Source organism: Ruegeria spongiae (assembly GCF_023502395.1).
GTDB lineage: Bacteria > Pseudomonadota > Alphaproteobacteria > Rhodobacterales > Rhodobacteraceae > Ruegeria_C > Ruegeria_C spongiae.
The window spans coordinates 111624-153944 of record NZ_JAMFMB010000006.1 but is presented as its reverse complement, the minus strand read 5'-3'; the positions used below and the strand labels follow the sequence as shown (position 1 = coordinate 153944).

The 42321-nt window shown below is 62.3% G+C and carries 41 protein-coding genes (1 of these 41 cut by a window edge); 23 read left to right on the top strand and 18 right to left on the bottom strand.

Translation table 11 applies throughout. The features are described from left to right. The first annotated feature begins 123 nt into the window (after positions 1 to 123). The gene (locus M3P21_RS07080; protein ID WP_283780878.1) at positions 124 to 891 is read left to right on the top strand and encodes a mechanosensitive ion channel family protein; all 768 of its coding nucleotides are present in this window, start codon (positions 124 to 126) and stop codon (positions 889 to 891) included. Between the two features lie 87 nt (positions 892 to 978). Here M3P21_RS07080 and ald read toward each other — a convergent pair whose 3' ends face one another. Then, the gene (gene ald, locus M3P21_RS07075; protein WP_249708037.1) at positions 979 to 2097 is read right to left on the bottom strand and encodes an alanine dehydrogenase; all 1119 of its coding nucleotides are present in this window, start codon (positions 2095 to 2097) and stop codon (positions 979 to 981) included. A 138-nt stretch (positions 2098 to 2235) separates the two neighbouring features. Between ald and M3P21_RS07070 the strand changes: the two genes are divergently transcribed. Both M3P21_RS07070 and ppk2 read left to right on the top strand, forming a co-directional pair. Further along, complete coding sequence (locus tag M3P21_RS07070) at positions 2236 to 2694, top strand: Lrp/AsnC family transcriptional regulator (protein WP_249708035.1); 459 nt, start codon at positions 2236 to 2238, stop codon at positions 2692 to 2694. Between the two features lie 185 nt (positions 2695 to 2879). Continuing rightward, positions 2880 to 3770, top strand: coding sequence for a polyphosphate kinase 2 (ppk2, locus tag M3P21_RS07065; protein ID WP_249708047.1), 891 nt, complete (start codon positions 2880 to 2882; stop codon positions 3768 to 3770). A 50-nt stretch (positions 3771 to 3820) separates the two neighbouring features. Here ppk2 and M3P21_RS07060 read toward each other — a convergent pair whose 3' ends face one another. Next, positions 3821 to 4861, bottom strand: coding sequence for a CAP domain-containing protein (locus tag M3P21_RS07060; protein WP_249708033.1), 1041 nt, complete (start codon positions 4859 to 4861; stop codon positions 3821 to 3823). 295 nt (positions 4862 to 5156) lie between these two features. Next, positions 5157 to 5363 carry a 30S ribosomal protein S21 gene (gene rpsU, locus M3P21_RS07055; RefSeq protein WP_005614280.1) on the bottom strand — a complete coding sequence of 69 codons (207 nt, stop codon included), beginning with the start codon at positions 5361 to 5363 and terminating at the stop codon, positions 5157 to 5159. Between the two features lie 112 nt (positions 5364 to 5475). Between rpsU and M3P21_RS07050 the strand changes: the two genes are divergently transcribed. Both M3P21_RS07050 and M3P21_RS07045 read left to right on the top strand, forming a co-directional pair. Continuing rightward, a complete protein-coding gene (locus M3P21_RS07050) occupies positions 5476 to 6180 on the top strand; it encodes a COQ9 family protein (RefSeq protein WP_249708032.1) in 705 nt (234 codons plus the stop codon). Between the two features lie 42 nt (positions 6181 to 6222). Beyond that, on the top strand, positions 6223 to 7209 hold the full coding sequence (locus M3P21_RS07045; protein ID WP_249708031.1) for an NAD(P)H-quinone oxidoreductase: 987 nt from the start codon (positions 6223 to 6225) through the stop codon (positions 7207 to 7209). Here the strand turns inward: M3P21_RS07045 and M3P21_RS07040 are convergent. Continuing rightward, the gene (locus M3P21_RS07040; RefSeq protein ID WP_249708030.1) at positions 7206 to 8063 is read right to left on the bottom strand and encodes a DUF2189 domain-containing protein; all 858 of its coding nucleotides are present in this window, start codon (positions 8061 to 8063) and stop codon (positions 7206 to 7208) included. The two genes, M3P21_RS07045 and M3P21_RS07040, sit on opposite strands and share 4 nt — an antisense overlap. A gap of 195 nt (positions 8064 to 8258) precedes the next feature. On the opposite strand from M3P21_RS07040, the gene M3P21_RS07035 reads away from it, so the two are divergent. Further along, complete coding sequence (locus M3P21_RS07035) at positions 8259 to 9242, top strand: quinone oxidoreductase family protein (protein ID WP_249708029.1); 984 nt, start codon at positions 8259 to 8261, stop codon at positions 9240 to 9242. A gap of 10 nt (positions 9243 to 9252) precedes the next feature. Here M3P21_RS07035 and M3P21_RS07030 read toward each other — a convergent pair whose 3' ends face one another. The 3 genes from M3P21_RS07030 to M3P21_RS07020 all read right to left on the bottom strand — a co-directional run bounded on the left by M3P21_RS07030 (position 9253) and on the right by M3P21_RS07020 (position 11872). Then, complete coding sequence (locus M3P21_RS07030; protein ID WP_249708028.1) at positions 9253 to 9843, bottom strand: GNAT family N-acetyltransferase; 591 nt, start codon at positions 9841 to 9843, stop codon at positions 9253 to 9255. Positions 9844 to 9897: 54 nt separating this feature from the next. Then, positions 9898 to 10359, bottom strand: coding sequence for a hypothetical protein (locus M3P21_RS07025; RefSeq protein WP_249708027.1), 462 nt, complete (start codon positions 10357 to 10359; stop codon positions 9898 to 9900). A 121-nt stretch (positions 10360 to 10480) separates the two neighbouring features. Next, positions 10481 to 11872 (bottom strand): aminotransferase family protein, encoded by a 1392-nt coding sequence (locus M3P21_RS07020; RefSeq protein WP_249708026.1) that lies wholly within the window; start codon positions 11870 to 11872, stop codon positions 10481 to 10483. A gap of 232 nt (positions 11873 to 12104) precedes the next feature. On the opposite strand from M3P21_RS07020, the gene M3P21_RS07015 reads away from it, so the two are divergent. Then, positions 12105 to 13733 carry an acyl-CoA synthetase gene (locus M3P21_RS07015; protein ID WP_249708025.1) on the top strand — a complete coding sequence of 543 codons (1629 nt, stop codon included), beginning with the start codon at positions 12105 to 12107 and terminating at the stop codon, positions 13731 to 13733. Positions 13734 to 13792: 59 nt separating this feature from the next. Here the strand turns inward: M3P21_RS07015 and M3P21_RS07010 are convergent, their stop codons facing one another. Together M3P21_RS07010 and M3P21_RS07005 are read right to left on the bottom strand one after the other, a co-directional pair. Continuing rightward, positions 13793 to 14128 (bottom strand): DOPA 4,5-dioxygenase family protein, encoded by a 336-nt coding sequence (locus tag M3P21_RS07010; protein ID WP_249708024.1) that lies wholly within the window; start codon positions 14126 to 14128, stop codon positions 13793 to 13795. A gap of 25 nt (positions 14129 to 14153) precedes the next feature. Next, positions 14154 to 15053, bottom strand: a complete 900-nt coding sequence (locus M3P21_RS07005; RefSeq protein WP_249708022.1) for a LysR substrate-binding domain-containing protein — start codon at positions 15051 to 15053, stop codon at positions 14154 to 14156. Positions 15054 to 15241: 188 nt separating this feature from the next. Here M3P21_RS07005 and katG point away from each other — a divergent pair, with 188 nt between their 5' ends. Then, complete coding sequence (gene katG, locus M3P21_RS07000; RefSeq protein WP_249708020.1) at positions 15242 to 17443, top strand: catalase/peroxidase HPI; 2202 nt, start codon at positions 15242 to 15244, stop codon at positions 17441 to 17443. A 253-nt stretch (positions 17444 to 17696) separates the two neighbouring features. Here katG and M3P21_RS06995 read toward each other — a convergent pair whose 3' ends face one another. The 3 genes from M3P21_RS06995 to M3P21_RS06985 form a co-directional block, all read right to left on the bottom strand. After that, positions 17697 to 19220: a tripartite tricarboxylate transporter permease gene (locus M3P21_RS06995; RefSeq protein WP_249708018.1), complete on the bottom strand. Its 1524-nt coding sequence runs from the start codon at positions 19218 to 19220 to the stop codon at positions 17697 to 17699. Between the two features lies 1 nt (position 19221). Then, positions 19222 to 19725: a tripartite tricarboxylate transporter TctB family protein gene (locus M3P21_RS06990; RefSeq protein ID WP_249708015.1), complete on the bottom strand. Its 504-nt coding sequence runs from the start codon at positions 19723 to 19725 to the stop codon at positions 19222 to 19224. A gap of 83 nt (positions 19726 to 19808) precedes the next feature. Beyond that, positions 19809 to 20795, bottom strand: coding sequence for a Bug family tripartite tricarboxylate transporter substrate binding protein (locus M3P21_RS06985; protein ID WP_249708013.1), 987 nt, complete (start codon positions 20793 to 20795; stop codon positions 19809 to 19811). A gap of 106 nt (positions 20796 to 20901) precedes the next feature. Here M3P21_RS06985 and M3P21_RS06980 point away from each other — a divergent pair, with 106 nt between their 5' ends. The 3 genes from M3P21_RS06980 to M3P21_RS06970 are packed head-to-tail and all read left to right on the top strand — an operon-like array spanning position 20902 to position 23941. Further along, positions 20902 to 21567: a response regulator transcription factor gene (locus M3P21_RS06980; RefSeq protein WP_249707999.1), complete on the top strand. Its 666-nt coding sequence runs from the start codon at positions 20902 to 20904 to the stop codon at positions 21565 to 21567. Beyond that, positions 21564 to 22937 carry a sensor histidine kinase gene (locus M3P21_RS06975; protein ID WP_249707998.1) on the top strand — a complete coding sequence of 458 codons (1374 nt, stop codon included), beginning with the start codon at positions 21564 to 21566 and terminating at the stop codon, positions 22935 to 22937. The genes M3P21_RS06980 and M3P21_RS06975 overlap by 4 nt, the downstream gene beginning before the upstream one ends. Then, positions 22907 to 23941 carry an ABC transporter substrate-binding protein gene (locus M3P21_RS06970; RefSeq protein WP_249707997.1) on the top strand — a complete coding sequence of 345 codons (1035 nt, stop codon included), beginning with the start codon at positions 22907 to 22909 and terminating at the stop codon, positions 23939 to 23941. The genes M3P21_RS06975 and M3P21_RS06970 overlap by 31 nt, the downstream gene beginning before the upstream one ends. 12 nt (positions 23942 to 23953) lie before the next feature. On the opposite strand, the gene M3P21_RS06965 is transcribed toward M3P21_RS06970, so the two are convergent. The 5 genes from M3P21_RS06965 to M3P21_RS06945 form a co-directional block, all read right to left on the bottom strand. Then, the gene (locus M3P21_RS06965) at positions 23954 to 24517 is read right to left on the bottom strand and encodes a DUF4202 domain-containing protein (protein ID WP_249707996.1); all 564 of its coding nucleotides are present in this window, start codon (positions 24515 to 24517) and stop codon (positions 23954 to 23956) included. Positions 24518 to 24589: 72 nt separating this feature from the next. Then, positions 24590 to 25522 (bottom strand): sugar kinase, encoded by a 933-nt coding sequence (locus tag M3P21_RS06960; protein ID WP_249707994.1) that lies wholly within the window; start codon positions 25520 to 25522, stop codon positions 24590 to 24592. A gap of 22 nt (positions 25523 to 25544) precedes the next feature. After that, entirely contained in the window at positions 25545 to 26255 is a 711-nt protein-coding gene (locus M3P21_RS06955) for a FadR/GntR family transcriptional regulator (protein ID WP_249707992.1), read from the bottom strand. 167 nt (positions 26256 to 26422) lie between these two features. Further along, positions 26423 to 27376: a 2-hydroxyacid dehydrogenase gene (locus M3P21_RS06950; RefSeq protein WP_249707990.1), complete on the bottom strand. Its 954-nt coding sequence runs from the start codon at positions 27374 to 27376 to the stop codon at positions 26423 to 26425. A gap of 7 nt (positions 27377 to 27383) precedes the next feature. Beyond that, positions 27384 to 29180, bottom strand: a complete 1797-nt coding sequence (locus M3P21_RS06945; protein ID WP_249707988.1) for an IlvD/Edd family dehydratase — start codon at positions 29178 to 29180, stop codon at positions 27384 to 27386. Between the two features lie 60 nt (positions 29181 to 29240). Between M3P21_RS06945 and M3P21_RS06940 the strand changes: the two genes are divergently transcribed. Beyond that, the gene (locus tag M3P21_RS06940; RefSeq protein ID WP_373319964.1) at positions 29241 to 30221 is read left to right on the top strand and encodes an NAD(P)-dependent oxidoreductase; all 981 of its coding nucleotides are present in this window, start codon (positions 29241 to 29243) and stop codon (positions 30219 to 30221) included. Positions 30222 to 30233: 12 nt separating this feature from the next. On the opposite strand, the gene M3P21_RS06935 is transcribed toward M3P21_RS06940, so the two are convergent. Continuing rightward, complete coding sequence (locus M3P21_RS06935; protein WP_249707984.1) at positions 30234 to 30893, bottom strand: GntR family transcriptional regulator; 660 nt, start codon at positions 30891 to 30893, stop codon at positions 30234 to 30236. A gap of 185 nt (positions 30894 to 31078) precedes the next feature. Here M3P21_RS06935 and M3P21_RS06930 point away from each other — a divergent pair, with 185 nt between their 5' ends. The 11 genes from M3P21_RS06930 to M3P21_RS06880 all read left to right on the top strand — a co-directional run. Further along, positions 31079 to 32098, top strand: coding sequence for a TRAP transporter substrate-binding protein (locus M3P21_RS06930; protein WP_249707982.1), 1020 nt, complete (start codon positions 31079 to 31081; stop codon positions 32096 to 32098). Positions 32099 to 32187: 89 nt separating this feature from the next. Then, a complete protein-coding gene (locus M3P21_RS06925; RefSeq protein WP_249707980.1) occupies positions 32188 to 33354 on the top strand; it encodes a mandelate racemase/muconate lactonizing enzyme family protein in 1167 nt (388 codons plus the stop codon). A gap of 17 nt (positions 33355 to 33371) precedes the next feature. Further along, entirely contained in the window at positions 33372 to 34220 is an 849-nt protein-coding gene (locus tag M3P21_RS06920; RefSeq protein ID WP_249707978.1) for a TRAP transporter small permease subunit, read from the top strand. Then, positions 34220 to 35848, top strand: a complete 1629-nt coding sequence (locus tag M3P21_RS06915) for a TRAP transporter large permease (protein ID WP_249707976.1) — start codon at positions 34220 to 34222, stop codon at positions 35846 to 35848. The genes M3P21_RS06920 and M3P21_RS06915 overlap by 1 nt, the downstream gene beginning before the upstream one ends. A gap of 10 nt (positions 35849 to 35858) precedes the next feature. After that, positions 35859 to 36881 (top strand): Gfo/Idh/MocA family protein, encoded by a 1023-nt coding sequence (locus M3P21_RS06910; protein WP_249707975.1) that lies wholly within the window; start codon positions 35859 to 35861, stop codon positions 36879 to 36881. Positions 36882 to 36902: 21 nt separating this feature from the next. After that, positions 36903 to 37799 carry an NAD(P)-dependent oxidoreductase gene (locus M3P21_RS06905; RefSeq protein ID WP_249707974.1) on the top strand — a complete coding sequence of 299 codons (897 nt, stop codon included), beginning with the start codon at positions 36903 to 36905 and terminating at the stop codon, positions 37797 to 37799. 4 nt (positions 37800 to 37803) lie between these two features. Further along, entirely contained in the window at positions 37804 to 38700 is an 897-nt protein-coding gene (locus M3P21_RS06900; RefSeq protein WP_249707973.1) for a DMT family transporter, read from the top strand. A 127-nt stretch (positions 38701 to 38827) separates the two neighbouring features. After that, on the top strand, positions 38828 to 39715 hold the full coding sequence (locus M3P21_RS06895) for an NAD(P)-dependent oxidoreductase (RefSeq protein WP_249707972.1): 888 nt from the start codon (positions 38828 to 38830) through the stop codon (positions 39713 to 39715). 12 nt (positions 39716 to 39727) lie between these two features. Continuing rightward, positions 39728 to 40591 carry a sugar phosphate isomerase/epimerase family protein gene (locus M3P21_RS06890; protein WP_249707971.1) on the top strand — a complete coding sequence of 288 codons (864 nt, stop codon included), beginning with the start codon at positions 39728 to 39730 and terminating at the stop codon, positions 40589 to 40591. Between the two features lie 117 nt (positions 40592 to 40708). Then, positions 40709 to 41686: a zinc-dependent alcohol dehydrogenase gene (locus M3P21_RS06885; RefSeq protein WP_308445926.1), complete on the top strand. Its 978-nt coding sequence runs from the start codon at positions 40709 to 40711 to the stop codon at positions 41684 to 41686. Continuing rightward, a protein-coding gene (locus M3P21_RS06880) for an SDR family NAD(P)-dependent oxidoreductase (RefSeq protein ID WP_283780870.1) crosses the window boundary here: on the top strand, positions 41683 to 42321 show its 5' portion. 54 nt of this gene lie beyond the right edge of the window; only the first 639 of its 693 coding nucleotides appear in the window; its start codon is at positions 41683 to 41685; its stop codon lies beyond the right edge, outside the window. Before M3P21_RS06885 ends, M3P21_RS06880 begins: the two co-directional genes overlap by 4 nt.

The window sequence follows — 42321 nt, the reverse complement described above, 5'->3', positions numbered from 1 at the left end:
GACCCTTTCTCGCTTTTGCTGGATGATCCGCCGCGACCCCGCAGCCGAACGCGCGGGTATCACACGATAATATTGGAGTTGCCTGTGGAAGAACTACTCACTCAGACGGAATTTGTCTGGCCAATGATACTCAACGCGGCCAAGGCGCTTGCCGTTCTCATTGTCGGATGGATCGTGGCCGGAACCATCGGCGGTATGGTGCGCCGCAAGGTGAATTCAACGCCCCATATCGACCCCACGCTGGGGAACTTCCTGGCGAGCATGGTGAAATGGGCGATCCTGGCGATGGTGATCGTTGCCGTGCTTGGCATCTTCGGGATCGAGGCCACCAGCGTCGTCGCGGTTCTTGGTGCCGCGTCGCTGGCGATCGGTCTGGCGCTGCAGGGCACGCTCAGTGACCTTGCGGCGGGTGTGATGATCGTGATCTTCCGGCCCTACAAGCTGGGCCAATATGTCGATATCGGCGGCACAGCCGGCACCGTGCAAGAGGTCAACCTGTTCACCACCGAACTGGTGACGCCGGACAATGTGCAGATCATCGTGCCCAACGGTCAGGCCTGGGGGTCGATCATCATCAATTATTCGGCCCATGACACCCGCCGCGTCGATCTGGTCTTCGGTATCGATTACGGCGACAACGCCGATGCGGCGATGAAGATCATTCTGGACACCGCGCAGGCCGATGGTCGGGTTCTGTCCGATCCCGAGCCTTGGGTGCGGGTTACCAATCTGGGCGACAGCTCGGTCGATCTGACGGCGCGGCTCTGGTGCAATGCCGCCGATTACTGGGACCTGAAATTCATGCTGACCCAGAAGGTGAAAGAGGCATTTGACGCGCAGGGCATTTCGATCCCCTATCCGCATGCCGTCGAGATCCAGAAGGCCGGATAAGCGAAAGGCGCAAAGCGGAAATTCAATACCCACCACTCACTTTGGAGAACGCCGCGCATCGCGCGGCGTTTTCTTGTTTCCGAGGCGTCAGGATTTGACTGCGACCGAGGGTGAGACCACGTCGATCCCCAGCGCTTTGCCAACCGCGTAGTAGGTCAGTTGCCCGGCATGCACGTTCAGCCCGTTCAGCAGGTGCGGGTCGTCCTGACAGGCCTGTTTCCAACCCTTGTCCGCCAGCGCCAGCAGGAACGGCATGGTGGCGTTGCCCAAAGCAATGGTCGAGGTCCGCGCCACCGCGCCGGGCATATTGGCCACGCAGTAATGCATGATCCCGTCCACATTATAGATCGGGTCGGCGTGGGTTGTGGCCTTGGAGGTCTCGAAACAGCCGCCCTGGTCGATCGCCACATCCACGATGGCCGCGCCCGGCTTCATCTCGGACAGTTGCGCCTTGGTGATCAGCTTGGGTGCTGCGGCACCGGGGATCAGAACCGCGCCGATCACCATATCCGCCTGCCGCACCAGTTCGATGGTCGATCCGGCGGTCGAATACTGGTTCTTGAAGGTGCCGCCAAAGACGTCGTCGAGGTATTTCAACCGGTTCAGAGAGCGATCCAGTACGGTCACATCCGCGCCCATTCCGGCGGCAATACGCGCCGCATGGGTGCCGACAACGCCGCCGCCAATCACCACGACCCGCGCCGGGCCAACTCCGGGCACGCCACCCATCAGCACGCCGCGCCCGCCATTGGCCTTTTGCAGGGTCCAGGCACCGACCTGCGGCGCCAGCCGCCCGGCGACCTCGGACATCGGCGACAGCAGCGGCAGGCCACCGGCAGTGTCGGTCACAGTTTCATACGCGATGGCGGTGCAACCCGAGGCCAGCAGGTCATGGGTCTGATCCGGGTCAGGCGCCAGATGCAGATAGGTGAACAAGAGCTGGCCTTCGCGCAGCATCTTGCGTTCGACCGCCTGTGGTTCCTTGACCTTGACGATCATGTCGGCGGTGGCGAACACCTCTTCTGCCGTGTCCACGATCCGCGCGCCAGCGGCGACATAATCGGCATCCTCAAAGCCCGATCCGGCCCCGGCATTGGTTTCGATAATCACCTCATGACCATGCTGCACCGCTTCATGGGCGGCATTGGGTGTCATGCCGACGCGGAACTCCTGCGGCTTGATCTCTTTCGGGCACCCGATTTTCATTGTCTCACTCCCATTCTCAAACTGCCTAAATTATGGGCATGAATCCAAGGGGATTTCTGTGAAACCTTCCTCGCATTCCGCTGTAATTGGTGTATATTCTTCGAAAACTTGGATATTTCATGCAAAAGGCTTGCGCGTTTGGCCCTGGATGCAACAGATCGACGGATTCTCATTGAGCTGCAGAAAAAGGGCCGCATGTCGAATGCCGACCTGTCCGAGAAGGTGAACCTGTCGCCGTCGGCCTGTCACCGGCGCGTGCAGCGGCTGGAGGCCGAAGGCTATATCCGCGACTACGTGGCACTGCTGGATGCCCGCAAACTGGGTGTGCCGACCACGGTGTTTGTCGAGATCACGCTGCAGGGGCAGGCGGACGAAGTGCTGGACGCGTTCGAGAAGGGTGTGTCGCGGATACCGGATGTGCTTGAGTGCCATCTGATGGCAGGTACGGCGGATTACATCCTCAAGGTCGTTGCCGAAAACACCGAGGATTTCGCGCGCATTCACCGGCAATATCTGGCGCGGCTGCCGGGGGTTGCGCAGATGCAGTCCTCGTTTGCGCTGCGCACCGTGTTCAAGACCACCGCGCTTCCGGTCTGAGCCGTTTGCCCGGTGCTCGGGGCTTGCCTCGCCCCGCGAGGCGGGCGAGTATGTTTTGTTCGGAACCGGGTGCTGACCCAGATTTGACCGACATCAGAGATTTACATGCGCCGGATATGGCATACATCCGATTGTGAACCGAAAAGAAGGAGCTGACCTTGACCGACGATTCCGAAGACCTGGGCATGAAATGGCTTGAGGCCGAGTTGGAGGATACGCTGGACGAGGATTTCGAGATCGAATTCAGCGAGCCGATGCTGTCGATGGAGATCCGCAAGCTCTACAAATCGCAGAATCCCGGAATGCTCGATCGCAGGGTCTATTTCCGCAACTTGCTGCGGCTGCAGGCGGAATTGATCAAACTGCAGGACTGGGTGCAGCATACCGGTGCCAGAGTGCTGATCCTGATGGAGGGGCGGGATTCGGCCGGCAAGGGCGGCGTGATCAAACGCATCACCCAACGCCTGAACCCGCGCGTCGCGCGTGTGGTCGCGTTGCCCGCGCCCTCGCGCCGGGAACAGAGCCAGTGGTATTTCCAGCGCTACGTGCCGCATCTGCCCTCAGGGGGCGAGATCGTGTTGTTCGATCGCTCCTGGTACAATCGTGCAGGGGTCGAGCGGGTGATGGGCTTTGCCACCGAAGATCAGGTTGAACAGTTCTTTCAGGACGTTCCCGAATTCGAGCGGATGCTGAAACGGTCGGGGATCATCTTGCTGAAATACTGGTTCTCGATCACCGATGAAGAACAGCAACTGCGCTTCCTCATGCGCATCCACGACCCGATGAAACAGTGGAAACTGAGCCCGATGGATCTGGAAAGCCGCATCCGCTGGGAAGATTACACCAAGGCCAAGGAAGAGATGTTCGCCCGCACCAACATCCCCGAAGCGCCCTGGTATATCGTCGAGGGCAACGACAAGAAACGCGAGCGGCTGAACTGCATCGAACATCTGCTATCGCAGATACCTTACGAAGACGTGCCCAGCGAAAAGGTCACGCTGCCGGACCGCAAATATAATCCGGAGTACGAACGCCAGGTTCTTCCCGATGAACTTTATGTGCCAAAGGTTTACTGACCGCCTGTGCTGGCCCGACGCGATGCCGGGCCAGCCTGTGTGTCAGCGGGTCAGACGAAGTCGAACATGCAGCCATTCATGTCGGGTGTCATCATCATATCGTCATCCTCGGCCCCGCCAGTGTTCATGACGATCTCGGTTTGCCCGGGATCCTCGGGGGTGTCGAAGAGGGTGTCAAAGACCTCGGTGACAAGCCAGAGGCCAACCAGCCCGGTTGCAATATCCGCAACATCGGCATCATTCGCCCCGGGCGCGCACCAGTCGAACTGATCGACGAAATCCTGCACCTCTTCGAGGAAGTCTGTGACCTGCGCACGGATGACATCCTCGCAGCCGCCCGGATCGCCGTTGTCGGTGACATCGGTGCCCGGTTCCTCGGCTTCAGGATCCTCGGTTTCGGTAACGTCGGTGTCTGGTCCCTCGGTGTCCGGGGCCTCGGTATCAGTGACATCGGTGTCCGGCTCTTCGGTCTCCGGTTCAACCGGATCACTGTCATCGGGCATCGGGGTTTCGGGGTCTTCGGCATCTGTGACGTCGACATCTGGGTCTTCACCATCTGTCTCTTCATCCTCGGGCGAGGGCGTCTCGGCGACCGGGGTTTCCGGATCAACCGGTGGCGTATCCTCAGCCGGAATATCGAGCAGCACCGACGCATCGGTGGTCGCGAAGTTCTGCGTCACCATCACCGCATCCCAGCCATTGAGGTCGCCGTCCTCGACCCCGATTCCGATATATTTGTAATCGGGGTTCAGGATATTGGCCCGGTGCCCGGGGCTGTTCATCAGCCCGGCATGCAGATCGGCCACGTCATCGCTGTTACCGGGCGCACCGCGTTCCGATTGCCAGGCGATGTTCTCGCCTGACCGCCAATTGCCGGAAAACTCAAAGCCCGCGTCTTCCATACGCTCTTGCGCACTCGATCCGGCCGAACCGGTATGCGAGAAATTGTCGCTGTCCAGCATCCATGTGCTGTGATCTTCCGCCGATGTGTTCAACCGGGTTTCCAGTTGCAGCGGCTCGATCCCGCGTGAGGTGCGTTCCTGGTTTATCAACGCCAGCATCTCGCGTTCGACCGTGTTTGCATTCGACATTTCAGCCTCCTTTTTCTGCCTGTGTCCGAAAGGACAGCGACGAGATAGAAGGAGCCGGAGACAGTCTGAAAGAGGCGCGCCATCAAAGGTTGCATCTAAGCGGCGGGGCGCTGCCAGCGCGGGATTCGCACGGCTGCAAAATGCCGGGCAAAAGACCGCTTAGGGGTGAAAAGGCGAAATGCTGCGCCAATTGTGTGTGGCGCCAGCGGATTACCCCGGTCCTGAAACGACAAACCCCCGGGCAATGCCGCGGGGGTCGTCAAATAGTGTCATCCAAAGCTGGACGAGCGAGGTCTTAGAGCAAACCTTCGCGCTGTGCTTTCTTACGCGCCAGTTTACGGGCACGGCGGATCGCTTCAGCTTTCTCGCGCGCTTTTTTCTCGGACGGCTTCTCGAAATGTTGCTTGAGCTTCATTTCGCGGAAAACGCCTTCGCGCTGCAGCTTTTTCTTCAGGGCACGGAGCGCCTGATCGACATTGTTGTCGCGAACACTAACCTGCATGTGGTTGTCACCACCTTTCTAGATATGAGTTGCAAGGAAATTTGCAGGAAGTGGCCGTATAGCAAAGCGCCCTGAACTTGTCTAGTAGTGGGGCAGACAAAGGAGTTACGCCATGACAACACCTTATGAGACCGTGCGCGACCAGCTTCTGGATGCCGCGCTTGATCATGTGCCGTTTGACGGGTGGTGCGCCGCCTGTTTCGAGGCGGCCATCGCGGATACCGGTCTGGACCGGACCGTGGCTCAGGCGGCTTGCCCGCGCGGGGCGGTCGATCTGGCGCTGGCTTTTCACAAGCGCGGCGATGACATCATGCTCAAACGCCTTGAGGAAACCGATCTGAGCGCGCTCAAGATACGCGAACGGGTCACATTGGCCGTGCGCAGCCGGATCGAAGCGGCCAGCGCCCCCAATGAAAAAGAGGCGGTGCGCCGGGGTGTCGTTCTGTTCGCCCTGCCGCATCTGGCGGCCGAGGGTACCGGCGCGATCTGGAATACCTGCGATCTGATCTGGGCGGCGCTGGGCGATTCGTCGGACGATTTGAACTGGTACACCAAACGCGGGCTGCTCTCAGGCGTTTATTCCTCGACGCTGCTGTTCTGGATGGGCGACGAGTCCGAGGGCAATGCCGCGACATGGACCTTTCTCGACCGGCGCATCGAAGACGTCATGACGATCGAAAAGGTCAAGGCCCGGGTGAACGCCAACCCGCTGCTGAAACCCTTCATGGCCGGGCCGATGTGGCTGTCCAGACAGATCCGCGCGCCCACACGCGCGCCGCGCGTCGATCTTCCGGGCCTTCTGCGCCCGCGCCGATAGTCCCGACCCTGCTGCAAACCCGAGCCACAAGGACCAGATGGAATGACCCAGATGATGCGTGCCGTCGAAATTTCACAACCCGGCGGCCCCGAGGTTCTGAAACCCGTGCAGCGCCCGGTGCCCGAACCGGGCCACGGCCAGGTGGTGCTCAGGGTTGCTTATGCCGGGGTGAACCGGCCGGACGCGCTGCAACGGGCAGGGGCCTATGACCCACCGCCCGGCGCCAGCGATCTGCCGGGGCTGGAAGCGTCGGGCGAGGTTGTGGCGCTGGGCGATGGCGTCACATCGCTTGATATCGGCGATCAGGTCTGTGCGCTGCTGCCGGGCGGTGGGTATGCCGAATATGTCGCGACCCCTGCGGCCCATTGCCTGCCGGTGCCCAAGGGCATGGGACTGAAAGAGGCAGCCTGCCTGCCCGAGACCTTCTTTACCGTCTGGTCCAATGTCTTTTCCCGTGGCGGGTTGAAGGCGGGCGAGCGGTTTCTGGTTCATGGCGGGTCCAGCGGGATCGGCACGACCGCCATCCAGCTTGCCAATGCGTTTGGTGCGCGCGTGTTCGCGACCGCGGGCTCCGAGGCGAAGTGCACGGCCTGCACCGATCTTGGTGCCGAGCGCGCGATCAACTACCGCGACGAGGATTTCGTCAAGGTGATGAAGGCCGAGGGCGGCGCCGATCTGATCCTCGACATGGTGGGCGGTGATTACATTCCCCGCAACGTCAAGGCGTTGGCCAATGATGGCAGGCTGGTACAGATCGCGTTCCTGCAAGGCCCGGTGGTCGAGCTGAACTTTGCGATGATGATGGTCAAGCGGCTGACGCTGACCGGCAGTACCCTGCGTCCGCAAAGCGATCTGGCCAAGGCGCAGATCGCCCAGACCCTGCGCGAGGCGGTCTGGCCACTGATTGAGGCCGGGCGCGTCGGCCCGGTCATGGACAGCAGTTTTGATCTGGCTGACGCGGCGCAGGCCCATGCGCGGATGGAGGCCTCGGACCATATCGGCAAGATCGTTCTGAACGTTGCGGGCTAGGCCACCGCACGCCGGTAGAGATGCCAGGTGGCGTGGCCCAGCACAGGCAACACGACGATCAGCCCCAGCATGAAGGGGATCGAGCCCAGTACCAGCAGCGCCGCAACCATCGCGCCCCAGCTCAGTATGACAACCGGGTTTTGGCGCAGCACGCGGACCGAGGTAACCACAGCGACGGGCACGCCGACCTTGCGTTCCAGCAGCAGCGGGAAGCTGACCACGCTGATGGCCAGTGCGACGACCGCAAACAGAAGCCCCACCGCGTTGCCCGCAACAATCAGCGCCCAGCCCTGAGACGTGCCAAAGAGGTCGCCCACGAATCCCATGATTGAGGCCGGCGGCTCGGGCCCCAGCGTGGCGGCATAGATGCTCTGTGCGGCCATCATCCAGACCAGAAACAGCATGGTCAGATATAGCGCCAGCACAAAGATCGACCCGAAAGAGGGCGCGCGAAAGACACCAAAGGCGTGCCGCCAATGCGCGTCCTGTCCGGCCTCGCGCCTGCGGCTGATTTCGTAAAGCCCGACCGCCGCAGCCGGACCCACCAGCGCGAATCCCAGCACCAGGGGTGCAAGCAGCGGCACAAGGTCCATCTGCATGCCCATCCCGAACAGGATCAGACCGGCGATCGGATAGATCGCGATCGCAAAGATCGCATCGGCGCGGGTGGCGATGAAATCGTCATACCCGGCCCGCAGGCAGGCCGGGATGTCACGCATTGTCAGCACCTGGACCATCGGCATCTCGGCCTTGGCGTCGCCGCCCAGCCCCGAGATCGCCTCGCCCATGTGATCGCTGGTACTGCCCAGGTTGCGGGCGGCCCAACTGATTGGATTTCCGATAGTTTTCGCCATGGCTTACCCTTCCTTGGCGTTGTGATGCGCCTTGGTCCTGGGTCCCGGCGTCGCCTCAGACCCGACCGGTCGGCGACAGATGGGACAAGTATAACATGATTCCCCGCACGGTTCGGTCACGCCTTGGCGAGCAGGGCGCTTGCCCTTTGCCTGACGCCTGTTAGCTTCAGCCGTGTCAGGCAGAGGGAGGCGCAGATGCCACAGACAGCCCGCACGATCGTGATCCATGAAACCGGTGGCCCCGAGGTGCTGCGCATCGAGGATCGGCGCATTGGCGATCCCGGGCCCGGCGAGATCCGCATCCGCCACCATGCCTGCGGGCTGAATTTCATCGATGTCTATCAGCGCATGGGGCTCTATCCGCTGGAGCTGCCGCAGGCGCTGGGCATGGAGGGTGCCGGTATCATCGAGGCCGTGGGACCGGGCGTCCCGCATCTCAAACCCGGCGACCGCGCCGCTTATGCAGCGGCCCCTCCGGGTGCCTATGCCGAAGCGCGGGTGATGCCCGCCGCGCAGGTCTGCCCGCTGCCCAAATCCATCGGCTTCGATCAGGGTGCGGCAATGATGCTCAAGGGGATGACGGTGGAATACCTGTTTCACCGCACCACCCCTCTCAAGCGGGGCGATACGGTTCTGTTTCATGCCGCAGCGGGCGGCGTCGGGCTGATCGCCTGCCAATGGGCGCGGTCCGAGGGCCTCCGGCTGATCGGCACGGCGGGCTCGGACGAGAAATGCGAGCTGGCGCTGCATCACGGCGCCAGCGCGTGCATCAACTACCGCAGCGAGGATTTCGCGCAACGTGTGCGCGACCTGACCGATGGGGCCGGGGTCGATGTGGTGATGGATTCGATCGGTGCCGATACGTTTGTCGGTTCGCTCGACTCGCTGAAGCCGCTGGGCATGATGATTTCCTTCGGGAATGCCTCGGGGCCGGTGCCGCCCTTTGATCTGGCGATGCTGGCGCAGCGCGGCTCGCTCAGGATCACCCGGCCGACCCTGTTCACCCACATTGCCGATGCCGCCATCTGTCAGGACATGGCGCAGCACCTGTTCAGCAAGGTGACGAAGGGCGACATCCAGATTCGCATCGACCAGCGCTTTGCACTGGATCAAGTGGCTGACGCCCATCGCGCGCTTGAGGCGCGGCAGACGACGGGCAGCACGATACTGGAGGTGTGACCCGATCGGATCAGCCGCGCGGCTGATCCAGCTTCCAGCGCAGGTTCGACCGGACCGCAGGCCATTCCGCTGCCGTGATCGAATAGACCGCCGTATCGCGCAGGCTGCCATCGGCCATGATCATGTGCGACCGCAAAATCCCGTCCAGCTTGGCACCCAGCCGTTCGATGGCGCGGCGGCTTTGCTGGTTCATGAAATGGGTGCGGAACTCGACCGCGATGGCGTTGAGCGTCTCAAAGGCATGGGTCAGCAGCAGCAGTTTGCATTCGGTGTTGAGCGGCCCGCGCTGCACCGCTTTGCGATACCAGGTCGAGCCGATCTCCAACCGCCGGTTGGCGTGGTCGATATTCATATAGGTGGTCATGCCCACCGCCTTACCGCTGCGATCCAGGATTGCGAAGGGCACCATGCTGCCCGCCTCCAGCAGCGACAGGCGGCGGTTGATCTCGTCCGGCACTGCTGCGGGGGGTGGAACCGAGGTGTACCAGAGCCGATGCAATGCCCCATCCGCCGCTGCCTGCGCCAGATCGACGGCATGATTCTGCGACAGGGGGGCGACGGCGACATGAGAACCGGTCAGAGAAACGGGAGAAGCCCACATGGTGAAAATCCTCAGAGTAGGTGGCAGGCGTTTCGATTGACGCGGGTGCCAGACTTATTTGTCGCCGTCTTTTTTCACCAGTTGCGCCGCGAATGAGACACCGGTGCCCGGTCCGGCATAGGTGACCAGCAGCACATCATCCAGATAGACCCCGTTGAAAATCCCCGATGACACATCGTCGCCCGAGATACCGGCCTCGGCCAGAACGAAGCGGGTCGGATCATCAAGGCTGAAGGTGCCCATCGCCTCTTCGACAATCCACTCACTGTCCCCGATCCGGCGCCAGCGGTTGGTCGCGGTGATGAGATTGCCGTCGAGCTTGGTGATCTCAAGCTCCATCTCGGTCCGCAAAAGCCCCTTTTCGTGATTCGGGTTCGATTTGGCAAAGGCCACCAGATATGTGCCGGTCCAGGTGCCGACGATCTGAGGGAAACCTTCCCCTTCATCCGCGTTGGCCGGGGCGGTGAGGGCAAGCATAAGAACGGCGGCAAGGCTGCGGGCGAATTTCAATAACATGGGTCGGTCTCCTGCATCGGGGTGGCGTCAGGCTATCCGAGTTCAGGCATTTGGCAATCTGTTGCGCAAACAAAAAAACCGGCGCGGGATGCGCCGGTTTCCAGGGTCTGCAAATGGCTGATCAGCCAAAGACACGCCCCAGCGCGCCATCGACCGCATCGGTGATCTGGTCGATATCGTCTGCTGTCGCGATCAGCGCGGGTGAGAAGCACAACGTGTTGTTGCGCCCCGGGACCGAGCGGTTGGTGGCGCCGATGATCACACCCTGCGCCATGCAGTCGGCCACAACCGCCTGCGTCAGTTTTTCCGGTGCTGGCTCTTTGGTGGCGCGATCCGCCACCAGTTCGGCGCCCAGGAACAACCCCTTGCCGCGCACATCGCCGATGACTTTGTGCTTCTCCATCAGCGCCCGCAGGTTGCCGGTCATGCGGTCGCCCATGGCGGCGCAATTGCCCAGCAGGTTCTCATCCTCGATGATCCGCATATTCTCGATCGCCGCCGCCGGACCAGCAGTGCAGCCACCAAAGGTCGAGATGTCGCGGAAATAGTTCAGCGGATCGTCGGCATCATCCTTGAACATGTTGAACACTTCTTCGGTGGTCACCATGCAGGCGATGGCCGCATAGCCCGAGGCAACGCCCTTGGCCATGGTCACGAAATCGGGCTTCACGCCATATTGCTGATAGCCGAACCAGGTGCCGGTCCGGCCCACGCCGCAGACGACCTCGTCGATATGCAGCAGCACGTCGTATTTCTTGCAGATCTCCTGCACGCGCTGCCAGTAGCCCTCGGGAGCCTCGATCACACCGCCACCAGCGGTCACCGGTTCCAGGCAGAGCGCGCCGACCGTGTCGGGACCTTCGCGCAGGATGACCTCTTCGATCTGATCCGCGGCCCATTCGCCAAAGTTTTCTTCCGGCGCGCCGTCGAGTTCATGCTTGCGGTATTCCATGCAATGGGGCACCCGCACGAAATCCGGGGCGAAGGGGCCGTATTGCACGGTGCGCTCGTCCTGACCGCCCGCCGACATGGTGGCCAGCGTCGAGCCGTGATAGTCGCGATCACGATACAGGATCTTGGTCTTCTTGCCGCCATAGCGTTTATGCGCGATCTGGCGGACCAGCTTGAAGGCTTTCTCATTCGCCTCGGAGCCAGAGTTGGTGTAGTAGACCCGGCTCATGCCCGGCATCTTCTCGATCAGTTTCTCGGCAAAGATCGAACCGGGGATCGAACCTGCGGAATTGGCGAAATAGCACAGCTTCATCAACTGGTCATAGACCGCCTTGGCGATGGATTCGCGGCCATAGCCCACGTTCACCGTCCAGACCCCGCCGGAGACCGCATCCAGATGTTCCTTGCCCTTCTGGTCCCAGACGCGCATGCCCTTGCCTTCGACAATGATGCGGGGATCATTGGTCTCAAAGGGTTTGTGCTGGATCAGGTGGTGCCAGATATGGGCGCGGTCGGCCTCGACCACACGGCTCAGGTCGTTCTCGTTGAACGTGCCGTCCATGACATGTCCTTTCTGCTATGTCTGCGCGCGCCGGAAGGGTCAGAGAATCCTTGCGGCGATCGGATGTCCTACTCACCCAGAAACGCCAAAACGGGGTTGACCGTTAGGGCCAGAACCGGGGGCGGTTTATAGCCAAATGGGCCTGCGCGACCCGCAAGTCGGTAGGATGGTTGGGGATTTCCATCGCGACCCAATCCCGGCATTATCCACGGGCGTAGGGGAGGGACGGCGCATGTCGCAGACGAACATCTATGAAAGCCAACTGGACAAGTGCGGGGCGAATTTCACGCCCCTGTCGCCGCTCAGCTATCTGGAGCGCAGCGCTTCCGTCTACCCGGACTACCTATCGGTCATCTACGGCGGTCGGCGCTATTGTTGGGCCGAGACCTATGCAAGGTGTCGCAGGCTGGCCAGCGCGCTTGCGCGACGCGGGATCGGCAAGGGCGATACGGTGTCGATCATCGCGGCGAACATCCCCGAGATGTACGAGTCGCATTTCGGCGTGCCGATGGCGGGCGCGGTGCTCAACACGATCAACACGCGGCTCGATGCGGGGGTCATCGCCTTCATTCTCGGACATGCCGAGGCAAGGGTTCTGCTCGTTGATCCCGAGTTTTCGGGCGTGGTCGCAGAGGCGCTGAAACAGGTCGATCTGCCGGACCTGCTGGTGGTGGACATTGCCGATCCCAGTTTCGAGGGCGGTCAGCTCGTTGGCTCGTTAACCTATGACGCGCTGCTGGCCGAAGGCGATCCCGAGTTTGACTGGTCGCTGCCGGATGACGAATGGGACGCGATCTCGCTCAACTATACCTCCGGAACGACCGGCAACCCCAAGGGTGTGGTCTATCACCATCGCGGCGCGGCGCTGAACGCGACCTCGAACATCCTGACCTGGGGGATGCCGCAGCATCCGGTCTATCTGTGGACCCTGCCGATGTTCCATTGCAATGGCTGGTGCTTCCCCTGGACGATGGCGGCAAATGCGGGCATCTCTGTGTGCCTGCGCGCGGTGCGGGACGAGGCGGTGTTTCAGGCATTCCGCGACCATCAGGTCACCCATTTCTGCGGTGCGCCCATCGTGCTGAACATGCTGGCCAACGCGCCGGACGCGTTGAAACAGTTCGATCATGCGATCAGGGTCATGACCGCTGGTGCGCCGCCCCCTGCCGCTGTGATCGAGAAGATGGAGGTGATGGGGATCGAGGTGACCCATGTTTATGGCCTGACCGAGACCTATGGCCCCTCGGTCGTCTGCGCTTGGAAAGACGAATGGAATACACGATCCGGTGAAGAACGTGCCGCGCTGAAAGTCCGGCAGGGCGTTAAATATGTGGCCCTGTCCGGCCTGATGGTGGCCGACCCCGACACAATGGAGCCGGTGCCAGCGGATGGCGAGACGATGGGCGAGATCTTCATGCAGGGCAATATCGTGATGAAGGGGTATCTCAAGAACCCGGACGCCACGGACAAGGCGTTTCGCGGCGGCTGGTTTGCGTCGGGTGATCTGGGGGTGATGCATCCGGACGGGTACATCGCGCTCAAGGACCGATCCAAGGACATCATCATCTCGGGCGGCGAGAATATCTCGTCCGTCGAGGTCGAGGATGTGCTGTATAAACACCCTGCGGTGCTTGAGGCTGCGGTGGTGGCGAAGCCGGATGACAAATGGGGCGAAACACCCTGCGCCTTTGTCGAACTCAAGCCGGGGGCGGGCGCGGATGCGGCGGGTCTGATCGCCCATTGCCGGGACAACATGGCCCATTTCAAATCCCCCAAGACCGTGGTGTTTGGCGTTCTGCCCAAGACATCCACCGGCAAGATCCAGAAATTCCTGCTGCGAGAGCGCGCGCGCGCGCTTTAACGCGCGCCGTCAGGGCTTGGCAGAGGCTTTTGCAGGCGGTTTCGAAACCGCCTGATTGCTCAGAGCTTGTCGAAGATGGACAGGTTCAGGTCCAGCATGTCCCCCATCCAGATCGCACGGTCGCGATGATCTGCCAGATGGTCTCCGGTTTCGGGATGGATGAACACTGTCAGCCCGCGACGGTTCAGCATCAGCCAGGGGATCACCTGATCGAACGCCTCGGGTGCAAAGGCCAATTGGCAACTCCATCGTGGATGCGGGCCGACGGCTTTGGCGTGCATCCGACCCATTTCGACCGGAAAGAGCTTTGCGGCCTCTTCACAGACCTGTTGCGCCGCGTCCTGCGTTGCGGCGTCGAAATAGACATGGGCGTGGTAGCCGGTGATTTCGGGCATTCTGGGTCCTCTGCTCTGGGCCTGATCAGGCTAATTGTTCCGTTCCGGCGGCGCGAACACTTTCGGAGATCACCTGCAACTGACCCGCGATCGGGCTGGTCTTGCGCCAGATCATACCGATTGTGCGCGAGGGGCGGGGGGTGTCGAACCGGGCGACTGATACTGCAGCCGAACGGGTTTCCACCGGGACAGCCATATCCGGTATCAAGGTGACGCCGATGCCTGCGCCGACCATCTGAACCAGCGTCGACAGCGAACTGCCGTCCAACCCCTCGCGCGGCAGGGTCGACTGGATGTTGCAAAACGACAGGGCCTGATCGCGAAAACAATGCCCCTCTTCCAGCAGGAGCAGGCGCATCTTGCGCAAGGACTCACCGTTGGGCGTTGGCTTGCCCGCATCCGCCTCGGGCCGGATCAGGACGAAATCCTCGGCGAACAGCTCCACCTCGGTGAAGGCTGGTTCCGACACCGGAAGAGCCACGATGGCGGTGTCGAGGCGGCCTTCGGAGACCTCTTCCATAAGTTTCGAGGTCTGCGTCTCGCGGATATGCAGGTCCAGCCCCGGATGGGACCGCGACAGCGCGCCCACCAGCGATGGCAGAAGATAGGGGGCAACGGTGGGGATGACTCCGATGCGCAAGCGGCCCGCCAGTTCTGCCTGAGAGGCGCGCGCCATGTCCGCAAGCTCGTCCACCGAGCGCAGGATGTCGCGGACGCGCAGGGCAAATTCCTCACCGAACCCGGTCAGCCGTACATGTCGCGCGCTACGTTCAAACAGTTGAACACCAAGGTTTTCCTCCAACTCCTTGATCTGCACCGACAGGGCGGGCTGCGAGATTGCGCAGGCATCAGCGGCCCGTCCGAAATGGGCGTGGCGCGACAGCGCCTGAAAATACCGAAGCTGGCGGAGGGTGAGATTGTTCATAACCTGAAATTATCGCAACAATCGGAAAATGCAACTTTTGGCAATGCTCACCTTTTGCTACGCTCCTCCTGTCAGCTACGGGGAGGAGGGCGCGACACCGGTGATGCCGCCCGCATAGGGGCGTGCCGGAGGTGCCCAGTTCTTTTGGCGATATACAGATCCAACGCAGCCAATCTCGGAGATTTCAGATGGACGGCAACGACATCGACAACACCGGCAAATGCCCGGTGATGCATGCACACACGACCTTTGCCAGCAGATCAAACGCGGACTGGTGGCCCAACCAGCTTAACCTGCGCATCCTGCATCAGCATTCGAATCTCTCCGACCCGATGGGTGAGGGGTTCGATTATGCCGAAGAGTTCAAGAAACTGGACCTCAAGGCGCTCAAACGGGATCTCTATGACCTGATGACCGACAGTCAGGACTGGTGGCCCGCCGATTACGGCCATTACGGTGGCCTGTTCATCCGGATGGCCTGGCACAGCGCAGGCACCTACCGGACAGCGGACGGGCGCGGTGGCGGTTCGACCGGCACGCAGCGTTTTGCGCCGCTCAATAGCTGGCCAGACAACGGCAACCTGGACAAGGCACGCCGTCTGCTTTGGCCGATCAAACAGAAATACGGCAACAAGATTTCCTGGGCCGATCTGATTATTCTGGCGGGCAATTGCGCCATCGAATCCATGGGCGGCAAGACGTTTGGGTTCGCCGGTGGCCGCGCCGACATCTGGGAGCCGGAGGAAGACATCTATTGGGGCGCGGAAAAGGAATGGCTGGCCACCAGTGACAAGGACAACAGCCGCTATTCCGGCGAGCGCGATCTGGAAAACCCGCTGGCGGCAGTGCAGATGGGCCTGATCTATGTGAACCCCGAAGGCCCCGACGGCAATCCCGACCCGGTCGCCTCGGGCCGTGACGTGCGCGACACCTTTGGGCGCATGGCGATGAACGACGAGGAAACCGTGGCGCTGGTTGCCGGAGGTCACACCTTTGGCAAGGCGCACGGCGCGGGCAATCCCGATCTGGTTGGCGCAGAACCCGAAGGCGCGGCGATCGAACATATGGGGCTGGGCTGGATCAATGCGTACGGTTCCGGCAAGGCGGGCGACACCACCACCAGCGGCATCGAGGGCGCGTGGAAGCCGAACCCGACAACCTGGGACAATGGCTATTTCGACGTGCTTTTTGGCTATGAGTGGGCGCTGGTCAAAAGCCCGGCAGGCGCCAACCAGTGGCAGGCACAGGACGTGGCCGAGGAACATATGGTCGTCGATGCATTCGATCCGTCGAAGAAACACGCGCCGATGATGACCACGGCGGATATGTCGCTGCGGATGGACCCGATCTATGAGCCGATCTCGCGCCGGTTCCATGAAAACCCCGAAGAGTTCGCCGATGCGTTTGCCCGCGCCTGGTTCAAGCTGACCCACCGCGATATGGGGCCGCGCGCGCTCTATCTTGGGGACGAGGTGCCGACAGAGGAATTGCTCTGGCAGGACAACGTTCCGGCGGTGGATCATGCGTTGATCGATACGGCGGATGTGGCTGATCTGAAGGCGAAAATCCTTGCTTCAGGTTTGTCGATTTCAGAGTTGGTCTCGACCGCATGGGCCTCGGCCTCGACCTTCCGCGGGTCGGACAAGCGGGGCGGTGCCAATGGTGCGCGCCTCCGTCTGGCCCCGCAAAAGGACTGGGAGGTCAACCAGCCCGCACAACTGGCTCGCGTGCTGGGTGTGCTCGAAGGGATCCAGTCGGATTTCAACGCAGGCGGCAAGACAGTCTCACTGGCTGATCTGATCGTTCTGGCCGGTGGCGCTGCGGTCGAACAGGCTGCCAGTGTGGGCGGTCACGAAGTCGAGGTGCCGTTCTCACCCGGCCGTACCGATGCCTCGCAGGAGCAGACCGATGTGGACTCCTTCGCGGTGATGGAGCCGGCGGCCGACGGCTTCCGGAACTATCAGAAGGCTGAATACGCGGTTTCGTCTGAAGAACTGCTGGTCGACCGCGCGCAACTGTTGACTCTGACCGCGCCCGAGATGACGGCGCTGGTGGGTGGTCTGCGTGTGTTGGGTGCCAATGCCGATGGGGCACAGCATGGTGTTCTCACCGATCAGCCGGGCAAACTGACGAATGATTTCTTCGTCAATCTGGTCGACATGGGTACCGAGTGGAAACCGGCAGGGGACGGCCTCTATGAAGGTCGCGACCGGGCAAGCGGTGCGGTCAAATGGACCGGCACGCGGGTTGATCTGGTCTTTGGGTCCAACTCGCAACTGCGGGCTCTGGTCGAGGTCTATGCGCAGGATGATGGCGGCGCGCGGTTCGTCGGTGATTTCGTCGCGGCCTGGTCCAAGGTGATGAATGCGGATCGTTTTGACCTGAACTAAAGATGCGCCACTCACTCGCATCGGGCGCGCCGGAAACGGCGCGCCCATTTGCGTGGTGCTCATGAGAGCCACAATTGCTGTCCAATGGACCCGTTGAAACCGCCCCGCAAAGCGGGCACCCTGTTCGTTCGGATGATGATCTTGAACAGGGCTCTTAGGTGCCGAACTTGCGCGCTTGAAAATTCAGGTTTTAGAGGGGCCGAAAGAAAGGGCCAGCGATTGCCAGCCCTTTGCGATGAGTGAATGGTTCGGATCAATCGCCGTCGGCGACCCCTTCGGCCCGGGCACGGGCGCGGCGGGCGCGATAGCTGGGCAGCACCACAAGGATCACCGCAAAGATCAACAGCCCCAGCGTCATCGGACGCGACCAGATGAACCCCATCCCGTCATAAAGCTGCATCGCGCGCGAGAAGTTGTTTTCCAGCAGCGGCCCGAGGATGAACCCGATCAAGAGCGGGGCCAGTGGGTAGTCGGCAAAGCGCAGGATCGTGGCGCAGATGCCGAAACCCACCAGAAGCAGCAACTCGGTCGCGTTGTTCTGGCCGATATAGGCCCCCATCAGGGTAAAGAACAAAATGAACGGGATCAGGAAGTTGCGCGGCACCGCCAGCACTTTGGCGATATAGGGAATCAGCGGCAGGTTCAGGATCAGCAGAACCAGATTGCCCAGGTACATCGAGATGATCACCGCCCAGAAGATCTGCGGCTCATCCACCATCAGGCGTGGACCCGGCGAGACATTCAGCGCAATCAACGCGCCGAGCAGGATCGCGGTGGTGCCCGACCCGGGAATGCCCAGCGTCAGAAGTGGTACGAAAGACCCGGTACAGGCGGCGTTGTTGGCGCTTTCCGGCGCCGCGATGCCCTTGATGGCACCTTTGCCGAACTGCTCCTGCTCTTCCTTGGGCGCAATGTTGCGTTCCACCGCATAGCCAAGGAAAGAGGCGATGGTTGCGCCAGCCCCGGGCAGAACCCCGATGAAGAAGCCCTGCAATGACTGCCGCCCGATCACCGGTGCGATGCTTTTTGCCTCTTGCCGGGTGATCCGCAGATTGGTGATTTTGCCGCCATCCTCGCCATCGCCGGTTTTCGAGCGGCCCGGATCCAGCACCAGATAGATCGCCTCGGGCAGGGCAAACATCGCCATGGCCAGCGTGATGAAGCCAAAACCCGATTGCAGGTCCATGATCCCCATGGTGAAGCGCGGCATGTTGAACAAAACGCCTTCGCCCACAGTCGCCATGATCAGGCCGAGGAAGGTCATCAGCAGCGCCTTGGCCACCTGACCGGTTCCGGCAAAGGCGGCAATGGCCGAAAGGCCAACTACCATCAGGGCGAAGTACTCTGACGAATGAAACAACAACGCCACCGAGGCCAGCATGGGGGCAAAGATCATCAGCAGGATTGCCCCGATGGATCCCCCCGCAAAGGATGAGATCGCCGCCACGGTCAGCGCCTTGCCCGCCTGCCCGGATCGGGCCAGCGGATAGCCGTCGAAACTGGTCGCAACGGTCGACGCGACCCCCGGCGCGTTGATCAGGATCGAGGAGGTCGAGCCGCCAAAGACCGCGCCGTAATAAACGCCTGCAAGCAGGATCAGCGCGGTTGACGGATCGCCGATGGTGATGGCCACAGGGATCATGATTGCGATGATCGACATCGGGCCAAGGCCCGGCAACATGCCGATGAACGTCCCGATCAGGCAGCCACCGATGACCATCATGATATTGGTGAATGTAAAGGCCGTCGCGAGGCCTGTCATAATGCCTTCGAACATGTCAGCCCCCGCTTGCTAGTGAATTTATGAAGCCGGGCAGGGGGCTCAGGAATATCCCCAGCACTGCGTCGACCAGATACCAGACGCACCCCGCAGCGATGGCGGCGATCACCGCCATCAGAACAAAGCGCCGCTCGCCCAGAATGAACGCGCCAAGGAACAGGAACAGGAAGGTCGCGGCCAGAAAGCCCAGCGGGCGCAACAGCAGCGCATAGGCCACCATCAGACCCAGCAGCAGCAGCGCCTGACCGACATTGTAGTCGCCCAGACGCGACAGGTTGATATCGGCGGCGTCCTCTTTCTGGGGCGCTTTTTCAAGGCCCAGCACAATGGCCAGCGAGAACAGGATCGCGCCGACGGCCAGAACCTTGGGAAAGCTCGACGGCCAGATCGGGCTGCGTTGCATGATCGGTGGCAGAACCCCGTCCATGGTGAAATAGGCGGCGTAGCCATAGGCCACGCAGACCAGCAGAATGACAAAGGCGATCCAGCGATCCAGCGCCATCTCGGTGTCCCTCTCTTTGCTTGTGAAAACGCCCGGGGATTTTGGTGCCCCGGGCGCTGTTGAGTGAGTGGCCTACGCCCGGATCAGAGGAAGCCCAGCTTCTTCATCAGATCGCCAATGGTCTGTTCCTGGCCTTCGAGGAAGACGCGGAAATCATCGCCATTGTTGTGGATGTCGACCCAGCCGTTGCGGTCGCGGACTTCGGACCATTCCGGCGTGGCGTACATCGCTTCCAGCGCGGCCTGATAGGCGGCCAGCTTGTCTTCGGGCAGGCCGGGGGCGGCAAAGAAACCACGCCAGTTCACGAAGGAGGTGTCATTGCCCTGTTCCTTCATGGTCGGCGCATCCGGATAGGCATCGACCCGCTCGTCCGCAGTCACGCCAATGATGCGCACCTCACCGGCCTTGGCCAGTTCCACCGCCTCGGAGAAGCCGGTCGAAACCGCCTGCACCTCGCCCGAGAGCAGACCGGCCATGGTGGCGCCACCGCCATCATAGGGCACGTATTTCATTGCGATCGGATCGGCGCCTGCGGCTTCCATCACCATGGCGGCGACCAGATGGTCCATGCCGCCGGGGACCGAGCCTCCGCCCACGGCCACGCCGTTGGGGTCTGCCTTGAACGCCTCGATCAGCCCGCTCAGGTCCTGAATGTCACTATCTGCCGGTACAACCAGTGCCGCATAATCCCCGATGGTCCCTGCCACCAGCGTCAGGTCACGGAAGTTTTGCGGGAAAACACCCGTCAGCGAGCGGATCACGATGGGGGTGGAATTCACCATCATTGTGCCATGCTGGCTGTCGGCGTTCTCGATCAGGTAACCGATCGCCTTGCCGCCGCCACCGCCGGACATGTTCTCATAAGACGCGCTGCCCACCAGCCCCGCCTTGGTCAGTGCCTCGCCGGTGCCGCGCGCGGTGCCGTCCCAGCCGCCGCCCGCACCGCCGGGAATGAGGAAGTGGATGCTGTCGACAACCTGATCGGCTGCCAGTGCGGCCTGGCCCCCAAAGCTCAGCGCGGCCGCGGTTGCGGCCATCATGACCCGGCGGGTCACGTTCATTCTTGTCATGGTGTCCTCCCGTTTGACAAAAGGCGGCTGGGCCGCCCATCACTAGAAGACAAACACGCAAAGCTGACACAAACCTGTCGCGGCGGATCAAAGCAAAGGCCCAATCATGCGGTTCCTGCTGGTGGAAGATTCTATGACGCTCGCTTCGGCGGTGCTGGACCGGCTGCGGCTGGACGGTCATGTGGTTGATCACGCACCCGATGTCGAGCAGGCCCGCGCCTATGCCTCAGCTGCTGATTACGACTTGATTTTGCTGGATATTATGTTGCCCGATGGCGACGGGCGCGACTTCCTGAAATCGCACCGTCTGGCCCGGAACGAGACGCCTGTGATCGTGCTGACCGCACGTTCGGCAGTGTCGGACCGGGTCAGCGTTCTGGACCTTGGCGCGGATGATTACATCACCAAACCCTTCGACTTTTCCGAGCTTGAGGCCCGCTGCCGCGCGGTTCTGAGGCGGCGTGGCGGGGGCGCTTCCACCGTGCAGCGATTCGGCGATATCACCTTCGACCCGTTGGCCGGGACGCTTTGTGTGGATGATCGCCGCGTCAGCCTGCGCAACAAGGAGTTGCGGTTGCTGGAGATTTTCCTGAGCGCCCCGGACCGTATCTTTTCCAAGCCCAAGCTGGTGGACCGCCTGTTCAGCTATGACGAGGATGTCTCGGACAACGCGATCGAGGTCTATGTCGGCCGGTTGCGCAAGCATCTGGCCGGATCGGATGTGGAAATCGTCACCGTGCGCGGCATGGGCTACAGGATATCGCGCGCATGAGCCGTGCCGCACAGGTCAGCGGCTCGATCCGTCGCCGCCTGATCGGGCAGCTTGTGCTTGGCTCGGCGGTACTGGCTGCGGTGCTGGTTCTGCTGGTGATCAACCTGGCCCGTAACGTGGCGCAGGACACGCAGGACAGTATCCTGATGGCCAGCGTCACCTCGATCCTCGACACGATGACCGTGCGCGACGGTGAGATTTCCGTCGACCTGCCCTATGCGGCGCTGTCGATGCTGGGCAATGTCAGCGAGGATCGGGTGTTCTACCGCATCCTTGCCGATGGCCAGTTGCTGACCGGGTATGACGATCTGCCCGATCCCGGCGCTCCGGGCCGCGAAGGTGGGTATGTCACCGCACCTTATGCGGAAACCGAAATTCGCATGGCCACCGCCGAACGTCGCCTGTCGGTGGGGGGGACCCCGATCATGGTCACCGTCTCGGTCGCGCAGACCCGGCAGGGGCTGATGCAGACTCTGGCGCAGGTCTCGCGTGTCGGCGGTGCTGTGGGGGTCGGGTTCTTTGTGCTGGCCGCGCTGCTGGCGGTTTTGACCACGCAATCCGGTCTGCGCCCATTGCGCGATCTGGCGGGTGCCGTGTCGCGGCGCGGCCCCAAGGATCTGCGCCCTGTGAAAGGCCCGGTGCCGCAGGAAATGGCGCCACTGGTGACCTCGCTCAACTCGTTCATCGACCGTTTGCGCTATTCGCTGTCCCGATCCGAGGATTTCATCGCCGAGGCCGCGCATCGCGTCCGCACGCCGCTATTCACAGTGCGCACCCAGGCCGAGATCGCGCTCAGGCGGGTCGAGCGCCCCGAGAACCGCGCCGCGATAAAGGAGATGATCCGCGCCCTTGACGAAAGCTCGCGCGCGGCTGGTCAGTTGCTCGACCATGCGATGGTCACCTTCCGCACCGATCATCTTGAGAAAGAGAAGGTCCGCCTTGATGAACTGGCCGAGGAACTTGTCGACCGTCTGCGCCCAGTCGCCGATCTGCGCGATATCGGGCTGTCGACGCAAAGCGCGGGAAACCCGGTGGTTCAGGGCGATGCCGTGCTGATCGAAAACGCGCTGCGCAACGTGCTGGACAATGCCATCAAATACTCTGCCACCGACAGCGATGTCGCGATGCGCATCGGTCAGCAGGGCGGGCAGAGTTTCATCGAAGTCCGTGATCATGCCGGAGGCTTCCCCGAAGGCGCGCTGCATCGCATGACCGAGCGGTTCGCGCGCGGCGACAATGCCGGTGGCACCGTCGGGTCCGGCCTTGGCCTGACCATTGCGCGCGAGGTGCTCGAGGCCCATGGCGGCAGGCTAACCCTTGAAAACAAAGGAGATGGCGCATGCGTCACGCTGTGGTTCCCGGCCTCGTGATCGCGTTCTGGACGCTGTTTGCCAGCGCGCTGCACGCCTATGAGATCGAAGGCGAGTTGCGCGTCGGTGACGCAGCAGCCGACACGCATTTGCGCATCATCTCGACCACCGATATCGACCTGTTCGAGCCGCTTCTGGCCGCATTTGTTGCTGCAAACCCCGAGATCGCCATCGATTATGTGGTCGCCAGCAGCGCTGAGGTCATGAAAGCGGTGCAAAGCGGCGACCGTTTCGATCTGGCATTGTCATCGGCAATGGATCTGCAGACCAAACTGTCCAATGACGGCTATACGCAGCCCTACAGCTCGGCGGCGACCGATCTTGTGCCCGACTGGGGCAACTGGCGCGATCACCTCTTTGCCTTTTCGCAGGAGACCGTGACGCTGGTGATTTCACCCGCCGCCTTCGAGGGGCTGGAGATTCCACAGACACGGCAGGACCTGATCCGCCTGCTGCGCGATCACGAAGACCGGTTCCGGGGCAGGATCGGCACCTATGACATTTCGCAAAGCGGCGCGGGGTATCTCTTTGCCACGCAGGACGCGCGCGCCTCGGAAAGCTATTGGCGGCTGTCCGAGGTGATGGGAAATCTGGGCACGCGGTTCTTCTGCTGCACCAGCGAAATGATCGAGAAGGTGGCCACCGGTGAGATCGCCATGGCATATAACGTGCTGGGCAGCTACGCGGCTGCCCGAACGGACCTGGCCTACGGTATCCGCATCGTCGAATTGCAGGATTACACGATCATGATGCTGCGCACCGCCGCGATTCTGCGCGACGCGCCCAACCCGGAGGCCGCCGGTCTGTTCATCGACCATCTGATCCGCGCGGCCTGGGGGGCTGGCGAACGCGACTATTACCCGTTCCCCCGCTTTCCGGCGCCGGAAGGCGCCGTCAGCGCCACCCGCCGACCGATCCGGCTGGGGCCGGGGCTGCTGGTTTATCTTGACGGGTTGAAGCGCCGGGCATTCCTGTCGGAATGGCGCGATGCGATGCGCTGGTGACGGGGCGGTCTGCTACTCCTGAAACGCGGCGGCCAATGGCGCAGGCAGATCAAACTCCGTCAAAACCCGCACGCGGGCCTCGGCTGACATCTTGCGCGCGGTTTTTTGCACGATGCGTTCGATCTTCTCGGGGGTATGTTTCTCGGCGAAAGGCGCGAAATACCATTTCAGGAACACGAAACAGATCACATCCTCCAGCGCCTGCACTTCGGCATCGCGCTTGATGCCCTGTTTGCGCAGCATCCGGCCCGTGGCGTCGACATCCTCGGCACCATAGCCTTCGGTCTCCATCAGGGCGCAGACCAGGTCGGCGTGATGCTCGGCCTGCGCGCGCCGCCAGGCCAGATACCCGGCCCGGCCTTCGGGATATGCGCTGCGTGCCAGTTTCCAGCGTTCCACATGCTGCCCGCGCGCGGCGATCTGCAGCGGTTCTGAGGCGTCGGGGACAAGACGCGCCAGTTCCTCGCTCATGCGTTGACCATAGAGTAACGCTTCGGGTTGGCCCTCGTCCTGGCGCGGGTCCTGGGCGTTGGTGGCATCAATGGCGTCGATCACACGGGTGAGTGCGGCTGTCATGGCGGGCTCCGGCTGTGGCTGTCGTAATGGCGGCCCCATAGGCGCAGCGTTTCCCAAGCTTGTCCAGATACGCTAGAGTGCCATTGCATCGATGGGAATGATCGCGCCACGATGCGCGATCACCCGTGCCGCCAGGTTGTGGCCACGGCGCATGGCCTCGTGATCAGAGCACCCGCTGGCAATGGCCGCCAGATAACCGGCGTTGAAACTGTCACCGGCGGCCGTGCTGTCGATCACGCGCGCGACCCGCGCCAGCCCGTCCGGAACCGTCCTGTCGGCCAGAGATAACGGCCCCTCGGCCCCGCGTTTGAGTGCGCCGCGCGTCACACCCGCCGCGGCAAGCCGGGCCAGAACCGCATCCTCGCTGCTCTCACCGAACAGCGCCATCTCGTCATCGACCGAAGGCAGCGCCAGATCGGCCAGCGACCAATATCGCATGGTCCAGTCCCGCGCCGTATCGCAGTCCTCCCAGAGGGTCGGGCGATAATTGCTGTCGAAGGCAAACCATCCGCCCGCCGCCCGGAACCTGTCGATCCGTTCGGCCAGCAGGACGCGGACAGAGACGGGAAGGACCGCCAGCGTGATGGCCGAAAGATAGACCAGATCGAACTGATCCAGCACATCCGGCGTCACCTTGCAGGGCGCCGAGAACAACGTGCGCGCCGCCGAATCCGAGCGCCAGTAGGTAAAGCTGCGCTCGCCGGCCTCATCGGTGTCGATCGCATAGAGGCCGGGGGACTTGTCCGCCCGCTGCTCGATATGCGTGGCGTCGATCCCGTGCGCGGCCATGTCGGCCAGAATGCGCGCGGAAAACCGGTCGGCTCCCAGCGCGGTCAGGTATGATACCGGGGTGTCCGCATTGGGCAGCAGCCGCTTGAGATACACGGCGGTGTTATAGGTATCCCCGGCGATGCCCAACCGGATCTGGCCCTGCGGGTCAGAGGCCAGCTCGATCATCACCTCACCGATGCAGGCCTGCCTGCGGATGGAACGCTTGGACGTCATGGTCGGGGTCTCTTTCTGAGGGTCAGATCTCGCCGAATGTGGCCCGCACCTGAGCCCAGGCTTGTGCAAGGTGGGCGCGCAGGGCGTCTTCGGCAGCGTCGGGATCGCGCATCAGGATGGCTTCGAAGATGGCCTTGTGGGCCTCGTAATTACGCCGGTTCCGGTCCGGCAGTCGGGGCATCCGCATCCAATGCGGCGCCAGCCAGGTGGTATAGGCGCGCTGAACCGCAGGCAGGACGGGATTGCGTGAAATGTTAAAGAAAACGGCATGAAACTGCGTGTCGGTCAGATAAAATAGTTCGGAATCGTTGATCGCCATCCGGTTCTCGTCCAGCGCGTATTTGAGGGCCGAGATGTCGTCCCGCGTCGCCTCCTTGGCCGCCTGACGCACCAGCGCCGCTTCGACCATGATGCGTGTTTCGAACAGATTGCGCACGCCGCCTGGCTGGTCCAGCAGATGCCCGACCACGCCACTGATGGTTTCGATTGCGGTATCGACTCCGGGTTTGCGCACCACCGGGCGGAACCTTGGGCGGGTTTCGACCAATCCTTTGCCAGACAGCATCTGAACGGCCTCGCGGACAACGGTGCGCGAGATGCTGAATTCTTCCATCAATTCGCGTTCCGAGGGCAGCGGGTTGCCGTCCACCAACTGGCCGGTCCGGATCTTGCCCTCGAGGGCCCGAACGATCTGGTCAGCGGCTCGGCCCGCGCTTGTGCCTGTCTTTACCACTGCGGCTCCTGTTTCGCGTGATCATTTGGCAGCGACGCAAGGATCGCCCCTTTTTGTCATACAAAATAGACGGGCCAATTGCAATCAATGGCCGGTTTTTGCGGTCTTTCTCAAGAAGGGGTGATATTTGGTTGTACCAAATAGATACTGGCTGGGTATTTGGCCTGCTAAAGTAGTGGGCTGCATTCCGGCACCGGGGTTTTGACCTGCCCGCAGCGCTTGTGCAGCATCAGGTTCTCGACCGCCAGTTGACCCATCGCTGCGCGGGTTTCAAGGGTGGCGCTGCCGATATGCGGCGTCAGGATGGTGCGCGGATGAGTGCGCAGAGCCCTGGGGATGCGCGGTTCGTCCTCGAATACATCCAGCCCCGCCCAGCCCAGGCGATCCTCTTGCAGGGCCGCCGCCAGCGCGGTCTCGTCCACGACCGAACCGCGTCCGACATTGATCAGCACGCCTTCGGGCCCGAGGGCCGCGATCACCTCGGCATTCACCATGTGCCGGGTTGCCGTGCCTCCGGGTACTACGCAGATCAGCGCATCCACGGATTTTGCCAGGTCGACAAGATCGACGTGGAACGCGTAACTGGCATCTTTGCGCGACCTGGCGGTATAGCGGATGGTACAACCGAAGGCTTCGAGCTTGCGGGCGATTGCCATGCCGATCCTGCCCAACCCCAGAATGCCGACCGTTCGCCCATCCGCGCTGCGGGCCAGGGGCAGCCCTCCGTCTGTTTCCCAACGGCCGGTCCGCGCCTGCGCCATCTGTGCCTCCCAGTTGCGGTAGCAGGACAGGTAGAGCAGAACCGCTGTACTGGCGACCTCTTCGTTCAGGACATGAGGTGTATGGGTCACCATAACGCCGCGCCGCACGGCGGCATCGGTGTCGATCGCGTCATAGCCGACCCCGTTGCAAGAGATCAGTTCCAGAACCGGCAGCGCCGCAAGATATGTGTTGGGCAGTCCCAGATGCCCGTCGGTCAGCACATAGCGGATTCGATCACCATTCCTTTGCAGCCAGCGCAGCGGATCAGCCATGTCGCAGGACTGGTGCAAGGTGAATTCAGTTCCCAGCGTCGTGCTCATGTCCTCCGTCACCGGGGCGACAACAAAAACGTCGCTCATCAGACACTCAATGGTTGTCGCGGGGCAGCGATTTACGTGAGATGTCGCGGTAGTCCGGGGCATCCCGCAGCACCATGCCCTTGTCGAAAGGCTGCACCAATTCGCGGAAATATTGTTGCCAGGGCGACTGGCTTTCGGGCACCGGATAGCCACCCCGCGCCTGCAGATCGGTCCTGCGCGCCGCCAGTTCGGCCTCATCGACCAGCATATCCGCCGTGCCCCTGGTCAGGTCGAACCTGACCCGGTCCCCCGTCCGCAACAATGCCAGCCCGCCGCCATCCGCTGCCTCGGGCGAAGCGTTCAGAATGGAGGGCGACCCGGAAGTCCCCGATTGCCGCCCGTCACCGACGCAGGGCAGTGCGTCAATCCCGCGTTTCAGCAAATAGGCAGGCGGGCGCATGTTGACCACTTCGGCCCCGCCGGGATAGCCCTTGGGGCCAGCACCGCGCATGAACAGGACGCAGTTTTCGTCGATCTCCTCTGCCGGGTCGTCGATCCGGTGGTGAAAGTCTTCGGGCCCGTCGAACACCACGGCGCGCCCTTCAAAGGCGTTCACGTCGTCGGGATTTGACAGGTAGCGGGCGCGGAATTCCGGGCTGATCACGCTGGTTTTCAGGATCGCGCTGTCGAACAGGTTGCCTTTGAGGTTGATGAACCCCGCCTCGGGCTTCAAGGCCTGCGCCAGTGGGCGAATGACATCTGCATTGCCCGAACGCACGGCTCGGCAATTGTCATCCATGCTCTGCCCGTTCGCGGTGATCGCATCCGGATGGGGCAGCAGCCCGGCCGCAAGCAGTTCGCCTATCACTGCCGGGACTCCACCGGCACGGTGGTAGTCCTCGCCGAGATATTCTCCGGCGGGTTGCAGGTTGACCAGCAGCGGCACCTGATGGCCCACCGCCTGCCAGTCGTCATTATCCAGCGGCACGCCCAGATGCCGCGCAATGCCGTTCAGGTGGATCGGTGCATTGGTCGACCCGCCGATGGCCGAGTTGATGACGATGGCATTTTCGAAAGCAGCACGGGTCATGATGTCGCTGGGTCGCAGATCTTCCCAGACCATGTCGACGATCCGTCTGCCGGTCTCATAGCTGATCTGCCCGCGCTCGCGATAGGGCGCCGGGATCGCCGCCGCGCCGGGCAGCTGCATACCCAGCGCCTCGGCCAGCGAGTTCATCGTCGTCGCGGTGCCCATGGTGTTGCAATATCCCACCGAAGGGGCCGAGGCGGCGGCAATCTCCATGAATTCGGTGTCGTCGATCTCACCCGCGGCCAGCTTCTCGCGTGCTTTCCAGATCACCGTGCCGGAGCCTGCGCGCTCGCCCTGATACCAGCCGTTCAGCATCGGCCCGACGCTAAGCGCGATGGCGGGTACATTGACCGTTGCCGCCGCCATCAGCAGCGCGGGTGTGGTCTTGTCGCAACCGATATTCAGCACCACCCCGTCGATCGGGTAGCCGAACAGCGTCTCGACCAGCGACAGATAGGCGAGGTTGCGGTCCAGCATCGCCGTGGGCCGTTTGCCGGTTTCCTGGATGGGATGCACCGGCACTTCCAGCGGCGTGCCACCCGCCGCGATGATCCCGTCGCGCACCCGCTTGGTCAGTTCCAGATGGTGCCGGTTGCACGGGCTCAGATCGCTGCCGGTCTGGGCGATGGCGATCACCGGCTTGCCCGATTGCAACTCTTCCCGCGTAAGCCCGTAATTCAGGTATCGCTCCAGATACAGCGCTGTCATTTCGGGGTTTTCGGGGTTCATGAACCATTGCCGCGACCTCAGGTCTTCGGGCTTTACTTTCGGCATGGTTTCCTCTCCCATGAGTTTTGTCGGACCAAATAAGACGTTAGCGCAATCAGACAGGATGTGGCGGCGGGCTGCAAGGGCGAACTTGGTCATGCGCGGGTGTGGGTCGATGCTGGCACGGTCTGGAAAAGGGGACGGGACATGCAATCAAAGATCAGGACCGCCTTGCTTGGGACCGGGTTGATGGGGTTTCCGATGGCGCGGAACCTGCTTGCCGCCGGGTTCGACACCGCCGTCTGGAACCGCAGCGCGGACAAGGCGGCCCCGCTGGCAGAGTTCGGCGCGCGGGTCGCGGCCTCTGCTGCCGAGGCGGTGGCGGATGCGGATGTGGTGATCAGCATGCTGTCCGATGGCCGCGCGGTTCTGGACCTTGCCGGGCAGGGGGGGCTGCGCGCCGCGCTGAAACAGGGCGCGATCTGGGTCGACATGTCCAGCACCAAACCGGACGAGGCGCGCGCGCTGGCCGATGGCCTGCAGCAGATCGGTGTCGAGGTACTGGATGCGCCGGTCTCGGGCGGAACTCGCGGGGCCGAGCAGGCAAGCCTTGCGATCATGGTTGGCGGTGCCCCTCAGATATTGGACCGTGCGCGCGCCGTGTTGCAGGCGTTGGGCCGGCCCGTGCATGTGGGGCCGACCGGCGCGGGACAATTGGCGAAGCTGGCCAATCAGACCATCGTTGCCATCACCATCGGCGCGGTGGCCGAGGCGACATTGCTGCTTGAGGCGGGTGGTGCGGATGCAACGGCGGTGCGCGACGCGCTGAAGGGTGGCTTTGCCGACAGCGCCATCCTGCAACAGCATGGCGCAAGGATGAGCGCGCGCGATTTCACCCCCGGCGGGCCATCGCGCCTGCAAGTCAAAGACCTGGACAACGCGCTGGCCGAGGCCGAGGGGCTGAACCTTGTCCTGCCGAGTGCGCGCGCGATCCGTGACAGGTTTCAGCGCTATGTGGCGGAACTGGACGGTGCGGACCGTGACCATTCGGGCCTGTTCGAAGAACTGCTGGACCTGAACGGGCGCGTGGCAACCGACACGCCCTGACAGCCCTCGCACCTAGGCCTCTGCGGTGCCGGGATTCTTCGGAAGCAGATTGCGCGACAGGTGGTCGTGGATGCGCTGCCGGAGAAGCGCCTCGTCATGAGCGAGCGCCGCTTCGAGAATGCTGCGATGTTCTTCGACATTTTCAGCGATATAGGCGAACTCGCGGTCGCTGCTGATCATTTGCTGGCGAAATTGCTGATAGATGCGGGCATGGGTCTGTTTGAGGATGTCCGACCCGCAGGCTTCGATCAGGGTCTGGTGGAACTCCAGCTCTGCCTCGGTCCAGAGCGTCAGCAGCATTGATGTCTCCCGATCATCGCCGATCCGGCTTTCGATATGGGACAGTTTGTGATGGGCCGCCGCCAGCCTGGCCTCCCAGGCGACGCCGCCATTGCGGACCGATCGGCACGCGCCTTCGGATTCCAGAAGGATTCGGAATTGGGTCAGATCATGCTGGAGGGTGGGTGACCGCTGCGGGATACGAAAACCGCGCTGCTCCTGGAAATCGACAAGGCCCACGGTGGACAGGCGGAACAGGGATTCGCGGACCGCGCTGGCGGAGCAGTCATAATCCTTGCGCAGCGCTTCCGGCCTAAGCCGTTGGCCCGGCGCGAATTCTCCGTTTACCACGCGGTCGCGCAGAGTGTCATGAAGCGAGGGGGATGTGGTCATGAGTTTGTTCCAATTGTCGGATCAAAATACCCCAAAAATTTCGCCAAACAATAAGAATTACGAAATTTTAGAAAAATGCACAATTTTCTTGTCAGAAAAAGGGGGGCTGACTAGTTTAGTCATACCAAATGCGGCACAGGGAAGAGGAGACCTCAGCCGCATCTGCAAAAACCAGGGAGGACATAATGAAATTACTCAGGATATTTTCGGTTGCGGTGTCGGCTGCGGCCTTGTCGGTCGGGGCGGCGCTTTCGGCCTCGGCAGAGACCACCACGCTACGCATCCAGACCCATTTCTCGCCCGAGACGCTGTCTGGCCAATTGGCCAAGAAATTCGTTGATGACGTGACTGCCATGTCCAATGGCGAGATCGAGATCGAGATGTTTTATTCCTCTGCCGTCGTGAAATCGGCCGAGACATTTGACGCGGCCGCAACCGGTATTCTGGATTGCGACATGACCGGTGGCGCCTATCAGACCGGCAAGAACCCGGCGTTCCAGTTCGCGGGCGACCTGATGGGCGGCTATGCCAACCCCTATCAGCAGATGGCCTGGCTGCTGCATGGCGATGGCCGTGCGAAGATCAACGAGCTTTATAACGGCCACAACATGCAGTTCATCGGCTGGTGGATTCCGGGGCCTGAATCGCTGTCCTCGACCAAGCCCATCAGCGGTGTGGAAGACTTCAAGGACTGGAAGTTCCGTTCGCCCCCGGGCATGGCGACGCTGGTGTTCAAGAACCTCGGCGCCTCGCCCATCGTGATGGATTTCAACGAGATCTTCACCGCGCTGGAAACAGGCATCATCGATGGCGCGGATGCCGCCAACCTGACCAACAATATTGGTCTTGGCCTCTATGACATTGCCAAGCACACCAACTATCCGGGTTTCCACTCGATGCCTGCCGACCATCTGGCCTGCCGCATGGACGTATGGGAGGCGATGCCGGATCACCACAAGGCCATCATGACCGTCGCCATGGACGCGCTGGCGCTGCACAACGCCACGCTGAACGAGGTCAAGAACGCCCAGAACGCCAAGCTGCTGCGGGACCAGGGCGTGAACCTCTATGAATGGTCGCCCGAAGAGCTTGCCAAGTTCCGTCAGGCGGTGAAGGCCGGGTGGACCGAGTTTGCCACCACACCGGAATCCAAGGAACTGCTGAACAGCCATATCGAGTTCCTGACCGGTATGGGTGCGATGTAACCCAACCCCCGTGCTTTGCACGGTAAGCGACTGGCGGCAGGGCGCAGGTGTCCTGCCGGACCAATCCTAATCTGACAGACTGGCGCAGGATGAAGATCACCGGGATCACCAGCCATGTGCTGCAGTATGACCTGCCGGAACCGCTGGGCTATTCGCAGCAATATTACAGCACGCGCAGCGCGCATCTGGTCAGGGTTGACACCGATGCCGGGCTGACCGGCTGGGGCGAGTGTTTTGGTCCCGGAACCGTGGCTCTGGCCAACAAGACCATTGTCGAGCGGGTGATCCGGCCAATGGTGCTGGGCATGCAGGCGCTGGACCGCGACGTGATCTGGCACAAGGTCTACAATCTTCTGCGCGATCACGGCCAGAAAGGCATGCCGATGCAGGCGCTCTCGGGGGTGGATATCGCGCTCTGGGATATTGCGGGCAAGGCGGCGGGCCTGCCGGTGCATAAGTTGATCGGTGGCGCGCATCGCAGCGATGTGCCGGTCTATGGCTATGGCATGATGCTGCGGGACGAACCCGTCGGTGATCTGGCCCGCCGCTTCGAGGATGAGGCCGCCGCGATCCGCGAAATGGGTTTTGCCGCCACCAAGATGAAGGTTGGGTTTGGCCCGAAACCGGATGTCGAACTGGCGTGTGCCGTGCGTCGCGGTGTCGGCGACGATTTTCCGTTCATGGTCGATGCCAACCACTGCTACACGACCAGTGATGCCTTCTATGTCGGGCGGGCGCTGGAGGAACTGGATGCCTATTGGTTCGAAGAGCCCGTGGCACCCGCGGATCATGACGGCTATCGCGAATTGCGCGCCGGGCTGAGCATCAATATATCAGGTGGCGAGGCTGAATTCGGGCGCTGGGGCTGGCGCCGCATTCTGGAAAACCGGGGGCTGGACATTGCCCAGCCCGAGGTCTGCGCGCTGGGCGGGATCACCGAATATCTGCGGGTTCTGGCACTGTGCCACGCGCATTTCACACCGGTGGCCAATCATGTCTGGGGCTCGGCCATCGCGGTGGCCGCCAACCTGCAATTGCTGGCCGCGATGCCGCCCCTGCCGGGTGGCTTGCACCCGTGGGAGCCGATGCTGGAGTTCGACACAACCGATAACAGGTTCCGCGACGACCTGCTGCTGCAGCCGTTGGATATTCAGGGCCAGGTCAGGGCGCGCGCAGGCCGCGTCGCGATCCCGGGTGGTCCGGGTCTGGGCATCGAACCAGACCCGGATTTCATCCGGCATTATGAAATCACATGAGCAAGGGAGGGGGCGTCTTGGAAGAGGAAACCGGTGGATTTTGGGAATGGGTGATCCCCCTTGCCTTTCTGATCTGCACGGGCTGGGCGATCTGGCACACGCCCGCCTATCTTCTGGATTTCATTCCGCCAGACAATCCCAGCCTGTTCGACCAGATGAGCGAGCTGCATCTGCGCAAGGATGTCACCCCCGGCCTGCCGGGCCTGTTCGGCGGGATCGCCGATGCGCTGGACTGGGCCGCGCTGATCCTGATCCCGATCGTCTTCGTGATCGGCTGCCTCACCGTGAAGGTTGCGCCGATGGAATATCCGCATTGGCGGTCGATCGACCGGATCGCGCTGTTCATCGGTCGGGTCACGATGATGATGATCATCTCGATGACCGGCGTGATGCTGTATGAGGTCTTCCTGCGCTACGTGATCGAGGCCCCGACGCTCTGGGCGAACGAACTGACGCTGTGGATTGCGGGGTTCGTGTTCATGGCCTCGGGCATCTATGCGATGCAGCAGCGCAGCCATATCCGCATTTTCATCCTGTATGACCTTGCGCCGCGCTGGATGCAGAAATTGTTCGACACGATCTCGGTCGTGCTGCTGGCGATCTTTGCGTTCTTTCTGGTCTTCGGCAGCTACCACCAGGTTTTTGTCACAAAATTCTACAAATGGGAGATGTTCGGCACCGCCTTCGACCCGCCGATACCCGCCACCATGCAGCCGATGGTGCTGATCACCGTGGTGCTGATCGCGCTTCAGGCGATCGTCAACCTGATCGCCGACTGGAACCTTGAGCCGACCGTGCACACAGCGGCGGACGATATCGACGAAGAAGAACTTGAAGCAATCAAACGCAGCGTGGGGTCTGACTGATGGATGTAGGAACGATCTCGCTTGTTCTGGTCTTTGGCCTGATCATCCTGCTGGCGATCGGGATGCCGCTGGGTTTTGCCTCAGCGGTGCTGGCGCTGGCGGTGATGATCATGAAGTTCGAGCCCGAGCTGATCTTCAACCCGCTCAGCTTTGGCGAAGGCATGCTGACAGGGCGGCCCGGCACCGGCGCGCTATACATTCTAACCCAGAAGATATTCGACCTGTTAACGGAATATGTGCTCATATCCGTGCCCCTGTTCATCTTCATGGCGGCGTTGCTGGAACGATCCGGCATCGCGAAAGAGATGTACAACGCGCTGGATTTCTGGCTCAGCCGGGTGCGCGGCGGGATTGCCATCGTGACCTCGCTGATGGCGGTGATCATGGCGGCCATGTCGGGGATCATTGGCGGAGAGGTTGTGCTGCTGGGCCTGATCGCGCTGCCGCAGATGCTGCGGCTGGGTTACAACCAGAACCTCGCGATTGGCACGATCTGCGCGTCAGGCTCGCTGGGCACGATGATCCCGCCCTCGATTGTGCTGATCATCTATGGTCTGATCACCGAAACCTCGATCAAGGCGCTGTTCACCGGGGCGTTTGTGCCGGGCTTCATGCTGGCCAGTTTCATCATCCTTTACATTGTGATCCGCACCCAGCTCAGGCCCGAGGACGCGCCGCTGCCCACACCGCAGCCTGGCGATCCGACCGGGGTGCAGAAACTGGGCATGTTCGCCGCCTTTCTGTCGATTCTGCTGGCGGGTGTATCCGCCCTGTTGCTGGTGCGGGTCGGGTTCCTGACCCTGACCGGGCAGAACGCGGCGCTGGGCGAAAACGTGGATCCCATCGCACTGGGCATGCCCCATCACATTCCGTGGCTGGTGATCAGCTTTGTGCTTGGGCTGGCGCTGATCTTTGTGGTCTTCGGGCGCGAGCGGTCAAAGCTCGGCTGGGCGCATGGTAAGGGCCTGGTGCCGCCGTTTACGGTGATCGGCGTCGTGCTTGGCTCGATCTATGGCGGCATCACCGGCATCACCGAAGCCGCCGGCATGGGGGCGATGGCCGTGTTCATCATCGCTCTGTTCCGGGGTGAGGCCTCGGTCGCGCTGGTCTGGGACAGCCTGATGCGCACGCTGCGCTCGACCGGCACCATCATCTGGGTCACCGTGGGCGCGGCGGCACTGTCGGGGGCCTATACGCTTGCAGGCGGGCCACGCTATATCGCGGATCTGATCGTGGGGGCCGACATGCCCACGATGCTGGTGCTGCTGACCATGATGCTGATCCTGCTTTTCATGGGGGCGTTCATGGACTGGGTCGGGATCGTGCTGCTGATCATCCCGGTCTTTCTGCCCATCGTGCAACGCCTGCCGATCGAAGAGATCGGCTTTGTCGGCCAGCTCAGCCCGCAGCATGTGTCGATCTGGTTCGGGGTGCTGTTCTGTATGAACATGCAGGTCAGTTTCCTGTCTCCGCCCTTTGGACCGGCGGCGTTCTACCTCAAATCCGTGGCCCCGCCGCATATCTCGCTGACCGACATCTTCCGCGGGTTCCTGCCCTTTATCGGTGTGCAGATCCTGGCGCTGGCGGTGCTGCTGATCTGGCCGTCCATCGTCACCGTTCTGCTTTAGGGGAGGAGCAATGACGCAGCCAAAGCGCATCCTCGTCATTGGCGCCGGGCTGATCGGCAGTCGCCATGTGGCCGCGGTGCACTGCCATCCGGGTTGCGTTTTGGCCGGGGTGGTGGATGCCGATCCTGCGCGGGCGGATGAAACGGCCCCGTTTTTTCGAGACCTCTTCGACGTGGATGTCCCGGTGGATGGTGCGATCATCGCCACACCCACCGGGCTGCATCACCCGCAAGGCGTCCATTGCGCGGCGCGGTGCTGGCACATGCTGATCGAAAAGCCGGTCGCGACCACCGTGGAGCAGGCTCATGATCTGGCCCAGATCGCCGCGCGCGCCGGGGTGCGCTGCCTGGTCGGTCACCATCGCCGCTATCACCCGGCAGTGGATGTGCTGCGCGAAGTTGTGGGCTCGGGGGCGATAGGTGATCCGATCAGCTCGACCCTGATCTGGTCGGTGCGCAAGCCCGAGGATTATTTCTCGGCCCTTTGGCGCCAGTCCGAAGGCAGCCCGGTGATGATCAACCTGGTCCATGACATCGATCTGCTGCGCTTCGTGCTGGGCGAGATCACCGACATCTGCGGCTTTGGTGCCCAACCCCAGCGCGCGGCAGGCCGGGTCGAAAGCGGTGCCGTTGCGCTGCGCTTTGCCTCGGGGGCCTGTGGCACGATCAGCTTTGCCGACACCGCGCCCAGCCCCTGGGGGTTTGAGGCGGCGACCGGCGAGAACCCCAATATCGCCACAACCGGACAGGATATGTGGTGGATCACCGGCACATCCGGCGCGGTCTCCTTCCCGTCGCTGACGCTCTGGACCGGTGCGCGAGACTGGTCGCAAGCACCAAGCCCCGCGCGACTGGAGGCGCAAAGGGCTGTGCCGCTCGACGCGCAATTGGGGCATTTCCTCGAAGTGATCGACGGGACGGCAGCGCCCATCATCAGTCTCGATGATGCGGCGCGAAGCCTGCAAGCCACCTGCCGGATCGAGGCGCTTCTGGCGGCAGATATCAAGACCGGAGATATGGCCCATGTGGTCTGAGCAGCAAAGAGAGGGCAAGGGATGAGCAAACCGGAAATCGGATTTATTGGCCTGGGATTGATGGGATCGGCCATGGTTCATCGGTTGCAGGATCGCGGCTATGGCGTGACGGTCATGGCCAACCGGTCGCGTGCCAATGTGGAGGCCGCCGTGGCGCGTGGTGCGACCGAGGTCGCCTCGGCCCGCGCGGTGGCCGAGGCCAGCGATGTGGTGATGCTCTGCATGGATACCTCGGCCAGCGTCGAGGCGCGGATGCGCGGGCCCGAGGGCGTGATCGCCGGGCTCCGGCCCGGCGCGGTTGTGGTGGATTTCGGCACCTCGCTGCCCGCCAGCACCCGCATGCTGGGGGCAGAGGTGGCAGAGGCAGGGGGTGCCTATCTGGACGCGCCGCTGGGCCGTACCCCGGCCCATGCGCTGCAGGGACAGCTCAACATCATGACGGCTGGGGACAACGAGGCCTATGACCGGGTCAAGCCGGTGCTTGATGATCTGGGCGAGAACGTCTTTCACCTGGGTGCGCTGGGCGCGGGCCATACGGTCAAGCTGATCAACAACTTCTTTGGCATGACTGTCGCCAACGCCATGGCCGAGGCTTTTGCTATGGCTGATGTTGCGGGCGTCCCCCGACAAAGCGTCTATGACGTGATGGCCGCCGGGCCGCTGCATTCGGGGATGATGGATTTCGTCAAGGCGTATGGTGTTGATGGCGACCCGTCGATGCTGGCCTTTGCCATCAAGAACGCCGCCAAGGATGTGGGCTATTACGACCAAATGGCGCGGGACGCAGGCGTGTCCTCGCAAATGGCCCCGGCGGCGCTGGGCGCGCTGCGCGCGGCGGTGGACGAGGGACGTGGCGAGGAGATGGTCAGCCAGATGATCGACCATTTCGTGGCGCGTTTCGCGGCCAAACCGGGCTGAGGTGGTGACGGCCCCGGTGCTCTCTGATCGCCCGACGCTGGGCATCGTGATGATGCTGACGGCTTACCTGCTGTTCTCGGTCGTGGATACTTCGGTCAAATGGATGCTGGCGCTGGGCTTGCCGGCGTTGCAGCTGGCCTTTCTGCGTTATGCCGGGCATTTTGTGGTCTCACTGGGCGAGGCGGGCTTGCGCGGGCTTGGACCCATGGAACCGATCCGCCGCCATTTCGGCCTGCTGACTCTGAGGGCGGCGTCGCTGGCGCTGGCGACGGTCGGCAATTTCTTCGTGCTGACCTATCTGTCGCTGACGCTGGTCTCCGCGATCATGTTCTCGGCCCCGATCATCGTCTGCCTGCTATCCGTCCCGCTGCTGGGCGAGCATGTCGGTCCCTGGCGCTGGGGCGCGATCCTGCTGGGGTTTGTGGGCGTGCTGGTGGCCATCAACCCGTTTGGTGCGGATTTCCACTGGGCGGCACCGCTTGCGATCCTGAATGCGACCGGCCTTGCGATCTATGCCCTCCTGACCCGGCATCTGGCGGGTGAGGTCAGCAGCCGCACCATGCAATTCTTTACCGGCGCGGTGGGAACCATCCTGCTCGCGCCGTTTGCCTTTGCGATCTGGCAGCCCTCAAGTGATCCTGTGATCCTGACGCTTTGGGCGGCGCTGGGGGCCTGTGGCTGGGCCGGGCACGAGCTTCTGACCCGCGCGCATCGTTTTGCCACCGCAAGCGTGCTGATGCCGTTTTCCTACAGTTTTCTGATCTATCTGACCATCGCCAGCTACATCGTGTTCGATCAATTGTCGGATGCTGCGACCCTGCTGGGGGCGGCGCTGATCGTGCTCTCGGGCGTGATCATCTGGCAGCGCGAGCGGATGCGGGGGCGTGCGGCCATAACGTGATCCAAATAGGGCAGGGGTGTCTTCCGGACCGCCCGGCGCTTTGCAATGCGCCTGAAACCCCGGCTTGAACCGGCGCTGAGGCGCCAGACGCAACACCGGTGACACCGGAAGAAACTGGGAAGTTGATATGAGGGTTGGCGTAATCGGACTGGGTGACATGGGCAGCGGGCTGGCCAGGAACCTGATGGCGAACGGATTTCAGACCTGCGGTCTGGACCTGGATGACGCGCGGATGCGGGCTTTTGCCGAGATGGGGGGCGAACCTGTCACCAGTGCGGCACAGGTCGGGGCAAACGCGGATGCGGTCTATGTCATGGTGATGAACGGCGATCAGGCGAAATCGGTCATTCTGGGCGCGGACGGGTTGATCAGCCATATGGCACAAGGTGGCGCGGTGATCCTGACCGCCACGATCAAACCCGCCGAGGCCCGCGAGATCGGCGCGGCGATGGACGGCTCGGGCATTCACCTGATCGACAGCCCGGTCTCGGGCGGGTTTCCCGGCGCGCAGGGCGGGACACTGACCATGATGGCAGCGGGCGCGGCTGCGGTGCTGGACCGTTTTGCGCCGGTGATGGAGGCGGTCTCGGGCACCATCCACCGTGTGGGCACCCGGCCCGGCGAGGGGCAGGTGGTCAAGGCCTGCCTGCAATCGCTGATCGGCGCGATGTTCGGCGCAACCTTCGAGGCCGCTGCATTGGCGGCCAAGGCGGGGGTGAGCGGTGAGGTGCTCTATAACGTGTTCTCCACCTCCAGCGCGGGCTGCGGCATCACCAACACCGCGCTCGGCAATATCATCGACCGCAAATTCGAGGGCACCGGCTCGGGGATCGGGACCATGCACAAGGACCTGACCATCTCGCTCAGCATGGCTGAAGAGCTTGGTGTGCCGCTGTTCATGGCCGCGAGCGCGATGCAGATCTTCCATCAGGGCAAGACGAAATACCCCCATGGCGACAACTGGATCTGTACCCGCGTGATGGAAGAGATCGTCGGTGCGGAACTGCACCGCTAAGGAGGGCAGGACATGAAACTTGGCGTAATCTGCGACGGCATCAGCCGCGATCTGGTCCATGCGGTGGATGTGATGGACGAATTTGACCTGACCTATGCCGAACTGCAATTCGTGGGCGATACCGAGGTGGGCAACCATTCGCCCGATGAGATCCGCGAGATCGACGCCCTGCTGCGCGCGCGGGGCAAACCGGTCAGCTGCCTCAGCCGTCATGTCTTTGCCGGTATGACCGCAGCCAACAGGCCGGGCGATGAATTGCACAGCCGGCATATGGACGCGCTCATGCGGGTGATCGACATGGCCCATGTGGTGGGATCACCGCTGGTTCGGATCATGACGCCGAAGAAGGAGCAGATCCTCTGGGGGTATAACGGGGCCGAAAAGTGGAATGTGGCCCATGGCGCGTGGGACGCGATGTTGCCGCTGATTGCCCCCGCTGTCGATGTGGCCCGAGACGCGGGTGTGACACTGGTGGTCGAGACCGGCAACGGCACGATGGTAAATTCCAACTATACCGCCCGCAGGCTGATCGACGATCTGGATGCCAAGGATGCGCTGAAGGTGCTGTGGGACCCGGCCAATAACTGCTGGTGCCATGAACGCGCCTTTCCAGAAGGTTATAGCGAGGTCAGGAACGGTTATCTGGGTCATATCCATATCAAGGATGTGCAGGTCGATACGCCGCGCGCGACATTGCATGTGCGTGAGATGGGGCAAGGGCAGTTGGCGGATCAGTTCCAGCCCATGGGCGATGCGCTGCGCGCAGATGGCTATGGCGGCGTGATCAGTTTCGAATCCGTCTACCACCCCGGCAATGGCGATTTCGAGACCGGGTTCCGTCAGTGCATCGCGCAGTTCAAGGCGCATTTCGGGTAGCGGTCGACAGATCCTCAGGACGGGCAATGAAATTCCAGACAAGGATGCAGGATCATGAGCGATCAAACCATTACAGCCGCCTATTATCGCGGCGAGTAAAGCTTCTCGGTCGAGCAGATCAAGCCCCCCGACCCCGGCACGGATGAGGTCACGCTGCGCGTTGCCTATTGCGGTATTTGTGGCACCGACCTGCATGTCCATCACGGAAATATGGACGCACGCGTTGGGTTCGATCGCGTGATCGGCCATGAGATGTCCGGTGTGGTCGCGGCGGTTGGCGCGGGCGTTGCGGATGTCAGGCCGGGGCAGAAAGTTGTGGTGCGCCCGCTGGACCCGTGCGGTGCCTGTCCCGCCTGTAATGCCGGGCATGCACATATCTGTCACAAGCTGAAATTCCTTGGCCTCGATACCGATGGCGCGATGCAGGAACTGTGGACGGTGCCCGCCCATACGCTGCATGTGCTGCCCGACGATCTGCGCATGGATCATGCCGCTCTGATCGAACCGGTGGCGGTGGCCTGCCACGACGTGCGCCTGTCCGGGTTGCAGCCCGGCGAGGATGTGGTGGTGATCGGCGGCGGGCCGATTGGGGTGCTGGTGGCGATGGTTGCCCGCGATGCGGGAGGCAATGTGCTGAAGTCCGAGGTCAACCCGAACCGTCTGGCCATTGCCGAGACGCTGGGCTTCGACACCGTCAACCCTGTCGAGGCCGATCTGCAGGGTGCTGTCGAGGCGCGCACCGGCGGCAAGGGCGCGGATGTGGTGTTCGAAGTGTCCGGAACCCAGCCCGGCGTCGATGCGATGACCGCAGTGGCGGCGACGCGGGCGCGGATCGTGATGGTCGCCATTCACGCGCAGAAACCAAGCATTGACCTGTTCCAGTTCTTCTGGCGCGAGCTGAAGTTGATCGGTGCAAGGGTCTATGAACCCGAAGACTACGAGACGGCCATCGCGCTCATTGCCGAAGGCGGCATCGACGCCGACACGATGATCACCGATATCAGCCCGCTCTCGGACATACAGTCTGCGTTTCAGGCGCTGGACCGCAGCCCGACCGCGATGAAAAGCCTGATCAAGGTCGAAGGGGATCTATGAGCGTCCTGGCAAGCTTTGACCTGACCGGCAAGACGGCGCTGGTCACCAGGTGCAAACGCGGCATCGGGCGCGGCATGACCGAGGCGCTGGCAGAAGCCGGGGCGGATATCGTCGGGGTTTCGGCCACGTTGGAACCCTCGGGCAGCGAGGTGGAACAGGCCGTCGCCGCCATGGGGCGCGGCTTCCGGGGATATCAATGCGATTTCTCGGATCGGGGCGCGGTGCTGGGATTTGCCGGGCAACTGGCTGCGGACGGGGTCGCGCCGGACATTCTGGTCAACAATGCCGGCACGATCCGGCGCAAACCCGCAACCGAACATCCCGACGACTGGTGGGATGAGGTGATTGAGGTGAATCTCTCGGCCCAGTTCATCCTATCGCGCGAAATCGGGCGGGGGATGGTCGAACGGGGGCATGGCAAGATCATCTTCACTGCGTCACTGCTGACGTTTCAGGGCGGGATTACGGTGCCGGGCTATTCCGCCTCGAAGGGCGGGATCGGGCAGTTGACCAAGGCTTTGGCCAATGAATGGGCGCCGCATGGGCTGAACGTCAACGCCATTGCGCCGGGCTATCTCGCCACCGATAACACCCAGGCGCTGCAGGACGATCCGGACCGGCCCAGGGCGATCCTC

Bases quoted from the DNA above. Each gene is read 5' to 3' on its own strand.
- M3P21_RS07080 (WP_283780878.1), top strand. From the start codon at position 124: ATGATACTCAACGCGGCCAAGGCGCTTGCCGTTCTCATTGTCGGATGG.
- ald (WP_249708037.1), bottom strand. From the start codon at position 2,097: ATGAAAATCGGGTGCCCGAAAGAGATCAAGCCGCAGGAGTTCCGCGTC.
- ppk2 (WP_249708047.1), top strand. From the start codon at position 2,880: ATGAAATGGCTTGAGGCCGAGTTGGAGGATACGCTGGACGAGGATTTC.
- M3P21_RS07060 (WP_249708033.1), bottom strand. From the start codon at position 4,861: ATGTCGAATGCAAACACGGTCGAACGCGAGATGCTGGCGTTGATAAAC.
- rpsU (WP_005614280.1), bottom strand. From the start codon at position 5,363: ATGCAGGTTAGTGTTCGCGACAACAATGTCGATCAGGCGCTCCGTGCC.
- M3P21_RS07050 (WP_249708032.1), top strand. From the start codon at position 5,476: ATGACAACACCTTATGAGACCGTGCGCGACCAGCTTCTGGATGCCGCG.
- M3P21_RS07045 (WP_249708031.1), top strand. From the start codon at position 6,223: ATGACCCAGATGATGCGTGCCGTCGAAATTTCACAACCCGGCGGCCCC.
- M3P21_RS07040 (WP_249708030.1), bottom strand. From the start codon at position 8,063: ATGGCGAAAACTATCGGAAATCCAATCAGTTGGGCCGCCCGCAACCTG.
- M3P21_RS07035 (WP_249708029.1), top strand. From the start codon at position 8,259: ATGCCACAGACAGCCCGCACGATCGTGATCCATGAAACCGGTGGCCCC.
- M3P21_RS07030 (WP_249708028.1), bottom strand. From the start codon at position 9,843: ATGTGGGCTTCTCCCGTTTCTCTGACCGGTTCTCATGTCGCCGTCGCC.
- M3P21_RS07025 (WP_249708027.1), bottom strand. From the start codon at position 10,359: ATGTTATTGAAATTCGCCCGCAGCCTTGCCGCCGTTCTTATGCTTGCC.
- M3P21_RS07020 (WP_249708026.1), bottom strand. From the start codon at position 11,872: ATGGACGGCACGTTCAACGAGAACGACCTGAGCCGTGTGGTCGAGGCC.
- M3P21_RS07015 (WP_249708025.1), top strand. From the start codon at position 12,105: ATGTCGCAGACGAACATCTATGAAAGCCAACTGGACAAGTGCGGGGCG.
- M3P21_RS07010 (WP_249708024.1), bottom strand. From the start codon at position 14,128: ATGCCCGAAATCACCGGCTACCACGCCCATGTCTATTTCGACGCCGCA.
- M3P21_RS07005 (WP_249708022.1), bottom strand. From the start codon at position 15,053: ATGAACAATCTCACCCTCCGCCAGCTTCGGTATTTTCAGGCGCTGTCG.
- katG (WP_249708020.1), top strand. From the start codon at position 15,242: ATGGACGGCAACGACATCGACAACACCGGCAAATGCCCGGTGATGCAT.
- M3P21_RS06995 (WP_249708018.1), bottom strand. From the start codon at position 19,220: ATGTTCGAAGGCATTATGACAGGCCTCGCGACGGCCTTTACATTCACC.
- M3P21_RS06990 (WP_249708015.1), bottom strand. From the start codon at position 19,725: ATGGCGCTGGATCGCTGGATCGCCTTTGTCATTCTGCTGGTCTGCGTG.
- M3P21_RS06985 (WP_249708013.1), bottom strand. From the start codon at position 20,795: ATGACAAGAATGAACGTGACCCGCCGGGTCATGATGGCCGCAACCGCG.
- M3P21_RS06980 (WP_249707999.1), top strand. From the start codon at position 20,902: ATGCGGTTCCTGCTGGTGGAAGATTCTATGACGCTCGCTTCGGCGGTG.
- M3P21_RS06975 (WP_249707998.1), top strand. From the start codon at position 21,564: ATGAGCCGTGCCGCACAGGTCAGCGGCTCGATCCGTCGCCGCCTGATC.
- M3P21_RS06970 (WP_249707997.1), top strand. From the start codon at position 22,907: ATGCGTCACGCTGTGGTTCCCGGCCTCGTGATCGCGTTCTGGACGCTG.
- M3P21_RS06965 (WP_249707996.1), bottom strand. From the start codon at position 24,517: ATGACAGCCGCACTCACCCGTGTGATCGACGCCATTGATGCCACCAAC.
- M3P21_RS06960 (WP_249707994.1), bottom strand. From the start codon at position 25,522: ATGACGTCCAAGCGTTCCATCCGCAGGCAGGCCTGCATCGGTGAGGTG.
- M3P21_RS06950 (WP_249707990.1), bottom strand. From the start codon at position 27,376: ATGAGCGACGTTTTTGTTGTCGCCCCGGTGACGGAGGACATGAGCACG.
- M3P21_RS06945 (WP_249707988.1), bottom strand. From the start codon at position 29,180: ATGCCGAAAGTAAAGCCCGAAGACCTGAGGTCGCGGCAATGGTTCATG.
- M3P21_RS06935 (WP_249707984.1), bottom strand. From the start codon at position 30,893: ATGACCACATCCCCCTCGCTTCATGACACTCTGCGCGACCGCGTGGTA.
- M3P21_RS06930 (WP_249707982.1), top strand. From the start codon at position 31,079: ATGAAATTACTCAGGATATTTTCGGTTGCGGTGTCGGCTGCGGCCTTG.
- M3P21_RS06925 (WP_249707980.1), top strand. From the start codon at position 32,188: ATGAAGATCACCGGGATCACCAGCCATGTGCTGCAGTATGACCTGCCG.
- M3P21_RS06915 (WP_249707976.1), top strand. From the start codon at position 34,220: ATGGATGTAGGAACGATCTCGCTTGTTCTGGTCTTTGGCCTGATCATC.
- M3P21_RS06910 (WP_249707975.1), top strand. From the start codon at position 35,859: ATGACGCAGCCAAAGCGCATCCTCGTCATTGGCGCCGGGCTGATCGGC.
- M3P21_RS06905 (WP_249707974.1), top strand. From the start codon at position 36,903: ATGAGCAAACCGGAAATCGGATTTATTGGCCTGGGATTGATGGGATCG.
- M3P21_RS06895 (WP_249707972.1), top strand. From the start codon at position 38,828: ATGAGGGTTGGCGTAATCGGACTGGGTGACATGGGCAGCGGGCTGGCC.
- M3P21_RS06890 (WP_249707971.1), top strand. From the start codon at position 39,728: ATGAAACTTGGCGTAATCTGCGACGGCATCAGCCGCGATCTGGTCCAT.